The sequence below is a fragment of the Aequorivita xiaoshiensis genome (assembly GCF_022008395.1).
In the GTDB taxonomy this organism is placed as follows: domain Bacteria; phylum Bacteroidota; class Bacteroidia; order Flavobacteriales; family Flavobacteriaceae; genus Aequorivita; species Aequorivita xiaoshiensis.
This window is the reverse complement of record NZ_JAIRBB010000001.1, coordinates 1-57,671: the sequence shown is the minus strand read 5'-3', so window position 1 is coordinate 57,671 and position 57,671 is coordinate 1. Positions and strand designations below refer to the sequence as shown.

The following is a 57,671-nucleotide window of genomic DNA, read 5'->3' as shown; positions in this document are numbered from 1 at the left end:
CACACGCAATGACATCATTATTACAATCGCTTCAAACAATGAAAGCTAAGATTGAAACTCAGCTCCCACTTTATAAGACAGACGTAGAAATTAAAGAAAATCAAATAGAGTTGCCGGCCGAAGTTGTAGCGCTTTTAAATACTGCGATTGACTTGTATCGATAAGTTGAAATTACTTCAATTTCCAACCTTTACCTAAAATTGAATGGTTCTTCGGTAAGAATTATTGGTTGCAACTTACAGTATTCTCCAAATTTATGCAGTCTATGCCTTTAATCTTAAATGTGAATAAACGTGTATAGCAAACAAAAAAGCCGTCTCATTTAAAAAAGTGAGACGGCTTTTAAGCTTTAAGAAATCTAATTTATTTCTATTATTTTTTTACAATTTTTAGGGTTTCAGTAAGTCCGCCTTCAAAAGTTGCTTTCACTAAATAGATACCTGATTTTAGAGTGCTTAAATCAATTTTTCCATTTGAAATTGTGCTTGAATTTAGGATCATCTGCCCCATTATATTATAAACCTCAATCGAGTCTACAGTTTTCTGTGATTGAATAGTCAGCACGTCGTTTACTGGATTTGGGTAAAAATCAAAGTCAACTGATGTGAAATCAGAAACGCCTAAGGTTTCACATTCTCCTGCAACGAAAAATATAGATTCTGCTTCTAATGGCATCCACGTAGCACCTCCATCTTCAGACAACATAGTAATTGCACCATCTGTGCCGTTTTCTGTAGCTGCCCACCACACAGTAGAAGGCTCTGGAGTAGTAATTTTTGGTTCTAGCCAATAAACTCCTTCCGTAAAAAGAACAGTTTCAGTAAGGTCAAATACAACGTGATACACAGGCTCGTCGTATAATGCTGCGTAAGCTATAGCAGATGTTACATCAGCCTCAATTACCTCAAGTACCTCTCCTGGTATTCCATTATTATTTGCTCTAATATTGAAAACACCGTGATCTGGAACCTGAACTTGATTTGTACTAAGTGAGATTTGTTGAAGTGCAAAAGTAGTATTAGCTTCAACTGTAAAATCGTTGGCTACAAATGTGTTTGGATTGAGTGGATCTAAATTAAATGCAGCATCAACGCTTGGAGCATTCCCTAAGCCTTGAAAGCAATCAAAATCTGGTTCAGGCACAACCACATCGCCCATACAATTTACCTTTATACTTACAGTAGTCGGTCCGCTTGTTTCATACAAATCGGCAATAATATAATAAGTAGTACCTTCAACTAATTCTATATATTCCGAGTGCTCTCCTGTCCAATAAAAACCAGTGATATTCCCGGCCATATTGCCACAGGCATTCATAATCATAAAATCTGCATCGCCTGCACCTTGATCTAAATCCATTATGTGAAGACCCGAAGCTGTAGCTGTAAATTCAAATACTTGCTCCGATCCAGTATAGTTATAAGGAACGTTTGAATAATTTGTCCAATATCCCGCATTTGGAACCAAGTCCGCAGTATATTCGGTATCGCATTCTATCACGATTTTCTCATCACAAGGTATGTCATTTAGTGGATTGCCTTGGTTGATTGCAGTACTTGCCTGCAAAGTCACTCCTGAAAAAAGTGTAATCATTAGAAGACTTAAAAGTCTTTTTGTAGGTAATTTTTTAAACATTGTAAAATAGAGTTTTTTGTTAACAGGGCGTAAACTTAAAGAAAAATTGCCGTTTTGCAATTGTATATAAAAATATTTCAGAAAGAGTCTTATTCTATATCATCGACACCTACTAATGTATTATTGATTCCATAAAATATCAACCATTTTGAGCGGGTTATTTTAAGGTGTGTGATTATTAGATTTGGGTTGTTTTTTAATATATAGTTTTAAATTAAACTTTCTACAAAAAAAGGATAAGCTATGTGTAAAGCCTACCCTTTTAATTACAATTATACTTTCTAAACTTAGGCTATTTTATTTTCCAAATAGAACCATTTTTAGTCGATAGTTTTTCTAAAGAACCTTTGGCTGTTAGTTCGTTCAATACGTTTTCACTTTCCTCTCTAGGCGTACCTGATAATTCAGAAAACTCCTTAGCTGTAAGAGTAGGGTAGGTAGCAAAAAGTGATTCCCAATTTTTACTGTATTCGCTTTTCAAGATATTTGGATTCGTTTTCAAAATTGCCATTTCATAAAACGCATAAGGTCTAGCGCCGTAAACGGTTTCTTTATTCCCGTCGTTGTCGACTACGAAAATTGTAGGAAATCCTCTAACACCGTATTCTCTTGCAGTTTTTAAATCGTCTTGAAATAATGTTTTTGCCCTTCCTTCAAAATCCGATTTTAACTGCGCAACATCAAGACCAACATTTCTGGCAGCAGTTGCTAAATGTTCCCATTTCGCAATATTTTTCTTTTGTAAGAAAACCATTTCACGAATTTCGCGCATAAATAAATTGGCTTTCTCTTTATCTTGCATTTGTGCTGCCTTATAGGCAATAGAAGGTGGGTATGATGAATCTAAGGGGTCTTCTAACCATAAATCTCCGTCAATTGGCATATCGTAATAGACGCTAACTTCATCCCAATGTGAAGCAACATCAGATGGTTTTCCTATACCTCCACTATTGTAACTCCAATCTGGTAAAAGACCACCCATTCTGTATTCAATTTCGATATGGGCTCCATACTCTAACTTCAGTTTTCTCAACTGAGGTTCAATTCCCCAACAAGAAGAACAAATAGGGTCGGTGAAGTAAACTAGCTTAACTGATTTAACTGTGGCTTGAGCTTTTTCTACTGTTGAATCTTGCATATCTTCGCCTGGCATTTCGCAAATTCCTGTTTTTGGATCGCAAAGCAGTGGATTATTTTTTATTTTATCGTTGTTCATGATATTGTTTTTAAATTATTATCTATTTACTTGAATACATTTACTGTAGCTCTATTTGTTTCAGGTTTAAGGTGTTATGTTTTCAAGTTTGAATACAAATATACTGTTATTTAAGTGTATGTTTGATATGGGTTTCCTTTTGGGAAGTGCTTTCCTGTATGAAACTACCTTATTTTATTCCTTGAAAAAATAATCAGTAGAATATCGTGAAGGTGTTCAAAACTATCTTGAATGTAGCACTCATATCCTTGAAATAGAACGACTAAAAAAATACAAACCATATGCTGATTTGTACAGATTATTTAAAACCGGTATGACATAAGCCTCTAAGATGGTAGGTGAATAAAGAAAACTATTCTTATAAAAATCTATGAAAATTAGTTGGTATAATGTACGCCTTAGGTAAATAGCTTTAATCCAATTTAAAATCTGAAATTTCAAGGCACTCTGTTTCCATAGTATCCAAAGTTAAGTTGTTCGATAGGTTAAAAAGATGTGCTTGTCTTTCATAGAAGTGCATCAAGTAACCTGCTGTATTTACAAATACAACGATGTCGCCAATTTCTGGAATTTGAGGAATTTCGGAAACTTTTTTAAGAATAATATCCTGTTCTAAACAGTAAGCCCCTGTAAAATAGACTTTCTTCCACTCTGTGTTGTTTTTAATAGGATTTCTATAAATTATATACGGATCTAATAAGAAGTCAGTACTCGCACTCTTGAGTTGTGACATATTCATTTCCAATCCTATTAAATTACGACCTTCGCTATCTTTTTTCCTATAATTAACCCTAGCAACGGTGATTCCTACTTGTTGCAATAATGATCTTCCAGGTTCAATTCTAAGTTGAAGATTGTTTTTATTTAAGGATTGAGCAATGGTTTCACCATTATTTTGAAAATCTAAAATTTTCTTGATAAATGTTTCTGTATGTATCTTATTAAAATATGGATAAGTTTCTAAGGTGCCAGAAAGTTTTCCGTCTATATTCTTGTATCCTAAACCATTACGTCTAAATGTAAGTTCCTCCTTCTCGATATGCATTACTTGAGATTGAAGTTCAGTTTTAAATGCTTCTAATTGCGTTTCATCTTTTAGGTAATTCATGGTAATTCCGCCACCTATATCAATAAATTTTATCGGGAAAGAATTCGCTCTCAAATATTTAGCAATTTCTATGGTTTGCAATAATGCCTGACTTCTTTCAATGGTAGAATATCCGTTTAGATGGAAATGTAATCCATAGATTCTAAGGTTTGGAAATTTTTCATTATTTATAAAATTATCATTGATAAAATCTTTAATCGAATCAATATCAATCCCGAATCGACTGTAAAGTTTTTGCCCGTTAACCCTGAATCCACTTATTCGAACGCCTATATGTGCAGTCTTCCCAGCTGAACTTGCAATTTTATTATATAAATTAAACTCATCTTGATTGTCTAAGATAACAGGTACCTCGTGAGCTAGTGCTAACTTAAGTTGATTAGGGGTTTTGATTGCTGAGGTTAATACCAAACTTTTCCCTTTGCCCCCTCTTTCAATTGCTTGATTTAATTCATTGTAACTAGCGGTATCAATGCCAATATTTTCTTGCAAGGCTGAGTTTATTAAGGTTGCAGTTTTATTAGCCTTACGGGCGAAATAAATCTGTCCATCAATATGATAGTTTTTAAAGAGATTTTTATAAGCCTTAATGTTAGTTTTAAATGATGTAATGTTAAGTATGTTAATGGGAGAGTCATACTTATCTAATAATTGGTGCATTAAATCGCTTTGAGCAAATAGATCGTGCATCCATTGTGAGGTAACTGGTTCGAGAGGTAAAGTTTTATTGGCTTTATATACATTCATTATCTTAAAGTTTTACAAAGGGCATTAGCCCAAGTTGAGGCAAAATTATTTCGAGTTGTATTAAGAGTGTCATTATCAAAGGTAATTCCTTCAGTGGGCGTGCCATATAAGAAAATATTGATGTTTTTTGAATTTACCACTTTTCCAATATTATCTATATGAATTGTCCCCGTTCTATAATCTTCATTAATAAATTCTCTACCAATATTATTTTCGATTAAACTTTCAAACATAGTGTTTTCTCGACAACTTTTTCGAGGAATCCTGGCGTTTATCAAATAGTCGATTCTCGTCTCTTTCTGTCCTTTAGATAGTAGAAAACTCTCAGTTGATTTTTCAACTGTAGGATTTGCGCCAAAGGTTAAATCTAGCAAGCCGGTAGAGGCAATAGCATACATTTTTTTAAAATTTGATAAAGGAGGTCCATATGATGTTCGGTTAAACAAATTGAAGTAATAACTATCGAAAAGTTTATGAGATTCTCCGTCAAGACCACCAAAACTATATATTTCATTAAATAAATTGCTAATACTTCGCCACGTTCCTAGAGCATTAAGATAAGCACTATTTGTGATACCTTTTTCACATTCATCTATAAAAAACCTACACAATGCTAGAAAAGTTTGATGATTTACCTCAGTGCCGTTGTAAGGGTTCTCTACTAAGTTCCAACTAAATCTATTTTCAGAAGGAAATTCTTTATGAAAGCTATCAATTTGTGTTTCAACTTTTTTAAAGTCTGTGTAGAATTTCAACTCCCAATCATAAATATTAAAGAGTGTTTGATAGTAGTTGTAACAGTATTCTTGTTTAATTAAGGGCAATAACTGTTTCTCAAAATTAATTGGCTTTTTTGTAGATATATTTTCAATTGTAAAATATTTTGGTGTTTTCTTTCTATCTTCATTAGGCACTCTTGGAACACTAGGAATACCAGTTCTTGAAAATGCGTATATTTTAGTTTTAAAATTTTCTGAAGGTTGATAAATTAAAGCATCATTTTCACATGAGAATTTTCCACCTTGACCTTCGGTTAAATAAAGTAGGGTATCGATAAATGTGAGGCCTAAACCTTGAATACCTATCATTTTTTCTTTTGATAAATGATCAAGTTTTTCGTTTAGCGGATAGACAAAGGGCACTTCCGTAGCGGTTTTAGCATTCTCGTTAAAGGAAGCCCCGGCACCTAAATGACCTGTGGTGCACATAATACTAAAAAAAAGGGTATCGAAAACCCCATGATTTTTAGTGGTAATCCTCAAGGCGTCATTTTCAATATCGATGGCTGTTACAACATCTTCAATTTCAATAATCTCGATATTTGAAGGAATAGATTTTTTTAACTGTTTATACCCATCTATAAGGTATTCGCCCACTATTTTTCGAGGAGCATAAAAGGATTTAAGCGTTTTTGGACGATATTTTGCTAACCAAGATGTAAAATTTAAAGCTTCTTTAACTATGTAAGGAGGTTGCTGTCTGTTCCAGATATCGATTTTATGGTTTGGGAAATTCATTATTAAATACTCAGCTTGGTGCGTATTATAAACATCACCTGCGGCATAACTATTTGAGCTGTTAAACACATGTATTTTTACGGTACGTGTAATTTCAAAACTACAAATAGAAGCAAGCAATCGCTCTAGAGCATAAAATCCTTTCGGTCCAAATCCTACTATGGCAATATTAACAGGATTTATTTCTGCCATTTGGAAGTTAAAGCTTTAATTTTTTCAGGACTCAATGAGAATTGTTTCTCAATCCATTCTTTGTTATAAATACTATCTATATAGCGCTCACCATCATCTGCTACAAGCATAACGCATTTAGAATTTTTTGGAAGTTTATCGGCGTAATTTTCTATAGCTATTAACGTTCCGCCTGTCGAGCCTCCTGCAAGGATGGCCTCATTGTGAAGAAGTTTCCAACACCCTTTTATACAGTCTAAATCGGTTACTTGTACGTTATCATGTATAAGCTGGGTATCCAAAAATGATGATGGAATACTGGCACCATGGCCAGCGATTATCCTCTTCTCCGGTTTTTTCCCAAATAATACACTTCCTTTAGCATCTACAGCAATGACTTTGGTTGGTAGTTTATTTTCCTCGATATAGTTTGCAAAACCCATTAATGTACCACAAGTGCTTACCGATAAAAATATATAATCGGGCGCCTCGTTAAATTCCTTAAATATTTCTTTTGCTGTTGCGTAATAAGTTTTAGGGTTTTGTTTATTCTTATATTGATTAGGCCAGTAGGAATTGGGAGTGATATCTATTAATTGTTGAACACGCTCCAGTCGTGCACCTAAAAAACCGTCAGTTCTGTGGGGTTTTTTAACCTTCTCAATGGTAGCGCCGTAAACTTTTAAAATATCGAGAGTGCTTTGTTTTGCATTAGGATCTACCACTACAATTAAGTTTAAACCATAGTAAGTGCATAATTGAGCTAGCCCAATGGCCATATTTCCAGAGCTAGATTCAATAACAGTGTCACCTTGTTTTAACAATTTATTTTCAAGCGCCCAATCTATCATGTTCTTGGAGGTGCGAGATTTGAGACTTTTTCCTGCATTTAGGTATTCTAGTTTACCGTATATTGAAATGGAATTAGCTTTACTTAAATTTTCGAATTTAACTAAAGGTGTATTTTTAATCGTCTCTAATAAATTATTCATCATTATAATTTCGCAGCTATCTTTTAAACTATATAAGATATACAAATATAATTTAGTTGGATTAATGCCTTTAAACATTATCAAAATGTTAACTAAGTTCGAGCAAATCATGACTTTACCCACAAATTCCGTAAACATGGTCAGTGTAGAAGTTGTCAAATAATATATGAGGTTGTATAATACCGATGCTCCACCATAAATGGGAAAATGCTATACAGCAATTTAAATTGGCTTTTAATGTGATTAGAAATTATATGCTGTGTAGGATAACCACTGGAAGTCTGATGTTTTTAGATTTATTGGATAGTTAACTACTTAGAAACATAATTATTTGAAACTCGTGTTTTTTCATTTGATCATGTTTTTTGAAACTAACTTAATTGATATTATTTATTACCTCTCTAATAATTATAATAAAGTATCGAAGTTATTAAGTATATATTTGATATGCGTTTCCTTCTGGGAAGTATTTTCCTGTAGGAAACTACCTAGTTGCATTTAAGTTGTAATTGTCTAATATTTAAAATAGAATGAAAAAGAAAGCAAAAATAAACGACACCCCTGTATGTCAGGTTAGGATGCAAGCTATAAGTGATACCATGAGCATCTTATCTGGGAAATGGAAGTTTCACATTCTGGGAACGCTAATAGAGGGTAGCAAACTTGGGTTTATGGATTTAATGAGAGAAATAGATGGGATAGGATCTAAAATGCTTTCCAAAGAACTTCAAGATCTTGAAATGAATCATTTAGTTAGTCGAACAGTTTTAGATACAAAGCCTATAACCGTGGAATATGCTATAACAGAATATGGTGCAACACTTGCGCCACTAATTAACGAATTGGCAAAATGGGGAATTCAATATAGGCAGTCTGTACACGGATAATCAAATCAACTTAATGTTTTTTTAGCAAATACTGAAATAATAATTCCGGGTATGGAAAGTGCAATTGCAAGATAAACCAAACTCATCGGAGAGTAAATTCCCAATAATAGGCCGGCAGCAGATGATGCAATCATAATTGATAAGTTGAAAACCGAAGACTGAACCGATGTAGCTACATCTTTTGCAGTTTCTACTTGCCTGCTTACCGCAGCTTGTAATAACGTCACTAATGGACCAAAGGAAACTCCCCATAAAAAGAAAGCGAAATGTCCTATACCTGTTGTGCCTCCGAACATTAGGAAAATAACCATTGATATAATAATCAAACCAAACATTGCTATAGTTAGTAGTCTTAAATATTTATCGGTGTATTTTATAGCTATCAAAACTGAAATTAGCGAACCAATTCCAAAAAATAACAGCGCCATTTCCACACCACCTGCTAGCTGAATTTCATCCACAAGACTTGTGATATACACATAAACACCATAATGTGCAATTACACCGAGTAAAGTAAGTAATAGTATAATTAAAACTTCAGGTATTTTTAGTAATGCAAATGGAGAGGAGCTTTTAGTCAGTTTTTCTCCTGGAGTTGAAGGCAACGCAAAAAAGCTAATTACAGCAATAACAAGGATAAATGCACCAAGACCTATAAATTCTGTTCTCCAGCCGTAGTCATTCCCAATAGTCGTCATTATCGGCATTCCCACGCTAATTCCCAAGGTTGTTCCTGCCATAATAACTGCAATCGCCTTTCCATGATGCTTTTCATCAACCAACCGCATTCCATAAGCAGCAATCATTGGCCACATAACTCCCGCACAAATACCACCAATAACTCTTAGAATAATGATGATGGTATAATTGTAAACGAGTCCTGATATAATATTTGAAATAGCAAAACCTCCCAACAAAAGGAGTAATAAATATTTCCTGTTGAAATGCATCGTCAAGGAAATAAGTGGAATTGCGAAAATAGCCGAAGCAATGGCATAATACCCAACTAAATTCCCCGTCTGAACTTCGTTGATGTTTAAATCGTCCATCATAAGAGGTAAAACCCCAGAAGGCATTAGTTCAGAGAGAATTCCCACAAAGGTTACCGACGACATTAAAATCATTAGCAACCAAGGAAAGACGCTCTTAGTTTTTTCCGCAATATTTTGTTTGCTCATAGTTTTATTTTTAATTCTGTGAAATACACAAATAATTCAATAGAATGAGTTGGGGCTAATACTCTGTTTCTCGTCCTACCAATTTCCAGCCTGCTCGAGTTACTTCGAGTTCCATAGTAAGATCTGTAACCAATTTTTCTAATAAGTTTTCTTGTTCGCCAATGGTAGCCACTTCTATTTGAATGACTACTTCTTCCGTATTAGATTCTAAAGTTTTTCTGTTAATAGAGCGTACCAATAATTGATCGTTAGTTTCAATATGGCTTAATAACCAAAATCGAACGTCTGCTTCCATACTCATAGAACATTGGATAGAAACCTGGTAGTAAGTTTCTTTTACTTTGGTTTTTTTATAAGCTGAAATCTTGGATAAACGAACACTTATAGGTCTTAAAATTAAGTGAGATAAAACTACGGCGACAGTAGTAATTAATGATTCTACAAAAAGTCCCATTCCGGCTAGTGTTCCTACTGCTGCGGAACACCAAATTGTAGCTGCGGTATTAAGTCCTCTTACATTAAATCCGTCTTTCATTATAACCCCAGCTCCAATAAAACCAATACCCGTAACAATTTGCGCCGTTACTCTTCCGGGATCTCCCCCTGCTAGGCTAAATAAGTCTATTGATAGCAATACATACGAAGCAGCGCCAATCGCCACTAAAGTATTGGTGCGTAAACCTGCGTTTTTTTGTTGCCACTGTCTTTCAAAACCAATAATTCCACCTAATAAAAATGCAGTGCCTATGCGAAAAATGTATTCTGATAATTCAACAAATCCATCCATAAAACCTTTGAGAAATTAGTGGTTTGAAATTATAAAGCCTATTCTAAAAGAAGTTTACAAGATAAGTTTAAAGTTTTAAAGGCACGTCGTATTCTACCTCCTTGCGACGGAATAAAAATTCACCATTTCGAACTGAAGCCAATACGTCTACTCTTTTTCTTATCGCTTCATACACTGTAGATTCGTTAAGTACAATAAAATTGGCTGCTTTTCCTACTTCTAGACCATAACTATCTTGAATATTCATACAACGGGCTCCATTGTAGGTAATTAAATCAAAAACTGTTTTTATCTCTTCTGGCGACATGGTTTGTGCGAGGTGAATTCCGTTGTCTAGAATGTTCATCATATTTCCATTCCCCATTGGATACCAAGGGTCGTTTATGGAATCTTGTGCGAAGGCTACATTAATTCCTAATTCTAGAAATTCTTTTACTCTGGTTAATCCACGACGTTTTGGGTAAGTATCTTGACGACCTTGTAAATAAGCGTTTTCGGTAGGACAAGCAATAAAGTTTAATTTACTTTTTTGGAACAGATCCATCATTCTAAAAGCATATGAGTTATCTGCCGAACCAAAGGAACAGGTGTGACTCGCGATAGTTTTAGTGCCGTAATCTTCCATAAGAACAAGCGCATTTAAAAGCTCTAAAAAACGAGAGTTTGGATCGTCTGTTTCATCACAGTGAACATCAATCATTTTATCGTATTTCAGTCCGAGATTAACTATATCGTGAACAGATTTCTCTCCAAATTCGCGAGCTGGTTCGTAATGTGGAATGCCACCAACAACGTCAGCTCCCATTTTCAATGCTTCTTCTACTAATTCTACTCCGCCTTTATACGTGTACATTCCTTGCTGCGGAAAAGCCACAATTTGAATATCAACCGTGTCTTTTAAGTCTTCTTTCATTTCAAGCATCGCCTTTAAGGCTGTGAAATTTGGGTCGGTAATGTCTATATGCGTACGTATGTGCTGCACACCCTGGGAAACCTCATCGTGAATTCCTTTTATCGCAAGCTTTTTCACACTTTCAACAGTCAAAGTTTCTTTAAACTTTGGCCACAACTCAATCGCTTCGAACAAGGTTCCCGAGCCAGCGCCATCCTGTCCTAGTTCCGATAAGGTATAAACGTAGTCCAAGTGCAAATGCGGATCTACATAAGGAGGTAAAACAAGCTTCCCGCCTAAATCAATTTCTTCATCACATTTAGGTAGATTTTTCCCGATTTGGTTGATTTTACCATTTTCTACAATCATTTCCGTGGCTTCATCATTGCGATAGATTTTCGCATTAAAAAACTTCTTCTTCATTATGCATTTATTTAAAACTTAATACTATTAAGTAATGCCCAAAATTTAAAAATCGCCTATATAATTGGCGTTAAAACAAGTTTACAATCTTAACCTTAAAGGTGAAATTTACAATGATAAATGTCATACAATATATTGATTATAAGTGAATTGTTGTTGTGTGAAATGACATTTTCAGATGAGTTGAAAATATAATTGGATAAAAAAACCTAGTGTTATAAACTGCTAACACTAGGTTCATTTTTAAAAGAAAATTCAAAATTTATGATACATCTACCGAAGTAGCAAACTCTTCCATATTCGTAATTAAATTGTTTTCACCGGTATAAATTTGAACCCATTTCTGCTTAAGTTCTCTTCCAGAATGTTTAACCCTTTGGCGTTCCTTTCCCAATACCACTATCATATTGTCTTCTACAATATATTGCTGAGGTTCAAAATTGATTATCTCAGTCCTTTCCATGATATTAGTGAAAAAGGTTCTAGCACCTTCCTTTTTTTCAAAGGTACTGGCGGGAATTATTTGGGTTCCGTGATAAACCTAAACGGTGCTCTTTGAAACCGTGACTACAAATTTTTCTACATCACCTTCACTAAAAGCTTCAAACATTTTTTCGACTACGTTTTTTGGTGAATTTTTCATAATTATTGTTTTGCAAATTGCAAGTGAACAACAATAGTTACGTCTTTTCCAACACCTGCAGCAGCTGGATCAAAATTGATGTTGTAGTCAAATCTATTAATGGTGGTTTTAGCTTTCATACCTAATTTTTCACCTTTATCACTCTTAACAGATCCTCCATAATGCACGTCAAAAATCACATCTTTAGTAACGTCTTTAATTGTTAATTTACCATACAACAAATATTTATCTGGCTTTCCAGTAGCTAAAATTTTAGTGCTTTTAAAAGTCATATTAGGGTATTTCTCTACCTCAAAAAAATCAGCACTTCTCAAATGATTGTCTCTATCTTTTACATTGGTGTTTATACTGTTTACTTTTACAGTAAAATCGAAGATTGCATTATTTAAAGCTTCTCCTTCCGTGGTTAAGTTTCCTGTGTATTCTAAAAAGTTGCCGTTTACAATACTAATTCCTGAATGGGAAATATTAAAGTTTAACGAGGAGTGATAAGGATCTACCTTCCATTGTGTTTGTGCAAATGAACCTATTGTAAAAAATACAATTGCAACTAATGACATAATTTTTTTCATAGTATCTAAATTTTAAACGTTATTAAATGTTAGTGAAATATTTAAAGTTAACATAAATGCCATAAATAATCGAATTTCGACCATTTATGGCATTTGCTTTTATTGCTATTATTTATTAAAAAGCACTATCCATTACTTGGTCTTGGTGCCCATTTGTTATAAGGTGTCATATCGAAGTTATTCACCTCGTCCATTGATAAACCTAGTGCTTTTGCTACACCTTCGCCATACTCTGGATCGGCTTTATAGCAATTCCTGATATGTCGTATTTGAATAAACTTCTCGGCACCACCAACTTGAGCAGCCGTGTTTTTAAATAACATGTCAGCTTTTCCGTCGGCTTTAATAATGCGGAATAAATCCCCAGGTTGGGTGAAGTAATCTTCATCATCATCTCTAAAGTTATGAGCGTAAGCATCGCCACTCAATTCTAAAGGCGGTTCTTGAGCGTGAGGTTGTTCTTGCCATTCGCCATAGCTGTTTGGTTCGTAGTGTTTTGTTGCACCGTAATTACCATCTACTCGCATCGCTCCATCTCTATGATAAGAGTGGTAAGGGCAAGTAGGTTTGTTTACCGGAATTTGATAGTGGTTTACGCCAAGTCTATAGCGTTGTGCATCTCCATATGAAAACAATCTTCCTTGAAGCATTTTATCTGGAGAGAAGCCAATTCCTGGAACAATATTCGTCGGATTGAAAGCTGCTTGCTCAACATCTTGGAAGTAGTTTTCTGGGTTTCTATTTAGCTCAAATTCTCCTACAGGAATTAAAGGGAAGTCCTTTTTAGACCAAACTTTCGTTAAGTCGAAAGGATGGAAACGGTAAGTTTTTGCTTCTTCTTCCGTCATTACTTGAATATACATCTTCCATTTTGGGAAGTCTTTATTTTCAATGGCATCGAATAAGTCTCTCTGAGACGATTCCCTGTCCATACCTACAATTTTTGCCGCTTCTTCATCGGATAGGTTTTCGATACCTTGTTGGGTTACGAAATGGAATTTCACCCAATGTCTTTTATTGTCTTTGTTGATAAGGCTATAGGTGTGGCTTCCAAATCCGTGCATATGTCTGTATCCTCTTGGAATACCACGATCGCTCATAATTATAGTAACCTGATGTAAAGCTTCAGGAAGTAAAGTCCAAAAATCCCAGTTGTTATTAGCATCCCGCATATTGGTTTTAGGGTCGCGTTTTACAGCGTGGTTTAAATCTGGGAATTTCATCGGGTCACGGAAGAAAAACACGGGGGTATTATTTCCAACCAAATCCCAAATTCCTTCATCGGTATAAAACTTAAGTGCAAATCCTCTAATATCTCTTTCGGCATCTGCTGCCCCTCTTTCTCCAGCAACTGTGGAGAAACGGCTAAACATTTCTGTTTTTTTTCCTACTTCGCTAAAGATGTCAGCTTTTGTGTACTGTGTGATATCGTGTGTAACTGTAAAGGTTCCAAAAGCACCTGAACCTTTCGCGTGCATTCGTCTTTCTGGAATAACTTCTCTGTCGAAGTTTGCCATTTTTTCAAGAAACCAAGCATCCTGCATTAACATGGGGCCACGTGGCCCAGCTGTTTGTACATTTTGATTATCTGGAACAGGAGCTCCTGTTTGCCTAGTTAATTTAGGTTTTTTCTTATCCATTACTTTAGTTTTAAGATTGATTTAGCGAATGAAGTTACGAAAATCCCTAAACTTTTCAACTGACATAAATCAGTTTTAAACCCTCTTAAGTTTTAAAATGCTATGTTTTGGACATTCAATGTGTAAAGACAATAGTTTTTATAGAAAAAGATTTATTCGTTGTCTTTCCCTTCCTCAATCAATTCCTCGATTTCTTCCTTCTCATCCCCATTTAATTTAGGGTTTTTGGGAGTTTTTGCTTTTTTTTTATGATGAATTTCATAGTACATCGCAAAGTGATCACTTCCAAAATTCTTGGAACGTATCATTTTACCTACATACAAATCGCGGGTGTGAAAAAGATGGTCCAGGGGAAACCTTAAAAAGAAATAATCTGCGTGAAAAGTAGAAAAGAATCCACGCCCCACACGAGGATCTATCATCCCTGTCATTTTTTTGAAAAGACGCGTTGTGCGGCTCCATACTACATCGTTCATATCGCCACAAACCACCGTTGGCTTGTCAATTTTTCTAATTCTCTTTCCTGTAAGCATTAATTCGGCATCACGTTCCTTAGAAGTTTCATTTTCTGTAGGACTTGGAGGAGCCGGGTGAAGACAGCAAAAGAAAATAGGCGAATCTTTATCGGTATAGTAGTCGAAAAATATAGAAGGCTTATCGTCTTCAACTTGATATTTTACTACTACGTTTTTTACTTCAACTTTAGAATAAAGATGCATTCCGTAGAAATTTTCTAAAGGTACCTTTACGGTAAACGGATAGTCTTTTTCAAGTTCGGATAGTCCATTTTCCCAATCCTTGTTAGACTCCATCGTGAGTACTAAATCTGGGTCAAATCGTTTTACCTCTTTCAGGAAGTCTGAGTAGCAATTATTGGTTTGTAAAACATTTCCTGCTAAAATAGAAACATATCCGTCTGTAGCATCGTGCGATCTTCTTCTTGGAAAAAGTGAACTGTATGGTGTTATTTTAAAAAGTTGGTAGATGATGCTTGCAATAAGCGCAAAAAGTAAAATCCAACTAAAAGTAGTGTACTGTTCTTCGGTGTAAATGAAAATTCCGAGTAGGATTAATTGTATAACCACCGATTGAAGTCTTACAAAATCTGCAGTACGAAAAAACCAATGAGAATGCCTAGTAGCTGGAAAGAAGGGACTAAGGATGAAAAATATCGTGAAAATATATAATACCATATTTCAAAGTTAGCTAATTTGTAGCGATGTAATAAGGTTTGAAAATTCTTTTTTACCTAGTCGCTACTACCTATTTTTACAATTCATAAAAACCTATAAAATGAAAAAAATTACCCTTACAACATTATTAACTTTTTTTGCGTTTGCCATAACATTCGCACAGACCTATACAACTCCAAACACAGGAGTTACTTGGACCTTAGATGATATTGCTGCAGCAAGCCCTACTACAATTACGGTTTCTGGCAGTGAGTATACCCTTTTAGAAAACTTAGAAATTGCTGAAAATGATGCCGTAATTATCGATGCAGACTTAACCCTTTTGATTGATGCGGACTTATTGATTAAAGTATATGGGGCATTTACTGTAAGTGCCAACGAAGTTACAATTACTGCTTTAGATGAAGCTGCTCCTTATGAAGGTTTTCGTTTTGAAGAGTTTTCAGAAATAGATATTAAAAACACAACTATATCTTACGGGGGAGGGCTTCGAGTTTTAACTGAAACTTTTTCTATTGACAATTGTACGATAACAAATAATGTTTCTGGAGCTACTTCAAGTGCTGTTATTCAGCTTTCTCGTGGGATGGCTCAGATTACGAACAACCTTATACAGTTTAATGAAAATCCTGCCGTTGGTTCTGCTGCAAACTCTGGGGTTTCTCCTTATATCTATAACAACTATATCGAAGGAAATAATACCGATAATGCTAACCGTCCGCAAATTAATATTGGAACTACATTAGCAAACGAGCCTTTGCAGATTATTCAAAATACAATCATCGGAGATCCTAATTTAACCATGGTTGGAGGTATTGCAATTGCAAATTTTGTAGGTGCAAATGTAAATGCTGTTATCGAAGATAATGTTATTCAAAACAACAGATACGGGATTACTATCATGGGGCCTGTAGATGCTGCTTTAATTAAAAACAATCTAATTGAAGACAATAACACTCAAGGAGATCCTGCTCTTGGTGGTAGTGGAATTAATATCCTTACAGGTTCTGCTAGAAATGAAGTAGTAGTTACAGGTAATACATTACGAAGAAATATTTGGGGGGTTACATTACAAGACCAAGCTACAATTAACCTTGGGGATGACATTGACAACCCAGGAGGGAATGTGTTTTCTGAAAATGGAAATGGAGGTATAGTTTATGCGCTTTATAACAATACAGCTAATCCAGTAATGGCCAAAAACAACTGCTGGATTGAAGGGGAAGAAAGCACTATGGAAGAGGTTGAAGATGTAATTTTCCACCAAGTAGATGATGCAACATTAGGTTTAGTTACCTTCGATCCATTTGATTGTGGAGTTGCTTCAGTTAACGATGTAGCTGCTTCAAGCTTTAGCTTTTATCCAAACCCAGTAAAAAATGAAATTAACTTCAACAATATCTTTTCTTTTGAAAAAGTTGAAATATACGGAGTTCAAGGGAATCTAATCGTTTCAAAAAACATTTCTGAAGGACTTAATACAATGTCAATCCACCTTGCTTCTGGACTTTATTTTGTAAACTTTAGCAATAATAATAACAGTATTACTAAAAAGATGATTGTTCAATAAACGAGAAGAATGCCTGCTCGAGCCCAGTCGAGGCCTTATTTTTTTAAAGACTAGAACAGCTATTTTCTAAAATGCCTTGATGTAATTATCAAGGCATTTTTTATTGAAATAAACACTGTTTTTCCCTATCTAAAACAGTATTTTTGCACTTTGAAAAAAATAAAGAAAAAGACACGTGAAGATTCAGAATAAAGCGACATTAGAGTTAAGCCATGACGAAATGAAAAGTTATGGGTATGAAGTAGTTGATGCAATTGTAGATCATTTTTCTACACAGAATGAAAAACTCCCTGTGGTTTCGGGTACAAGGAAAGAAATGGAGGCATTATTTCTAGAAGAAGCCCCCGAAACTCCAAGTGACCCCAAAAAGGTGTTGGATTTTGTTTTACAGGAAGTAATGACTAAAAGTAATATTGTTTCTCATCCAAAGTCGTATTCATTTGTGCCAGGGCCTAGTAATTATATCAGTGCAATGGCAGACAGCTTAACAGCTGGTTTCAATATATTCTCTGGTGGGTGGCAAGCGTCTCCTGCTGCAGCACAGATGGAAATTGTAGCTATGAACTGGCTTTTAAAAATGTTCGGCTTCCCTCAGAAAAAAGGAGGAGGGATTTTTACTAGTGGGGGTTCTATGGCCAATTTAACTGCCTTAGTAACTGCTCGAAGAGTAAAATGTGGAGACGATTTTAGTAAAGCTGTAATTTACCTTTCAGACCAAGCGCACTCTTCAAATATTAAAGCCATTCGCGTATTAGGTTTTAGAAAAGAACAGATTAGAATTATTCCTACTGATGGGGAGTTTAAATTCTCATTGAATAAATTAAAAAACGCTATTGCAAAAGATAGGTTGGAAGGACTACAACCTTTCTGCTTGATTGCAACTGCCGGAACTACAAATACTGGAACTGTAGATCCGCTTTCCGACATTGCCAAAATCTGTAAAAAAGAAGATGTCTGGTTTCATATCGATGGGGCTTATGGTGGTTTTGCAATACTTTCAGAAGATGGAAAACAGCTTTTAAAAGGAATTGGGAAAGCCGATTCACTTACTATAGATCCTCATAAATGGTTTTATCAGCCCTATGAAATCGGTTGTCTTTTAGTGAAAAATCACAAATGGCTTAAAGGAACTTTTACCGAAAAACCTGAATATTTACGCGATATTGAAGGCAATGAGTCTGAAATTAATTTTTACGATCACGGTATTGAGCTTACAAGACGTTTTAGAGCTTTGAAGTTTTATATGTCGGTAAAAACTTTTGGAATGGGTGAGTTCAGGCAGGCCATAACTTACAATATTAAGTTGGCAGAAGCAACAGAAGATTTTTTAAGATCGAGTAGCAATTGGGAGGTTATTTCACCAGCCACATTGGCGGTTATTAACTTTAGATACAACCCAATTGGCAACAAACTTTCAGAGAAACAATTAGACGCTTTAAATCAACGGATTTCTCAAAATGTTGTAGATTCTAAACAAGCATTGCTGGTAACTACTGTGCTTAACGGCCAAGTTGTTTTGCGCATGTGTTTAATAAATCCGCGAACTACGCTAGATGATGTTAAGGAGACCATTGCACTTTGTGAGTCTTTTGCAGAAGAAACAACTGTTTAATTAAAATGTTTTAAGCACAAGATTTTAAAAAGAATTTTATATTTAGTAAATACTTAGAAATCTGTTTTCATACTATATTGAGTAAAGAGGCTATCTTTTTTTTATTAGCGAATTAATCCCAATATATTATTCGGCTTTTTCAATATCTACAAATCATTTTATTCTTAAAAATAATAAATGTTTTTTAAGTGAATAATATAAGGTTAATTCAATATAAAGACATAAAAACCTTAATATTCAAAAACATTTTATATTTTTAAATTAGTATTAACAATAAATTGGCAAAATTACTGCAATTTTAAAAATAAGATCGTTAGGTATTGATTGGTTAACTGAAATTGAAATTTTGGCGAGGTTACTGTTAATCCTTATAGAATTGAAACCTTGACTCCAAACCCTACTTCAGCACAATTTACAGTTAATTATATTGCAACTAATGCTAACTCAGCTTATTTAATGGTCGTAAATCAAAATACAGGTGATACAAATAATTACATTATAGACACGGAGAACGATTCTCGTGTTATCGATCTTTCTGGGTTGGCATCTGGTTTATATTCAATTATCCTAATTTGTGATGGTGATATACAAAATTCAAAGAATTTATTAAAACAATAAAAATTTACTATTATGAAAACATTTATAAACCTAAAATTGTTTTTGCTCTCAATAATTTTATTTAATATACAAGGTATTATACTTAATCCTCAGCAAAACAACCTATACGCCCAAAACCCCAATCTTTTTGACAATACTTGGTATTTTGTAACTGGTGAATTGGATGGTGAAATATTTTTTCTGCCCCCAGAAGAACATCTTATAGAGGTTACTTTTAATAGTGAAGAAATTTATTTATGTTATCCAAGCTGCGATGAATGTTATAGTAATAATGTGGTAATAAACGCGAATAGTTTTATAGTTTCAGAAACTGAACCTTGGATTGTTTTAATTGGGCTTTGTAATCCACCACAAAATGATTTTATAGGCACTCATAATTCAGTATATTTTTATAGCCACGTAAACTCAAAAAATCCCTTCAATTATATAATCGAGCCTGTAGATGATTACTTACAGCTAACCGTAACAAATGTTGAGGGTGATTTTGCAATATATAATAGCGTGTTGTTAACTACACCGGAATTTGATAACTCAAGTTTTGGTTTTTACCCAAACCCAGTTGATGAAACCTTAAACATTAAAAATAATTTTAATCAACCAGTTGATGTTTCAATTTATAATGTGAATGGTAAAAACTTAAAAAGTTATACTATTAACGAAAAATTGGAAACCATTAATATAAATGATTTAAATTCAGGATTGTATTTTGTGATTTTTAAAAATGAGGCTGGAGAGAGTTTGCTTAAAAGGTTTATTAAAAAATAGGTTGTGCTTTACACTGTAGGCTTTCTATTTGTTACTTTTATAGCTTGTAAACCAAAATACTATTTTCATTGCCAAAAAATCTAGATATTATTATAATTGGCGGCGGAGCTGCGGGATTTTTCACGGCAATAAACGCTGCGGAAAAAACCCCCCATCTTAAAATTGTAATTTTAGAACGTGGAAAAGAGGTTCTTACCAAAGTAAAAATTTCTGGCGGTGGTCGATGCAATGTAACCCACGCCGAGTTTCTTCCAAAAGAATTAACCCAAAACTATCCACGTGGCGAAAAAGAACTTTTAGGGCCGTTCCATACTTTTATGACTGGCGACACCATTGAATGGTTCGAGAAAAGAGGAGTGGAATTAAAAATTGAAGAAGATGGAAGGATGTTTCCAACTTCAAATTCTTCACAAACTATCATAGATTGTTTTCTTTCAGAAACAAAAAGATTAGGGGTCGAGGTACTGCTTAGTCAGCCGGTAAAGGAAATTCAGAAAAATGAAGGCCGATATATTTTAACTACTAGTACCGATACTTTTTCCGCAGAAAAAATTGTGGTTACAACGGGTAGTAATCCTAAAATTTGGAAGTTGCTCAAAGATTTAGGGCATAGTATAGTTCCCGCCGTACCTTCACTTTTTACATTCAACATCAAAGATAGTCGTATAGCAGATTTGCCTGGACTTAGCACAAATGCTTCGGTAAAAGTTTTAGATAAAAATGGTAAAACAGTTTTAGAAAGCGACGGGCCGTTACTAATCACCCATTGGGGTATGAGTGGTCCTGCAATTTTAAAACTTTCGGCCTGGGGTGCTAGAATATTAGACCCTTTAAAATACAATTTTACTATTGAAGTGAATTGGCTTAATACGCTTACGGAAGAGGATGTGTTGGATTCTTTGAAAAATTTAAAAATATTACAAGGCAAGCAAACAATTTATAAATACGCACAATTCGAATTGCCCAAGCGCCTTTGGCAAAGCATAGTAAAAGCAGCAGGCATTGCCGAAACGCTTACATGGGCTGAGGCCACCCGAGAGAATTTTCAAAATCTAGCCAATCAACTTATTGCAGCAATTTTTGAAGTAAACGGAAAGAGTACATTTAAAGAGGAATTTGTAACAGCCGGCGGGGTAGATTTAAAAGAAGTAAACTTTAAAACTTTCGAAAGTAGGATTTGTAAAAATCTTTTCTTCGCTGGGGAAGTTCTTGATATAGACGCTATAACTGGAGGTTTCAACTTTCAAAATGCTTGGACTAGTGGATATATCGTTTCGCAAAACCTATAATTTCTTTCTTGTTTTCCAAAACCTATTTGTATATATTTGATATATATAATCTATATACAATGGGAAAGACAAAAAAATTAATTGAGCTGGATAACAAAGCAATTGAAATTCTTGAAAAACAAGCTAAATTACAAAAACGTTCTTTAAAAAATTATCTTGAGTTTATGATTGAGGATACTGCGCTTAATTTTTCCGAACCTTCAGAAGAGTATAAAGCAATGATGGATGATATGCTTGAAAGACAAAAAAATGGCACCTTAAAAACCACACCAATTTCCGAAGTGTTAGCACAATATGGAAGAAAATTATGATATTTCCGACGAGGCAAAGTTGGAACTACACAAGGCAAAATGCTATTTTCAGTTTTTAGGTAGGGAAGAGGAATTTTTCAATGACTTTTTACATCAATTACGTGTTACTTTACAAATGCCTTATGGTTTCCAAGTTAGATATCGCGATATTCGAATTGTTAAATTTGAGCAGTTTGAATATTCAATTCATTATAATATTTACAATGATAGGATTGTAATTTTGAAAGTTCTTAATCAACGCCAAAACTACTAAATGCAAACCTACATCGCCCTCCTACGTGGCATAAACGTAGGCGGCCATAAAAAAATAAAAATGGCAGATCTTAAGCTTCTTTTTGAAGGTTTAGGTTTTACTAATGTATTTACATATATACAGAGCGGGAATGTGCTTTTTTCTATTAATGAGAAGAAGGATTTCTTAAATTTAATTTATGAAGCGATAAAAAACCAATTCGGTTTTGAAGTTCCTGTTTTGGTAAAAAGGATTTCGGAGATTGAAAGCATACTTTCCAATTGTCCTTTTTCTGAAGAAAAGAAAATAGCTTCTTATTTTACCTTATTAAATGAAGTTCCTTCAAAAGATTTAACAGAAGAAGTAAAAAAGCTTAGGCTCCCTAATGAAGAATTTGTAATTACTGAAAACTGCGTGTATTTCTTTTCCGAAAAAGGGTATCATCAAGCTAAATTCAATAATAATTTTATTGAAAAAAAATTGAATGTTACGGCTACTACCCGTAATTATAAAACTTTGGTAAAGTTAATAGCGTTGGCTAAAAAGCAAGATTGTTAACACATTGTTAAACAAAAGTCTATATGTGTAGGGATAGTTAATTATGGTTAACTTTAGTAGTTAAACGCTTCCTATCATGAAACAAGATATTTACAACATTAAAAAATCGCTCGATACTTCAAAAGGCAAACTTTCTTACTACAGCCTTCCCGAGCTTGAAAAACAAGGACATAATATAAGTAAACTCCCATTCTCAATACGAATTCTTCTAGAGAATGCATTGCGGAATTACGACGATTTTTCTGTAACTAAAGATCATCTAAAAACAGTACTAAATTGGACGCCAGAACAGAGTGAAAAAGATGTCGCTTTTAAACCTGCTCGTGTTTTGATGCAGGATTTTACAGGAGTTCCAGCGGTAGTAGATATTGCTTCATTACGTGCCGAAATGGCCCGAAAAGGTGGAGATGCTTCGAAAATTAATCCACTTATCCCAGTAGATTTAGTGATAGACCACAGTGTGCAAGTAGATTATTTTGCAGCACAATACGCTTATGATAAAAATATAGAAGAAGAGTATAAGCGAAATAAGGAGCGCTATACATTTTTAAAATGGGCGCAGCAATCTTTCGATAATTTTAGCGTGGTGCCTCCAGGGATGGGAATCTGTCACCAAGTAAACTTAGAATATTTCTCTAAAGGCACAATCGCTCGCGACGGAATGGTTTTTCCAGATACCTTAGTAGGAACCGATAGCCATACGCCAATGGTAAATGGAATTGGAGTAGTAGCTTGGGGTGTGGGAGGAATTGAAGCCGAAGCAGCTATCTTAGGACAACCAATTTATTTTATTAGTCCAGAAGTTATCGGTTTAAAACTTACAGGAAAGCTTCCCTTAGGTTCCACAGCCACAGATTTGGTGCTTACCATTGCTAACTTACTTCGAAAATATGGAGTAGTAGGAAAATTTGTTGAGGTTTTCGGACCTGGACTTGATAATCTTTCTGTGCCAGATAGAGCGACTATCGGAAATATGTCGCCAGAATTTGGATGTACTATTACTTATTTCCCAATAGACGATAAGACTTTGGAATATATGCGAGATAGCAACCGAAGCGAAGAGCAGATAAAGTTAGTGGAAGAGTATTGCAAGGCGAATATGCTTTGGCGTCAAGATGAAGACAAAATAGAATATTCCGATGTTGTAGAGCTAGATATTTCAACAATTCAACCTACAGTAGCGGGTCCTAAGCGTCCTCAGGATAAAATTCTTCTTAAAGATTTAAAAGAAAAGTTTATCGAGCTAGAACACGCTTCTTTTGGCAGAACGTACATTGAACCGTCTGAACGGGAAGAGGCGATTACCCGTTGGAAAGAAGAAGGAGGAAGTCAACCAACAAAACAACCTCACGACCCTGCACCAGATGTAGAGATAGAAAAGGCCGAAATGAAAAATGGTTTAAAAACGGTTTGGATTTCTCATGGAAATGAAAAATATATGCTTTCAGACGGGGCAGTAGCCATTGCGGCTATAACGTCTTGTACCAATACTTCCAATCCGTATGTAATGATAGGGGCGGGATTAGTTGCAAAAAAAGCAAGAGAACTGGGGATAGACGTAAAACCTTGGGTTAAAACCTCCTTAGCGCCAGGTTCAAAAGTAGTAACCGATTATTTGGAAAAAGCCGATTTGCTAAAAGATCTTGAAGCGCTTCAGTTTCATTTAGTAGGTTACGGATGTACTTCCTGTATCGGAAACTCAGGACCGTTGCCACCAGAAATTTCAAGAGCGGTGGAAGAAAACGATTTAATTGTAACCTCAGTACTTTCCGGAAACCGAAACTTCGAGGCGCGTATTCACTCACAGGTAAAAATGAATTTCCTAATGTCGCCAATGCTTGTGGTAGCTTTTGCTATTGCTGGAAGGGTAGATATAGACCTTACAACCGAACCGCTTAGCTGCGATAGAAACGGTAAAAAGATATACCTAAAAGATATTTGGCCAACAGACGATGAGATACATGCAGTAATGAGCAAGGTGTTAACGCCAAAAGACTTTAAAAAGAATTACGACGAAATTTTTGAAGGAAATGAAATCTGGAGAAACCTAGAAGTTCCAAAGGATAAACTTTACCAATGGGAAGATGATTCTACGTACATTAAGGAAGTGCCGTTTTTCCACAATCTGTCAGATGATCCTCAACCACTCAAAAATATTGAAGGAGCAAGAGCGTTGCTGATGCTAGGAGATAGTATTACCACCGACCATATTTCACCTGCTGGAGCTTTTTCGGAAGACTCAGCTGCAGGACAGTATTTAATTTCTCGTGGGGTTGAAAAGAAAAACTTCAATAGTTATGGTTCTAGACGTGGAAATGATGAAGTGATGGTACGCGGTACTTTTGCAAACGTGCGTATAAAAAACCAATTGGCAGATACAGAAGGAGGCTATACAACTTATCTTCCTACAGGAGAGCAAATGTCTGTTTATGATGCCGCGCAGAAATATATAGCCGATAAAACTCCGCTTATTGTACTTACCGGAAAAGAATACGGAAGTGGTTCTTCTCGCGACTGGGCCGCCAAAGGGACAATTTTACTGGGTATAAAGGTCGTTTTGGCAGAGAGCTACGAACGTATACACCGAAGTAACTTAATCATGATGGGAGTACTTCCGCTAGAGTATGTTAAAGGTGAATCGGCTGCCTCACACGGGCTAACGGGGTATGAAGTGTTTAGTATTTCAGGAATCGAAAACAACTTATCGCCATTAAAGAAAGTAACGGTAACTGCCAAAACCGAGGATGGCAAGGAAATTGAATTCAAAGCCATAGCAAGACTAGATTCTCCAATTGAAGTTGCATACTACCAAAATGAGGGGATCTTACAATATGTTTTGCGTCAGTTTTTAAAACAGTAACCATAAGTTGATATTAATAGTACAATCAAAGCTACTCCGTAAAAATTTTAACGGAATTACTATTTGGCCCTTTGTGATTTTAAAGCATCAGGAATTAAAGAATGATGCTGTGTTATTAAATCACGAACGTATTCATTTGCGCCAACAAGTGGAGCTATTGATTGTACTATTCTATATCTGGTACAGCCTTGAGTTTTTAATTCGCTGTATTCAATACCGGAATAGAAATCAAGCTTATAGAAATATTTCATTTGAAAGAGAAGCTTATTACTATCAAAGTGATTTTGGTTACTTGAAAAAACGAAAGTTCTATGGGTTTTTAAAGTTTTTATAAGTTTTAAAACTACCCCTGTAAACAACAAACAAATTTGAAAAGGCTAAACGATTTTCAGGCTATGAATTTAAACTGAGAATGCTATTCAAGTCTATTTTATAAATGATAAAAAATATAAATGAGCATACTTTTTTCACCTCTAAAAATAAAAAATACAACGCTTAAAAATCGAACTGTAATTTCACCTATGTGTATGTATAGTTGTGTTGACGGTTTTGCAAACGATTTTCATTTAGTGCACTTAGGAAGCCGCGCCTTGGGAGGTACGGCTTTAATTATTCAAGAAGCTACGGCCGTTTCACCTGAAGGAAGAATATCCTACGGAGATATGGGAATATGGAGTGATGAACACATTTTAAAACCAAAAGAGATAGTAAATTTTGTCCACGCACAAAAGGCGTTGATAGGAATTCAATTGGCTCACGCGGGTAGAAAAGCAAGTCATCAACTTCCACAAGAGGGAGCTAGGAAAATATCACCAGACGATAAAAATGGATGGCAAACGTACTCTTCTTCAGCCTTGCCTTTTAGAGAAGGGGAACCGGCGCCGCTAGCGTTAGATGCCAACGGCATTGAAAAAGTAAAACAAGACTACGTAGCTGCCACGCGTCGCGCGCAAAAAGCAGGTTATGACGTGGTTGAAATTCACGCGGCACACGGATACTTATTTCACCAATTCTATTCGCCTTTAGCAAATAATCGCACCGATGAATACGGTGGAAGTTTCGAAAATAGAATTCGCTTACTTCTTGAAGTTACCGAATTAGTTAGAGCAGAATGGCCAGAGGAAAAACCACTTTTTGTTCGTATTTCAGCTACCGATTGGACAGAAGGAGGGTGGACGATTGAGGATTCGGTAAAACTTGCTGTAGAATTAAAAAAACGCGGGGTAGATCTTATCGATACCTCTACTGGAGGTAATGTGCCGAAAGCAGTAATTCCGAGTGAGCCTGGGTATCAAGTTAAATTTGCAGAACAAATAAAAAAAGAAGCAAACATTTTAACCGGTGCAGTAGGTCAAATTACCACTGCTGAGCAATCGGAAGCAATTTTAAAAGAAGGGAAAGCCGATTTAATTTTCTACGGAAGAGAAAGTTTAAGAGACCCACATTTTGCATTACGTGCCGCCAAGGAGTTAAACGCAGATATCGAATGGCCAATACAATACCAACGAGCTAAATTATAGTTACAGAGTTGATCTTGTGGCAATCGAAAACCTAATCGCTTATTTAGATGGTCGCTGTGATTCATTTTAAAGTAATACAAAACAATTAATAGCTACTAAACATATTATGACTAAAGAAGAACATAAAATAAACATACCATTTTCAGTTTTAGACCTCGTTCCTGTAATACAGGGAAGTAGTCATAAAACGGCCATGGAAAGTAGTCTAGCTTTAGCTCAAAAAGTAGAGGAGCTAGGTTTTAAACGCTTTTGGATTTCGGAACATCACAATGCAGAAAGTTTAGTGAGTTCAGCTACGCCATTATTAATTGGCTATGTTGCCGAAAACACTAAATCTATTCGCGTGGGGTCTGGTGGCGTTATGCTGCCAAATCACGCTCCCTTAATTGTAGCAGAGCAGTTTGGAACGCTTGCTACGCTTTATCCAGATAGAATTGACTTAGGTTTAGGACGTGCGCCAGGCACCAATCAGCTTACGGCGAGAGCGCTAAGGCGGGAGCGTACCGAATCTGTAAACGATTTTCCGAATGATGTGCAGGAGTTACGACAATTTTTTTCTGCAAGCAATCAAAACAGTTTGGTGAGAGCCATTCCTGGAGAGGGACTAGATGTGCCGTTGTACCTATTGGGTTCAAGTACCTACAGCGCGCAATTAGCAGGAGCATTAGGATTGCCGTATGCCTTTGCGAGTCATTTTGCGCCAACGCATTTGCACGATGCCTTAAGATTGTATCATGGTAACTTTGAAGCCTCAAAACAATTGGAAAAGTCTTATACTATGGCTGGAATTAATGTGGTAGTTGCCGATACCGATGAGGAAGCCGAATATTTATCTTCGAGTATGAAGTTGTTTATGCTGAATATTATCAGAAATACTCGCGCCCCACTGCCACCACCTGTAAAAGATATGGATGAAGTGTGGAGTCCGATGGAAAAAGCACATATTACTAAAATGATGGAATTCACTTTTATTGGCAGCAAGGAAACAGTTCGGAAAAAACTTCTCAATTTTATAGCAGAAACAAGAATTGACGAAATTATTGTCGTTGCCCATATTCACGATCAAGAAGCGAGATTAAAATCGTTTGAATTACTGTCGGAAATAAAGCAATAGTGCCTAAACCCTAAACGGATTGACACCTACTTTTAAAAGGAAGTTTTTAAAAAACATTGTTTTCTGTACCTTCGTCAAAAATTTTTAAAAATGCTGAAAGCTGTTCTTTTTGATATGGATGGTGTTATTGTAGACACCGAACCTTTACACCGTAAAGCTTACTTCAAAATGTTTGAAGAGGTAAAAATTGATGTAAATGAAGAACTTTACGATTCGTTTACAGGACAGGCCACTTTGCCAATTTGTAGAACTTTGTGTGAACATTTTAGTCTTACAGATGCCCCGGAACACTTAGTTGCAACTAAAAGAAAGCATTTTAAATACCTTTTTGAAAATGATACTAGTCTCGATCTTCTAGATGGGGTTTACGACTTGATAAAAAATTATTATGAAAACGGACTCACGCTAGTATTGGCTTCGTCGGCTTCTATGCCTAACATCAATCGTATTTTCGATCGATTTGATTTAAATAAATATTTTAAAGCAAAAATTAGTGGCGCCGATTTAAAAGCTTCAAAGCCACATCCTGAAATATTTATCAAAGCGGCAGCCCTTGCTGGACAACCTGCCGAAAACTGTATGGTGATTGAAGACTCTACTAACGGAATTAAAGCTGCGAAAGCAGCAAATATTTACTGTGTAGGTTTTAAAAGCCCACATTCGGTAAACCAAGACTACACCAAAGCAGATAAGGTGATTACTAGTTTTGATGAGATTCGTTACGAGAAATTAACGGATTTATCCTAGCCGATTCTAAAGACCTGACAGGTTTTTAAAGTTCTGACACGTTTTCAAAGACCTGACAGGTTTCTAAAACCTGTCAGGTCTAAGACTAATTAAGCCAAATCCCAATGGCTAAAAACATCTTCTACAGTAGATTTAACTCTTTTGTTTCGCAAGGTTTCCACTCTGTAATTTGCGAGTTGAGGTGATTCATCAAAGTGTACTACATTTTTTTCTCCGTGTTTTTTAAGATGACTTCTAATAATGGCGTGGGTGTGATACGTAGCTTGTTGGAGTTTTAAGAAAGGTTCGTAATCTTCAACATTGCAAATAGCATCGCTTCTATCAAAAAATCCAAACCCTCGATACTGACCTTCAACAACTAAGGCAAAGGCTATTTCGTCTTCCGTTCTACCTTTCCCTTGAATGGCAAAACTGGGTTTGTTTTCGTATAAATCTTGTAGAGCCGCTTGTACTTTAGCGTTGTAATCTTCTATAGTTTCAGTGTCCTCACAAATTCCTTCACAGTTTTTTATTCGGTAGTGACTGCATATTTCAACATTGCTTTGCAGCGTACAAAATCGCGGACAGAGTTTATAAGTCTCACAAATTTCCTCTAGCTTTTCAAGAGCCTCGGTTTTATTGTAAAAAGTGCCAACCGAATCGTGCAATACCTTGGTCTTGCTTAGCGCAAGCTGAATTATCCCGCGTTGATTGGTATAGCTAATAATTTGATAGGTAGTTGTAGGCCACTTTTGGGCGCGGTTAAACTTTGGGTAATGCTTTCGGATATGTTCCGACTCCACTAAAAGCGCTAATAGCTCGTTCCCTGTAATTTCAAAATCTATAAAATGTGTTTCTTGCCCGAGTTGGTATTCCTTGGTTTTTTTATCGTAGAAATGTGAGAGCACCCGTTTCTTGATATTCTTCGCTTTCCCCGCATAAATCACCTGATGTTTTTGGTTTTTGAAAAGGTAAATCCCAGGGGATTCTGGGAGTTCGTTAATCTGTTCAGTGGCAATATGGGGTGGGAGTGTAGCTTGTTTAGAACGCGGATTTAGAAATGTATTGATGGTTTCCCAATTTTCATCTAAGGAAAGCAATCGCTGAAAAAGAATAACCGTTGCATCCACATCGCCTTCCGCTCGGTGTCGGTTGAGGTGTGGAATGTTTATGGTGTTACAAAGTCTGCCTAAACTATACGAAAGATGTCCAGGAATCAATTTGCGAGACAGTCTAACGGTACAGAGTTTCTTTCGGTTGTAATGTTGTCCTATTCTTCTAAACTCGCCTCGAATAACATTGTAGTCGAAACTAACATTATGAGCTACAAAAATGGCATCTTTAGTGAATTCTTCGACAGTTTCTGCGATTTCAAAAAAGCGTGGAGCATCGGCTACCATTTCATTGTTTATACCTGTAAGGGCCGTGATATGCAACGGGATTTCACGCTCCGGATTTACAAGCGATGTAAACTTGTCTATCACCTCGCCATCTTTTAAAAGTGCGATGCAAATTTCGGTAATCCTATTCCCTGCAATACCGCCTCCGGTAGTTTCAACATCTATAATTGCAAAAAGTTGTGATTGCATTTTTAATTACTTGAAAAACAAATGTAGGAAAAGTATTTTTAATATTTGGAATTATTCCTGTAAAATGGAAATAATCCAATTCAGTGTGTTTTAAAATGTTTAAATGCTTTAGGGAGCAAAAATATTAAAGGAATACAAGAAACTTTTGAATTTGTAAACCAATCCAGCTTTGGAATGTGTTAATGGCATTTACTGCCAGCGGCTTTATTTCTTAAGGTGGGTTTTGCGTGTTTACCTGTTACCTAAACTTAACGGAAGGGAAGATTTTTTAAAAGTGATATATAATCCAAAAATAACTTAACCTCCTTCAAGTTTTAAGCATCAATTTTCTATATTTTTAACCAGTCAAAAATAAATTTACACTCTTGTTTATATTCCAATGAAGCATCTATTTTGATCGTTCCTGAAGCTTTTTGATAAATTGCCATACCATATTAACCTTTTAACATTTAACATAACCCCACAATCTCGTTTATATATGAGGACCCTTTTTAAACTTTTTATATTTCTTATAAGTCCTTTTTTATTTGCACAAAATGTAACCCAACTAGACAGTCTTTTAAGGCAAGGGATAGATGCAAGAAGTAATAAAAATTATTCCTTATCCTTGGAAATTTTGACAAAAGTACGCTCTGTTGCCGAAGAAAATCAATGGTATAGACAACAATTTTTGGCCATCAACAATATTGGAGCCAATTATTATTCTATGTTAGATTATGGAGAGGCATTAGATAATTATTTGGAGGCATACACCATAGCGCTTAAACATCTCGATGGCAACGAAGAGATGACTGTATTAAACAATATTGCTCTCCTCTACATTGAGGAAGGCGATTTACTTAAAGCAGAAGAAAATTTTTCCAAAGCTTATATACTTGCAAAAGAAAATAATGAAAAAATTAAAACGGGATTATATGCAATAAATCTTGGAATAGTTGAAAATCAGCGGGGTAATATTGAAAAAGCAGCCCGCTATCTCGCCGAAGCAGGAAAAATTGTTAAAGATATACCCGCTTTATCAGTTCAGGTAGAGATAGCATTAGCAGAGAATTGGTATAAGCGTGGTGAACTGCAAAAAGCTAGATTATTAGCACTAGAAATCCTGCCAGAGTTAGAAAATATTTCTTTTAATGAAGAACGAATTTCTTTATTAATGTTGCTTTCAAATATAGCGAGAGATGAGGGAGATACAGCAAACGCTATTTCATACGCTAAGGATGCCTTAAATGCTGCTCTTAATCTTAAAAATCGTATCGATATATTTCAGAAATTAGCAAGGATATACTCAAAAGGTGGTTCCTATAATGAGGCATTAAAGGCAAAGGATTCAGTTATTGCTCTCACAGACTCCCTACATAAATTAAAAAATGGTAGGGTGTTTGAAGCCAATAGGGTAAAATTTGAAGTAGCCAATTATAGAAGAGAACTTCAGCAAAGTAAGGAATCACAAAGGCAAGAGCGAATCACCCTTTATAGCCTTTTGGGTATTTCAATTATACTTATTTGTCTTACAGCTTGGGCACTTTATAATAGCTATATTAAAAATAAGCAACGCAAAAAATTAAACCAACAAAACAAAGAATTTATAAAATTAGAACTCCAAAAAAAAGAAAGTGATATTCTTTTATTAGAAAAACAATTACATGCAAAAGAAGCAATAGCTCTGTTAGAACAGGAGCGTCTTAAAAATGAGATAGAAAAAAGAAACAGAAAGTTGGCAGCCAAAGCCCTTCAAATATCAGGACGTAATGAATTGATAAAAGAAGTAATCAATAGCTTTACAGATCGGACTGAAATTTCTCGAAATGCCTTTTTGTCTACCAAAATAAAAGAACTTAAAAAATTACTGAAAAAGGATTCGGAATGGGAAAGTTTCCTTACACATTTTGAAGAAGTAAATCACGGGTTGCTTACAAAACTTCGAAATAATCATTCCGAATTAACCGCCAATGACATTCGATTCCTTAGCTATTTATATATGGAGCTTAGCACCAAGGAAATAGCATCGCTTTTTAACATAACCGTTGAAGCGGCTCGTAAGCGAAAAGAACGTATTAGCAATAAAATGGGGCTCGAAGATAGCAGTGTCTTATATAGCTATATTACAACACTTTAGCGTATTGTGTCACACTTTTTCCGAAATCCGTCACGCTATTTATAAAGCTTTTGTAATTAGTTTATCAATAATTCTTGGAATATTGAATTTCATTAAATGTCTAAAATTTAAATTTTAAATTATGAAAAAATTACTCCTTCTTACAGTGTTCATGTTTATCGGAAACATTCTGTATTCCCAATGCACCTTTGATACCACTATTACCTCTAATCCCGATTTGAGTGGGGGCAATCAAATGCAATGTTCAGATCAGATAATCGTTTTTAACGCTCCTTCAGGGTACGATAGTTATCAATGGAAATACAAATTTTCTACCAATGGGAATCCAAACGATTTTCAAGGGGAAACAAATAACACTCTCACCATAACTGCTGGAGATCTTGGCTTTGCATATGTTTACGTTACTATGACTGACGATGGATGTACTGAGGATTCAAACAATATAATGTTCGATACCTGGATTTTTAATTCTCCCGCAATACAACACGATGTAGACAGAGACCTATGTTATGGCGAAACCTCCATTATTACCAGTGCTTTTTCTGGCCCCCAGAATTATAGATGGTACAAAGATGGCGTTATTGTTCAAGAAGGAACTCAAGATTTTTATGAAGTCTCTGAAGCGGGTTCATACCTATTAGAGGTTTCATATTCACAATGTCCAGACCAATGGTTGTCTAGTGGAGTGCCAGTTATTTTTACCGTAAGCGGCGAAGAGGTTTTAATTACCGAATCGGGAAATAGCTTGTTTACTACCGAAAATGGCGATGCGTATTCCTGGTTCTTAAATGGCACAGAAATTACGGGAGCAAATACTTTTACTTATACCCCAGTTGAAACAGGTGATTATACAGTAGCAGTAACATTTAATGAACAGGAAACTTGTATCATCGAATCGATGCCATACTTTTTCACTGTTTTATCGATGCCAGACGTAGAACTCAATGGTATCTATTTTAAAAACACCTTAGCGGTCGACTCTCAATTTGTATTGCACAACAATCTTCAAAAGCCGTTGTCGTATACCATTTTTGACCTTTCTGGAAAACAATTGGTTTCAGAAAAAAGCAATATTTCCCAAATTGTCATTGCAGCCCAAAACTGGGAGCGGGGAATTTATTTATGTAAAGTGGAAACCCCTGATGGAAGTAAGACCTTCAAACTACTCCGTTAATTTTCGGGTTTTAAATTGAAGAAATGCCTATAGATATATTTTCTACAGGCATTTTTCTTTATTGAAAAGGAACAAAATTATTATCTTCCAAAATGAATACTTGTTAAGTAGGATTTTTTCAACTATTTCGGCTATTTGATACTGCTATCGAAATTAAGAAAATTGAAACTCCATTAAATTCGAATGATGTAGTTAAAAAAAATAGAGAACACAAAAAATAAACTATGGTTCAACGTAAAAACAAACAATGCGCTTATAGTTGTACTATATATTTGTTATAATCTAATGAGAAGTTTTATTAATTTAAATGTGAATCGTTAAGAATGCATGATATAGACCAAATATCCTCAGGTCTTCCTCCCTACAATACTACCATCAGTATTAATCTAGAATATGTTGTCTATAACGAACCCTCCACATTCTACCATTTACCACCTAGTAACTTAGCAATTTGTTTATAGCACCACTATTTACCACAAGTTTTAACACTAATTAAAAACTCAATCCATCGTACAACAATTCGTACCTTTAAATGCTCAATTAACAAACCATAAATAATTTGTGAAAAACTCTTTTAAAACCCTTGCTATTATTGGCTTTGTTTCCAAGGGAATCATCTACTTGGTTATAGGGATACTTTCTTTATTGGCGGCATTAAATATGGGAGGCGAAAGTTCTGGAACCAATCAGGCACTCACGTTTTTAAAAAAGCAACCTTTCGGGCAAATTCTCTTGTTGTTTTTAGGTGTTGGTTTGTTTTGTTATTCGTTTTGGATGTTTGTACAAAGTATAAAAGATCCTGAAAAGAAAGGCGCTACCAAAAATGCCTTATTACAACGAATGGGGTTGTTTATCACAGGTTTGGTTTACGTTTTTATAGCAATTTTGGCATTCTATCACTTGGCTACTCCTACGGATAATGAAATAGTAAAAAGTACCTATCTTGATTTTTTGGAGCCTACTACGCTTGCTATTGTTTTCGTTGGAATTGGAATTATCCTAGCGATACAAACTGTTGTTTTAATTATAAGCGTTTTTAAGGGAGGAATGTTAGACCAATTTAATCTTGAAGGCAAGAAATATTCAGAAGTTATTCGAAGGCTGGGGATGTTTGGTTTTTACTCACGCGCTTTTGTAGTGGGAATTATTGCTTATTTCTTTTTACACGCTGGGTTCTACACTGGGAACAATAATATTAAAGGAATACAGGAAGCTTTTGAATTTTTAAACCAATCCAGCTTTGGAAAAGTGTTAATGGCAATTACTGCTGTAGGTTTTATTTCCTATGGTGCGTTTTATGTGTTTCTTACACGATATAGGAGTTTTGAGGAGTAGTGCTGGCATGTGAGTTTTTGTGATAAATTTTAAATGATTTTCACTCTAATTTTTTTCGTCATTACATCCTTTTAACTGATAAGAAATGAGTGAGAGTTAACTATGTTAAAAGCCTAACTAATTATGTTGAGTTTTAAGTTTTTATATACAAATTACAAGTTTGAAATGGAAAAATTTATCCAACAGCCATTTTTGCAGATGTTTTCCATAAATATTGAGGTAGAGGTTCGCTTAATTGCCAATTTATACTTATAGGTTTGGAGCCATAATAATCTTGAATATTACCTTCTCCTACAAACACATAGCCCATGGTATTTCCAAACTCGTCTTTAGCTTTTTCACGAACAAAAAGTAAAATCTTCTTATTGAGTTGCTTATGGTTGATATAGGTTAAGCCCTTACCATGGTCAACTCTTGTTTGATTTTGACTTTGCCAATGAAACAAAGTTTCACTAATGGCATAGTCATTATACATCGTGGTAGGGGAGAAGTCCTCTTCAGCTTTAATGAGATCTATAAACAAGATCTCTGTATTAAGTTTTTTGTTCTCAGCTACACCTTCTCTATTAGAGGATTTTTTAATAAACGTGCTTAATCCAAATGCAGCTAAAATTTGATCTCTAGTGTACCTTGAATGTAATTTTAACGGTTGCTTGTATGGTAGTTCAATATTTATTTCTTTAAAACTAATTTCATTAAGAAGAATCTCCAAGACTTCAATGATTTCTTTGACCAACACATTATTTTTTCCAATTGCCTCAATACTATCTTTTATGGAATTAAAATCTTCAGAACCTTTCCAAACGTCATAATGCAGCATCAATAGCATGACATTTTCTACTTCATTATATAAACTGAAATCAGGCTTAAAGTTCTCTTTAGCTAACTTTAATATGAATTCGAAATAACTAGTGGAATTGGTCGATAACCATTTTCTTAAAATAGTGGAAACAATTTCTTTCTCGTTGTGGCTGTCAAAATCTTCGTGTTTTCCTGCTAAATTAAGAAGCCTTTTCCAACTGCCTCTTTTATATATTGTTTGTAAGCTAAGATTATTAAATACTATAAAGTTAGCTAGTGTAAGAGGTAAAGTTGTCTGATGTTCGAAATTCTGAATCTTTTGAATTAGTTGTCTTTTATTCACGGTGGTGGCCGCAATAATGTTATCTAGAATACTTTGTTTAGCCTTTTGTTCGAGAACAATTGAGCATCCTAATGGTAAATGGGGAAAGTTATCTTCAATTTCTTTTTGAACGGGTGTTGTGGTTTTACCTATTAACGCCCTAAATTTATTTTCAAAATTATATTCTGGTCTGGCATTAGCTACAAAATCTAATACCGTTAAACATTCTTTGCCTTCAGACAGTCTAAGTCCTCTACCTAGTTGTTGAAGAAAAACCGTTAAACTTTCCGTAGGTCTTAGAAATAAAACTGTATCGATTTCTGGAATATCAACTCCTTCATTAAAAATATCAACTACAAATAAATAATTTATTTCTTTATTCTTTAACTTTTTTCTAAGGTCTTCCCTTTCTCTTGAGTTTTCACTTGTGAGGTAATGAGCTTTTAAATTAGCTAAAGTAAATTTTTCAGCCATATACTTTGCGTGCTCAATAGTCACACAGAATCCGAGAGCTCTTACGTCATTAATATCTCTTAAATATTTATTTGCATTGCTAATCACTTCACCTACACGTCGATCATTTGCCAAATACAATTTTGTCAATTCGCTGGGAACATATCTTCCATTCTCCCATCTAACTTTTGACAAATCTATACTATCTGAAATACCAAAGTATTGAAAGGGACAAAGAAGTTTTCGATTTAAGGCTTCAGGTAAACGAATTTCAGCAGCAATTCTATCACAAAAGTCTTCTAGAATATTTTCATTATCCATTCTCTCAGGGGTAGCAGTCAATCCTAAAAGAACTTTTGGTTTAAAATAATTAAGAATAGGACGATAACTTGAAGCAGCAATGTGATGGACTTCATCAATAATGATAAAGTCATAAAATGTTGAACTTAAAGAAAGTTCCTCGATTCTATTTCTTAGTGTCTGAACTGATGCGAATACAAAATCAAATTTAAAAGGTTGCATGCCATCAACCCATAATTCGCCAAAATTATTATCTTTTAAAACTCCTTTAAAGGTTGATATAGCCTGTTCTAAAATCTCTTTTCGATGGGCTACAAATAGAAGTTTCGCTGATTTATTTTCTTCTTTAAACCTTTTATAATCAAATGCTGAAATAACAGTTTTTCCAGTTCCAGTTGCTGCGACTAAAAGATTTTTATATCGGTTATGAACAATACGTTCAACTTCCAAGTTTTCCAATATTTCCTTTTGGTAAGGATAAGGATTTAAGTCGAAAAAGGCTAAATTGATAAAACTTTGATGTGGCAATTTTCCAGATCTTAAAGACTCAATCAATTTTTCAGAATGAATCTTGGCATCAAATAATTCGAATTCATTATTTTGCCAATAAGCTTCAAATGTTTTTTGAAATTTATCAATAATGTGTCCAACTTCTTTGGTAGTTATTTTAAGATTCCATTCTAACCCATCTGTTAATGCAGTTCGTGAAAAATTAGAAGAACCAATATAACCTGTGTGAAATCCTGAATTGCGATAAAAGAAATATGCTTTAGCGTGTAATCTTTCATTACCGGTATTATATGAAATTTTAACTTCAGTATTCGGTAGGTTTGATAATAATTGAATTGCTTTATAATCTGAAGCACCCATATAAGTAGTGGTGATAACTCTTAATCTTCCTCCTCTTTCTGTAAATTCTCTCAGTTCTTTTTCAAGAATTATTATTCCTTTCCATTTAATGAAAGAGACAAGTAGATCTACTCGGTTTGAAGACAAAATCTCTTTTTTTAATTCACTTTCTAAAGACAATCCTACATTTCCTCCTGTAAATAATTCGCTATGGGTTAGTCTTGTATATGGAGTTATTTCTTTTAAGTGTAGTTCTAAATCAGAAAAATGGGCATCAGTTTTTTCGAAAACAGCTTTTAGAATTCGACCTTCTGCTTTTACAAGATCTTCTTCAATTAGGTCATTGTCTATTTCTTCTTTTAAAACTCCAATAATTTTATTGGCAATTTTAATTTGATTTTCAATTGCGTTTTCACCCTTAATTAATGATAGCGCATATTTAATTGTACTATTCAGGTGCTTAGATAAAACTTGTGCAGCTTCTTCTTTATCAATTGAGGTATCTTTAATGTAATATTTATTTATTTCGAGGTTTTGAAGTCTGGAAGCGACAAGCTTAGTTATCAACTGTTCGTAAATACCTTCATTCATTATATAAGTGTTTTTAAATTCTCAATAAAAGGAATATCTGCATCGGCTATATCATATTCGTTCAAATCTTCAAAGGCAACAAGCCTGAAGTCTTTATGTTCTAAAAGTTCAATTTCACCAGCAATATAATCGCATAAATAAGCTGTTAGTCTTATTTTGAATGATCCATAATCGTGGATATTATAAGATATTTTTTTTAGCGGAATTATTTTAATACTTAATTCTTCTTTAATTTCTCTTATAATAGCTTCTTCTTCACTTTCTCCTTTATTTATCTTGCCGCCAGGAAACTCCCATTTCAAAGGCAATTTCATTTTTTCACTGCGTTGAGTGATAAGAATTTTATCATCTTTTAATATGATAGCGCAAACTACTTCAATCATTCTTATAAAGCTTAAAAATAAAATTTATATAGTGTAAACTATGTTTGGTAGAATTTACCTATCCTCCCCACACTTCCCAGGAACACTAGCAGTTACTCCAGCTCGTTCGGCTACGCAGGGGTTGGAGTAGGTTTTGCCGTCGCAGCCGCATACTGGGTCGTATTGCATAGTGCAAGGGCCGTCGCTAATTTTAGATTCGTCAATACAGTCGGTGGGGTTTTTTACTGCGCAAGAAATTATGAGTAGGGCAATCAGTAAAAAAGATATAAGTAGAATGTAGGGTGATGTTTTCAAGCTGCTTCTGGTTTGGTTAGAAATAAGAACTTCTAAATTAAACAATATTTCCTAAATCTTTCGCAAGACGTAGTCTTTGTAATACCCTTTTTTATCTGTAAAAGAAGTTTCAATGGTTAGGCCTGCTTGTTCGGCCAACCAAGTCACAGTTTTATCGTCGTATTTTTGTGAAATCTCGGTGTGGATGGTTTCCCATTGTTCAAAACTTATATCGAGATCAAGGTTTTTAATATGTACATCCATGGCTTCGGTAGCTACTAAAAAGCTTTTTGCAGTGCCGGTTTCTGGGTTGTAGGATTCCCAATGCGTAAATTTATCTACATCAAAATTCGCGTTTAACTCTCGGTTTATTCGGGTTAGAATGTTTTTGTTGAATGCAGCGGTAATTCCTGTGTGGTCGTTATAAGCATCCAAGACCGTCTGCGGATTTTTCTTTTGGTCGAAACCCATAAACAGTAGGTCTTCTGCCAACATAGTATCTTTTAGTTTGGTGAGAAAGTCGATGGCTTTTGGATGTAGCAAGTTGCCAATATTACTGCCTAAAACCACAATCACTTTTTTTCGTTTGTTGAACCCTTTAAGGCGTTCTAAAACTTCAAAATATTCTCCTATTTCAGCATCTACCGTTAGAGATGGCATTTCTTGAGCTAGGTTGTTTGTAAGTAATTTTACTGCGTTTTCACTAATATCTATAGGCTTGTAAACAAAATTGAAGTTATTATCGGTCATATACTTGAGCAGCAATTTTGTTTTTTTACCGTCGCCAGCACCAAGTTCGATTAAATCTAAACCATTTTCGCGATCGCGGAAAAGTTCGCCTATGGTTTTGGTATGGGTAGCGAGAATTTCAAATTCGCAACCGGTAAGGTAGTATTCCGGCATAGCCATAATATCCTGAAATAACTTGTCGCCTTTTTTATCGTAAAAATATTTAGACGATAGGTATTTCGGGAAACTGCTAAGTCCTTCCTTAACTTCGGTTTTAAATGTTGTATCTCTTTGAGTTTTCGCTTTTATATCCATAGGTTTGGTGTCTGTTATTTTGCTAATCTTAAACCTGTAAACTGCCAACGCAGGTTTGTTTGAAAGAAGTTGCGGTAGGTTGGTCGGGTGTGGTTTTTTGAGGTTGCTACAGAGCCACCGCGCAACACTTTTTGGTTTACCATAAACTTGCCGTTGTATTCACCAATAGCTCCAGGGGCTTTGGTGTAATTGGGGTAGGGGAGATAGGCACTCTCGGTCCATTCCCAACGGCTGCCCCATTCAAAGTTGTTTTGTGCAGCTTCCCATTCAAATTCGGTAGGAAGTCGGCAGGATTTCCATTGGGTATAAGCAAAGGCTTCGTAATAAGAAATATGTGACAGTGGCGCGTCAAGATCTATTTCTCGTAGTCCTTGTAATGTGTATTGATGCCACTTCCCCTCAATATTATGCCAATACATAGGAGCTTTAATATTGTTCGTTCTTACCCAATCTAAACCTTCGGCGTGCCATAGGTTGAAATCTTCATACCCGCCAGCATTTATAAACGTTAGGTATTCGGCATTGGTAACGAGTTTATTCGAAATTTTATAGTCGTGTAGATATACTTTATGTTGTCCCAACTCATTGTCGTAACAAAACGCATCTGGATTGTTATGCCCAATTTCATAAATTCCTTCTTTCATGTCTATCCATTCTCTCTCGAAATTTTGGATGGGGTTTTCAGTAAAGTTATCGTTGTATTTAGGCAACAAGGGATTATTCCCTAGGATGTATTTTATATCGGTTGTAAGTAGTTCTTGATGTTGTTTTTCGTGATGTATTCCTATTAAAAGCAAATCTTTTATTTTTTCTGAAATTCCCTTGTCGGTGTTGTGCAGTTCAGTAAGAAAATCTTTCATTTCTGAAGTTACGTAGTGCCGGTAATCATAAACTTTGGCTACGCCAGGTCGGGAGAGGTTTCCGCGGTCGTTCCTAACCACGCGTTTTCCTACATTCTCGTAATAGCTATTGAATACAAAGGCGAAGTCGTCGTGGAAAAGTTTATAGTTTAGCTTGTAGGGCTTTAGAATGAATTCCTCAAAAAACCATGAGGTATGCCCTAGATGCCATTTAGGAGGTGAAACATCTACAATAGGCTGAACGACATAATCTTCAATTTCCAGCGGCTTGCAAATGTCTTCTGTATGTTGGCGGGTTTCAAGAAAAAATGAAACCAAAGTATCGGTAACAATCATAAAAAAGTGTTTTATCTGAGTAAACTCACATATTATCTACACTTTAAATATAATTATTAATATTGTTTAAGACTATTGTTGCCTCGTTAAACAGTTGTTAAACTAAAAATTCTAATTTTTACGCGGTCTTTTTGGAGGTTCAATTTTAAAGATAATAGGAAGTGAGTATAATACACCCACACGTTTCCCTCTGTGTTCTCCAGGAATCATTTTAGGTAAATTGCTTACCACGCGTTCGGCTTCTACTTGAATTTCAGGTCGGTCTGCACTCGCCTGAACATCTACTACGTTTCCGTATTTATCAATTTTAAACTGTACGGCAGTTCGGTAAATTTTTGGAGGCAAATTTAAAGCCTCCATTTTTTTCATATTAAAATGCTATTTGATAAAGGCCGAGATATTTTCGGACATGCATTTTTTTAATACCTCATTGTCGGTTCCAGTGCATCCCAGATATATGGGAACTCGGTCGATAACAGCAAATGGAACATCCGCCCGTGGTGCATTAGCGTCTTGAGCGAATGAGATTGTAGTAAAACCAAAAGCTAAGATGAATAGAAAATTTTTCATAATGCAGGGATAAAATTAATTTTATACTAGAAGAAGCCTGTTTAAAAGCTACTTTCCAGTTTTAAAATTAAAGGGAACGGCCATTTTGATTTTTCTTGGTTTTCCTGCCATCATTCCTGGTTTCGCCATTTTAGGGATGGCCATAATATTTCTTTTTGCTTCTTCTTGTAGCGATTTGGTTCCCCCGGTAACCTTGGTTACTTCAACCAGTCCTTTTTCATTAATAACGAACTCAACGGTTACTTTTCCTTGCTCATTTCTCTTGTAAGCATCGGCAGGATATTTAAAGTTTTTAGAAATATGAGCCGATAACTTTTGGTTGAAACAATTGTCGCGTTCGGCTACGTTACCTTTTTCACATCCAGGCCATACAGGACCAATTTCCTTAAGTGTAACTTCGTTTTTATTTACATTACCCCATTCTTCTTGCGCAAAGATGGTTGTGGAAAATAATATACAAACGGCAATGAGTAGGTTTTTCATAATAGGTTTTTGAAATTATATGGCAACTGCACCTTTAATATGTGGATGCGGATTGTAATCCACTAGAGTAAAGTCGTCAAAAGTGAAACTAAAAATATCTTTTACATCCGGATTTAAAATCATTTTTGGGAGTGGATGAGGCTCGCGAGAGAGTTGAAGTGCAACTTGTTCGTAGTGATTGCTGTAAATATGCGCATCGCCAAAAGTATGAACAAAGTCTCCTGCTTCGTAGCCACAAACTTGTGCCATCATCATTGTAAGTAGTGCGTAAGACGCTATATTAAACGGCACCCCTAAAAAACTATCGGCACTGCGTTGGTATAGTTGGCAAGACAGCTTTCCATCGGCTACATAAAACTGAAAAAATGCGTGGCAAGGTGGAAGTGCAGCTTTTCCATTTGCTACATTTTCAACAAAAGGTTTTGAAGTGTCTGGCATTACGCTAGGATTCCAAGCGCTTACTAACATTCTGCGGCTGTCTGGATTCTTTTTAAGGGTTTCAACAATTTCTGAAATCTGATCTATTTCTTCACTGTTCCAATTTCTCCATTGATGTCCGTAAACAGGTCCTAAATCGCCATTTTCATCTGCCCACTCATTCCAAATTCGAACTCCGTTTTCTTGTAAGTACTTTATATTGGTGTCTCCATTCAAAAACCACAATAGTTCGTAAATGATAGATTTTAAGTGAAGTTTTTTGGTAGTAACCATCGGGAAACCTTCGCTGAGGTCAAAACGCATTTGATAGCCAAAAACACTTTTTGTGCCTGTTCCTGTACGATCCTGTTTCTCAGTTCCGTTTTCAATTACATGTTTAAGTAAATCGTGGTATTGTTTCATTGTAAAGAGAAATAATTCAGAAAATAAATATAAAAAATCAAACCAACTATTAAACTAAAAAGTAGAACAATTATTGCTATTGGTCAAGGAAATCAAATTGTTAAACCCTTCTACTTCAAAAGAGGTTACTTTCTAATTAAAAGTTGTTCGGCTAACTACCCAATAATCATTCCAGCAATGGTTGCTGAAATAAGCGATGCAATTGTTCCTCCAAGCAGTGCTTTCATTCCAAACTTAGAAAGGGTTTTGCGTTGTCCTGGAGCTAACGATCCAATTCCACCAATTTGAATTCCGATAGAAGCAAAGTTGGCAAAACCGCAAAGCATATACGTAGCCATAATAATACTTTTTTCGTAATTAAGATGAAGTCCGTTGGCTACATTTTTAAGTTCTGCAAGTTGAATATAGCCTACAAACTCACTAGCTACAAGTTTAATTCCTAGTAGTTGTCCCATCATCATCATGTCTTCTTTAGCTACTCCAATTAGCCACATTAGAGGTGCGAAAACAGTACCGAGTACGGCTTCTAAGGAAAGTGAACTGTACGATGAATTTGCTGCCACCCATTCATTTAGGTTTGTGGTGTCTCCAACCCAGCCTAATATTCCGTTTATCATAGCAATAAACGCTACAAAAACCAATAACATAGCGCCAACGTTTACTGCAAGCTTTAACCCTTCGGTGGTTCCATTTGCAATTGCATCTAGAAAGTTAGACCCTATTTTTTCTGAAGAAACTTTTACGTCGGTATTTATCGATTCGGTTTGTGGGTATAATATTTTTGAAATTACAATTGCTCCTGGTGCTGCCATAACTGAAGCTGCTAAAAGGTGTTTAGCAAAAGTAAGTCTAAGCGCAGGGTCGTCGCCTCCTAAAAATCCAATATACGCTGCAAGTACGGCCCCGGCAACAGTTGCCATTCCTCCAATCATAACCAAGAGCATTTCACTCTTGTTCATTTTTTCTAAGTATGCTTTAATTAGCAAAGGAGCTTCTGTTTGCCCCAAAAAGATATTTCCCGCAACACTTAAGCTCTCTGCTCCAGAAATGTGTAGGATTTTGGTGAGTAGCCACCCCATTCCTTTTACTACAATTTGTATGATGCCTAGGTAGAAAAGCACAGAGGTTAAGGCAGAGAAAAATATGATAGTGGGTAGCACCTGAAGGGCGAAAATAAATCCGTATGAATTTACGTCTAACATTCCTCCAAAAAGGAATTCACTTCCCGCTTTTGTGTAATCTAATACGTTTACGAATACTTGACCAATGGCTTCGAATGTAGCTTTTATAAATCCTACTTTTAATACGCCAATTGCAATTATCATTTGGAATAGGAGCCCGATTCCTACTGTTTTCCAGTTAATTGCTTTTCGGTTTGAACTGAAAAGCACTGCAATTAATATAAGGGAAATCATTCCTAAGGCACCACGCCAAATACTGTTGAATGAAATTCCTTGGCTTGGGATTATTTGCGAATTGCTGGTATCGATATCCAAAACGGTTGCAGCTTCGATGGTATCGGCTTGTAAGCTGTATGTAAAGTTGTTTTCGGAAAGTGTAAGGGTGCTGTCGGTTAGTTGTTCTACTCGAAATCTACGAATGCTGTCGTTTGCACTGTTAAAGAAAAGTACTAGTAGGTTGTTCTGAAGAATATAATCTCCACTTGCTAGGGTGCTATCTTTTGGAGCTAGAAGGTATTCAAAGGAACCATCCTTAAGATTTAGGTAGTCTTTTTCGGGATTGATGTCTATGATGGAGAGCCCGGCTTGATCTTTTACTTCGGTAAATTGCCAATTCTTTTCGATGCTTTGCCCAAAAATGGTTCCGAAGAATAAAAGCGCAAAGGCTACAAGAGTAAATTTATACATATACTTAAAATCCCAAAAATTATATTCTAACATATTTAGTGGTTGAATTTGCGGTATTTCATATTGCTACGTTAACCGATAGTTGCCACTTATTTACTTTCGTTTCGATATTTCGTCGCGTATGCTAGCGGCCTTTTCGTAATTTTCATTTTTTACGGCTTCATCTAGCATTTTATTCAGTTCGGTTAAACTGAACTTTGTGTAATCTTCTCCAGCTGGTTTTTTAGATTCTTTATCATCCCCTAAAATTAAATTTTCAATCACTTCTTCCTCTTTTTTGGAGAGTGGTTTTTTTGATGTAGGAGTTTTTAAATATATACCAGCTTTGTCTAAGATGTTTTTATAAGTAAAAATAGGCGCGTTAAATCTAAGTGCCAAGGCAATGGCATCACTGGTTCTAGCGTCTATTATTTCTTCCATTTTATCGTGTTCACAAATGATGCTTGAATAAAATACGCCATCCACTAGTTTGTGAATTATCACGTGTTTTATCACAATTTCATAGCGGTCGGCAAAGTTTTTAAACAGATCGTGCGTGAGTGGGCGCGGAGGCGTTATTTCCTTTTCAAGTGCTATTGCTATAGATTGTGCTTCAAACGCACCAATAACTATTGGCAGTTTACGCTCGCCGTCAACCTCATTTAAAATAAGTGCATAGGCACCATTTTGCGTTTGGCTGTACGATATCCCTTTTATGCTAAGTTTTACTAAGCTCATTCTTCAATAATCAATACGCAGTGAGTTTCGTCAATGCGCAGTTCTTTAAACAATTGTTTATAAAAATAACGAATTTAAATCAATTAAAAAGGCTGTTTAAATGAGGGTGTTTCCTTATTTAAACAGCCTTTTTCGAGGCACAAATTAATAAAAAATTATGCGTTTTGAGCCTTAAACTCTTTTAATTTTTTGTTCAGCTCAGGAACGATTTCAAAAGCATCGCCTACCATCCCGTAGTCTGCAGCTTTAAAGAAAGGAGCTTCCGGATCGTTGTTGATAACAACTTTCACTTTAGAAGCATTAATTCCTGCTAAATGTTGAATTGCTCCAGAAATTCCGATAGCAATATAAAGGTTTGAAGCTACTGGCTTCCCAGTTTGCCCAACGTGTTCGCTGTGGGGTCTCCAACCCATATCACTTACTGGCTTAGAACAAGCTGTGGCAGCACCTAAAATATCTGCAAGCTCTTCAATCATTCCCCAGTTTTCTGGTCCTTTAAGTCCACGACCTCCAGAAACAACTATTTCAGCATCAGCAATAGTAACAGTGTCGGTAGCTTTATCTACAGAAACTACTTCCATATCAAAATCGTGAGCGTCAAGGTTTGCAGTGAAAGCTTCAGTAGTAGCTGAAGTTTCATTTTCTTTTAAACCGTATGAGTTTTTACCAATTCCAACTATTTTAATATCTGTTGTAATTTCGGTATTAGCAAATGCTTTGTTTGTAAAAACGCTGTGCTTTACTTTAAAAGGTGAAGTGCTCGATGGCAATTCAACAACGTTAGGAACAAAACCTGCTTCTAGATTTACAGCCAATGTAGGGGCTAAAAACTTACTGTTTGCGCTAGATGTTAAAACAATAACTTTTGCACCTTCACTTTTAGCAGCTTGACCTATTACATCTGCATAAGCTTCGCCGTTAAACTTATTTAATTTATCGTCAGAAACTTCCAAAACTTTAGAAGCACCGTACTTTCCTAATTCTGAAGTATCGTTTGCATTGATAGCTACAGCTGTAACGGAAGTTCCCATTTGGTCTGCAATTCCCTTTGCGTAAGAAACGGCTTCCAAAGCTATTTTCTTTATTTTTCCTTCTTCTGATTCGGTATATACTAAGATCATATCTGTTTTATTTTGTAATTATTATTATCCCGATAGCTATCGAGATTGGAATTCCAAATCTGAAGCTCCAAATTCCAAGTAACTTTTAATTTTTTGTTATCTGGTGCTTACAGTTGGTGCTTCAAATTAAATAGCCTTCGCTTCGTTGTGAAGTAGGTTAATTAATTCGTCTACGCTATCAACCAATTTTACATCTCCTTTTGGGGCTGGCTTTTCAAATGAAACAGTGCTTGTTTCAGAATTTGCGTCAACAGGCTCTTTTACGTTCAATGGCTTAGTACGCGCTTGCATAATTCCACGCATGTTAGGAATGCGAAGATCGCTTTCTTCTACCAATCCTTTTTGTCCACCAATTACAAGCGGAAGTGATGTTTTAAGCGTTTCTTTTCCACCGTCAATTTCTCTAATTGCAGTAGCTTTATCGCCTTCAACTTCTAGATTAATACAAGTGTTTACGAAGTTAGCTCCTATTAGTTTTGCTACCATTCCTGGAACCATTCCACCGTTGTAGTCGATAGACTCACGACCACCAATTACTAGGTCGTAACCCCCTTCTTTAGCAACGTTTGCAAGTTGTTTTGCAACAGAAAAACCATCGGTTGCAGCAGTGTTAATTCTAATTGCTTCATCAGCACCAATCGCTAACGCTTTTCTAAGTGTAGGTTCGGTTTCTGGACCTCCAACATTTACAACATGTACAGTTGCACCTTGCTTTTCTTTAAACCACATTGCACGTGTAAGACCAAATTCATCGTTTGGATTAATTACAAACTGAACACCGTTAGTATCAAACTTAGTGTCGCCGTCAGTAAAGTTAATCTTTGACGTTGTGTCCGGTACGTGACTAATACAGACTAATATCTTCATTTTTATACTATTTTTGAATTGTAAAAATTGTACAAACCTACTATAGGTAATATACAGCGGTTTGCTTGCGGGCGAAGTTAATAATAATTTAGCTTTTATTTGCTATGCATGCATAATAAATTTTGGTTAAATCTTTGAAATATTACTTAATCAGATTGGAATTATAGTATTTTTGCTTTCCCTAAAAAAAACTTAAGAAAATATTCTTTGGGTTTTTTAAGAGGCTGTAGCGTTTTAAAAAAGCGGGACAGGAATAAAATTTTATAAAATAAATATGTAAGGCTTACTAGGTTTATAACAAAGCTTAGGATAAACTACAACGAGATATGAAAACATTACAATTTAGAGAAGCTATTGCTGAAGCGATGAGTGAAGAAATGCGTCGCGACGAATCTATTTATTTAATGGGGGAGGAAGTTGCCGAATACAACGGGGCTTACAAAGCTAGTAAAGGCATGCTAGATGAGTTTGGAGCAAAACGTGTAATTGATACTCCAATTTCAGAAAATGGTTTTTCAGGTATAGGTGTAGGGTCTGCCATGAATGGCAATAGACCTATTATTGAGTTTATGACGTTTAACTTCTCGTTGGTTGCAATCGATCAGATTATAAACAACGCTGCTAAAATGCGTCAAATGAGCGGTGGGCAATTTAATATTCCTATCGTATTTCGAGGACCAACTGCTTCCGCGGGTCAGCTTGCTGCAACCCATAGCCAGGCTTTTGAAAGCTGGTACGCTAACTGTCCTGGATTAAAAGTGATAGTACCTAGTAACCCTGCCGATGCAAAAGGTTTGTTGAAAAGTGCAATTCGCGATGACGATCCCGTTATTTTTATGGAAAGTGAGCAGATGTATGGTGATAAAGGGGAAGTGCCAGAAGGAGAATACCTAATTCCAATTGGAGTTGCCGATATTAAAAGAAAAGGAACGGATGTAACCATCGTTTCTTTTGGAAAAATAATTAAAGAAGCATACAAAGCAGCCGAAACTCTTGCTGAAGAAGGAATTGATTGTGAGATTATAGATCTTCGTACTGTACGTCCGCTAGACTACGAAGCAATTTACGAATCGGTGAAGAAAACAAACCGATTGGTGATTCTGGAAGAAGCATGGCCATTCGGAAACGTTGCTACCGAAATTACGTACCAAGTTCAAAACAATGTGTTTGACTACTTAGATGCTCCTATTGTAAAAATTAACACCGCTGATACTCCAGCACCATATTCACCTGTTTTATTAAAAGAATGGTTGCCAGATAGTGAAGATGTTATTAAGGCAGTGAAGAAAGTGCTTTATAAAAAGTAGAAGGTAGCGTGGAGTGGCTAATTTGTAGTTGGAGAGCAAAAGAATATTTTGTTGACTTATTACAGATTAGCCGAATTAAAATAAAACTAAAAGTTTACTTTTTAAATAACAGCGTTTAAGAAAATTCTTTCAGCAATTATCGAAAAATCATTAAAATAATTTCCCCTTTTAATTAATGTTTTATTATTTGTGATGTGTTTTTTTGAGGTTTGTTATTGGATCATTCTTACAGAATAAATATTTTATCCTCCAGCGTAAATTTGTATGAAGCACTTTTTAATCATTTCGCTTTTAATTCTAAGTGCCTCGATTTCTGCCCAAACGAAAGTTAGTGGGGTAATTAAGGATGATACAGGGTATCCTGTATCTTTTGCCAATGTTATTTTTAAAGATTCACAAGAGGGAACCATCTCTGATGAAAACGGTCGATTTTATTTAGAAAGTGATAAAACGTATAAGGCTGTAGTATTCTCATTTATGGGGTTTACTACTAAAGAGCAGGAGCTCACCGCCCGAAGTACTTATAATATGGAGGTGGTTTTAGAAGAAACTTCCGATGCGCTGGATGAAGTGGTGATATATACCGGAAAAACTTCAAAAAAGAATAATCCTGCGCTAGATATACTGCGTAAAATCTGGGAAAACCGAAGAGAGAACGGGGTTAAAAAGTTCAAGCAATACCAATACGATAAATATGAAAAGTTAGAGTTCGATTTAAACACAATCGATAGCGCGCTAATGAGTAATCGTATTTTTAAAGGAATGGAATTTGTCTTTGAACAAACCGATACATCTCGCATTACAGGAAATACCTACTTGCCAATTTTTATAAATGAAGCAGTTTCAAAAGTGTATGGTGATAATACCCTGAAACAAGAAAAAGAAGTACTTCAAGGGAATAAAAATTCTGGTTTTGACAACAATCAAACGCTTATTGCATTTATAAAAGATCTTTATAGCGAATACGACGTTTACGACAACTACCTAAAGTTTTTTGATAAAGCTTTTACCAGTCCGCTTTCTCGTACTGGGATAGATGTGTATAACTATGTACTTCAAGACAGTGCGTATCGCGACAATAAATGGTGTTACAATATTGTGTACTACCCCCGCCGCAAAAACGAACTTACTTTTAAAGGAGATTTTTGGGTAAACGATACCACCTGGGCAATAAAGGAAATTAACCTAAAGGCTTCAAAAAGTGCAAATTTAAACTGGGTGCGGGACGTGTATATCGAACAGGAGTTTGACGTATTAAACGACTCCATTTTTCTTATTACTCGCGATTACTTCTTAAGCGATTTTAGTTTTCAGAAAAAAGAAGAAGCTAAAGGAATCTATGGTAAGAGAACAACATTGTATGACAACTATATATTTGATATTCCTAAAGATAAAAAATTCTACAACAAACAAGTAGATCCATACAATTACGATGTTTATAACCGTCCTGATGATTTCTGGGATGAAAACAGAATGGAGAAGCTCAGTAAGGATGAAAAAGGAGTGTATAAAATGCTCGATACCCTGAAAACGGTTGGGCGTTTTAAAGCCTTGTATAATATTGGCGCCACATTAGCAAGTGGGTATTACGAAGTAAACAATTTTGACATTGGTCCCGTATTTTCAATCTTCGGATTTAATGAAGCCGAAGGAATGCGAATTCGCCTTGGAGGTCGTACGTACTTTAGTCAGAACGACCAATGGCGTCTAGAAGGTTTTGGAGCTTATGGATTTAAAGATGACAGGTTTAAATACGGATTATCCGCTAAATGGCTTTTAGATAGAAAGTCAAGACTAACAATTTTTGGAGGTAATAGAAGAGATGTAGAACAAACTGGTTCGAGTTTAACCAACAGCAACGATGTATTAGGGCGAAGCCTTGCGTCGTCTTCTCTGCTTTCTGTGGGGGCGAACGACCGACTGTCTAGAATAAACCTAAGTACAATTGGGTTTGATATTGAGCCTTGGAAAAACTTCATCATTCGGTTAACAGGATCTTACCGAACCTTAAAATCGGCTACCGATACTTTTAGTATTGACTATAAAGTGATGGAAGATGGCGTTTTTACAGGAGACGTAAAGAGCCATTTAAAACAAGCTGAAATTCAGTTTGGATTCTTTTATACCCCGGGTAGAAAAACTTCCGGCTATGGAGTGGAACGTACCGTGATAAACACAGGCAATTTCCCTTCGTTTTTTGCGAGCTATAGCTACGGTTTAAAAGGTGTGATGGGCGGAGATTTTGAGTATAAAAAACTGCAAGCGCTTTACACACAACCGTGGAATATCGGTGGATTTGGCCGACTATTATCTACTGTGGAAGTAGGAACCACCATTGGAGCTGTGCCGTTGAGTTTGCTAAACCCAATTCCTGGAAACCAAACGTACTTTAGTTTATACAATACTTTTACCCAGCTTGATTATTACGAATTTGTGAGCGATACGTATGCTTCACTACACTTACAACACAACTTTGGAGGTAGAATTTTCTCAAGAATACCTTTACTTCGAAAGTTAGATTTACGTGAAGTAATTGGCTTTAGAGCTGTGTACGGAAGCATTTCGCAGGAAAATATAGATTTAAACGCATCGAACATTGTTTACAAAGCTCCTGAAGATATTTACTGGGAGTGGAGTGTAGGAGTGGGGAATATTTTCCGTGTGTTTAGGTTAGACTTTAACTTTCGTGGAAACTACCTAGACAACCCAGGGGCAAGAGACTTTGGTGTTACTGGAGTATTTGGGTTTGAGTTTTAGGAAACTTTTTTCTTTAGTAGTGCTTCTGAGCACTTAATTTATACTCTTACCTTTGCCAAATGTCATTAAAAACCACTCATATTACAAGCCCGATTCAAGAAGTTGATCTCAGTTTGTTTGGCATTCATGGATATTCACTTTTTGTAAAGCGTGAAGATTTGTTGCATCCCTTCGTGTCTGGAAATAAGTTCAGAAAACTAAAATACAACCTACTGCGTGCCAAGGAAGAAAATTACGAAACGCTACTCACTTTTGGGGGAGCATATTCAAATCACATAGCAGCAGTGGCAGCAGCAGGAAAAGAAATGGGGTTTAAAACCATCGGTGTAATTCGAGGCGAAGAACTTGAAAGTAAAATCTCTGAAAATCCAACCCTTAGCTTTGCTAAAGAATGTGGTATGAAGTTTCTTTTTATTTCCCGTGAAGCGTATCGAAATAAAGACAATCAGTCCTTTCTTGATTCATTAATAAAAAATACCGGCAAAAGTTATATCATTCCTGAAGGAGGTAGTAATCATTTAGCTGTAAAAGGCTGTGAAGAAATTTTAGACGATCACACTAAGCGGTTCGATACAATTTGTGTTGCAGTTGGCACAGGAGGAACAATAGCTGGCTTAATAAATGCTTCAGAAGAGCATCAAGATGTACTTGGATTTTCAGCTTTAAAAGGAAATTTTCAGACTTCTGAAATTAAAAAATACACTGCTAAAACTAACTATTCCATTACCGATGCGTATTGTTTTGGGGGTTATGCTAAAATAGATCCTAAATTAATACGTTTCATAAATGAGTTTAAGGAAAAAACGGCAATTCCGTTAGATCCTGTCTATACTGGCAAGATGATGTATGGCATTTTTGAACTGCTTAAAAATGAGTATTTCAAAGAAAATAGCTGTATTTTTGCAGTGCATACTGGAGGCCTTCAAGGCATTGCCGGTATTAATAAAAAATTGAAAAAGAAAAACCTTCCTATAATTGAATAAAATGATTGCTAGACTTATCGCCCTTTCACTAATTAGTATAATATTTTTCGGTAGTTGTAAATCGAAAAAAACTGCTACGCGCTATACAAAAAAGTCCAAAACAGAGCGTGTTGTAAAAGTTCAAGAACCCGACGAAGAGGGGACAAAAGCAGAAGAGCCTGAAGTTTTTATTATTCCTACAAATCTTTCGTATAACGAACGCGTTGAATATTATATAAATTTGTATCGCGATATAGCAAAGGACAATATGGTAAACTATAAGATTCCAGCCAGTATAACTTTGGCGCAAGGGATTTTAGAAAGTGGTGCTGGTGCGGGCGAGCTTACTCAAAAAGCAAATAACCACTTTGGGATTAAGTGTCATAGAGGTTGGGAAGGCGAGAGAGCCTATCACGACGACGATGAAAAGCAGGAGTGTTTCCGAAAGTATGCGCATCCAAAATATTCATACCGCGATCACTCGTTGTTTTTAACGCAGCGCAGTAGGTATCAAGGTCTTTTTAGTCTTAGAATAGACGATTATAAGGGATGGGCGAGAGGCTTGCGCAAAGCGGGTTACGCTACCGACCCGAAATATCCTCAAAAACTTATTAGTATTATTGAAAGATATCGTTTGGATAGATTCGACAAAGAAGTTTTAGGTGGAAAAGTATTAAAACCTACTTCCAAGAAAACCAAAATTGCTACTTATTACGTAAAGTCTGGAGATACTTTATATAATATATCTCAGCGATTTAACTTGAGTGTTGAGGCGATTAAAAAGTACAATGGCTTAAAAAATAATACCATTTCTGTAGGCCAAGTTCTATACTTGAGTTCAGCAAAATAATATTACATTAAAATAAACCTTTCTACACCTGTTAATTATGTGGTGTAGCGTTAGGTGTGAAATAGAAATAAAGAATTTTTGTTATGAGTATGATTTATCAAAGAAGTAGTGCTTTGTTTGTGGAAGCACAAAAAGTAATTCCGGGAGGTGTGAATTCTCCAGTTAGAGCTTTTAAATCGGTGGGAGGTACGCCAATTTATGCAAAAAAAGCAGAAGGAGCTTATATATATGATGAAGATGGCAATAAGCTAGTAGATTACATTAACTCGTGGGGGCCAATGATTTTAGGGCACGCTCACAAACCTGTAGTGGATGCGGTAATCGACAAAACTAAAAGCGGAACATCTTTCGGGATGCCAACTGAAATTGAAACCGATATTGCTAAACTAGCAGTTTCTATGGTTCCTAATGTAGATAAAATTCGTTTTGTAAACAGTGGAACTGAGGCTTGTATGAGTGCCGTAAGATTGGCACGTGGATTTACAGGAAAAGATAAAATTATCAAGTTCGCTGGTTGTTACCACGGTCATAGTGATTCATTTTTAATTCAAGCTGGAAGTGGAGCGATTACATTTGGAGAGCCTAACAGTCCTGGTGTAACCGAAGGAACTGCGAAAGATACTCTTCTTGCTACTTACAACGACTTAGATAATGTAGCTAAAACGATTGCTGCAAATCAAGGCGAAATTGCATGTATCATTCTTGAGCCTGTTGCTGGAAATATGGGATGTATTCCACCTGCAGATGGTTTCTTAGAAGGGTTGAGAAAGCTTTGTGATGATAATGACATCTTACTCATTTTTGATGAGGTTATGACGGGCTTTAGGCTTGCACCTGGAGGCGCACAAGAGCTTTTTGGTATTGATGCAGACATTGTAACCTTTGGTAAAGTTATCGGTGGTGGCCTGCCTGTAGGGGCTTTTGCTGCAAGAACAGAAATTATGGATTATTTAGCGCCAATTGGCCCTGTGTATCAAGCGGGAACCTTAAGTGGGAATCCTTTAGCTATGGCTGCCGGTCTTGCAATGCTTAAAGAATTGGATGCTAATCGCAATATCTTCAATTCTATAAACGAAAAGACAGCATACTTACATAAGGGATTAGCTGAAGCTCTTACTTCTGAAAATGTAGAACATACTATCAATCGTCTTGGATCGATGATTTCAATTCATTTCTCTGAAACGCCAGTAACCAATTTTGATTCAGCAGCTGCTGCGAGTAATGGTAACTTTAAAAAGTTTTTCCACGGAATGCTAAACGAAGGTATTTACATAGCACCGAGTGCTTTTGAAACTTGGTTTATCTCTGATGCATTAACGTATGAAGATTTAGATTTCACCATTGAAGCTTGTCGCAAGGTTGCTAAAAGTCTTTTGTAACAGAAAGTGCTTATAAGAATAAAAAAAGGCTTTTACATTTCGGTAAAAGCCTTTTTCTGTAGGGTTATTTCTTCACTCCAGGTGGATATTCTGCTAAAATTTTAGCTACAATTTCTCGAATCCTTTCTTCTTTTTTTTCCATATTGCTAGTCACTAAATCTGCATTTCCCATTCCTTGCCAAACCAGATTATTAGTTTTTGCATCTATTAAATCTATAAATAGTGTACCTTCAGTAGTGCGTGAAACGCTACTTCCACCATAATACGTTCCGTAGTACCACGGGCTCCATCCCCAACCGTAGCCAAAGTTGTTGTTGTAAACATCAACACGCTCACGTTCTTTAGTAAAAATACTTACTAGTAAGTCTGGAGTTTCAGATTTCGACATTCCTTTTGCACTTAGGTTTGCATCAATAGCACGAAGGATTCGTTTTTTATCTAAGTCGCTTATTTTAGCCTTGTCTATTCCAGGCTTAAAAAAAGCAAAAGAACGATATTGATTAAAATTTGCTTCTTTATCGTAATCAGTTGCTACACGAACGGTGGAGCAGGAAGTGAAAACGAAAAGCAGCAACAGCGGTAAAAATTTAAGTGCTTTCATAGATTTTATTTTTTAGGTGAATAAACTATCATCAACGAAATTTGGAAGCGTAACTTTTAGTTTTGGATTGTTGTCCATTGCGCGTTTAATAGCGAAAACTGCTTCGTCATTTCTTGCCCAGCTACGTCTTGATATTCCGTTGTTTACATCCCAGAAAAGCATGTTTTCAAGTCGTCGTTGGGCATCATTAGTACCATCAAGAACCATTCCGAAACCTCCGTTTATAACTTCACCCCAACCAACGCCACCACCGTTGTGTATGCTCACCCAAGTAGCACCTCTAAAACTATCGCCAATAACATTTTGAATAGCCATATCTGCAGTAAACCTGCTCCCGTCGTAAATATTAGAGGTTTCACGGTAAGGGGAATCGGTTCCGGATACATCGTGATGGTCGCGACCTAAAACAACAGGGCCTATTTTACCTTCAGAAATCGCTTTGTTAAATGCCGAAGCTATTTGGATTCTTCCATCGGAATCGGCGTAAAGGATACGGGCTTGAGAGCCAACAACAAGTTTGTTTTGCTGAGCTCCTTTAATCCATGTGATATTATCTTGCATTTGCTGTTGGATCTCTTTTGGAGAGTTTTTCATTAATTCCTCAAGAACTTCACAGGCAATTTCATCGGTTTTTTGTAAATCTTCTGCTTTTCCTGAAGCACAAACCCAACGGAAAGGCCCGAAACCAAAGTCGAAACACATTGGTCCCATAATATCTTGCACGTATGATGGGTATCTAAATTCCTTTCCTTTTTCATCCGAAAGTACATCGGCACCAGCACGCGAAGCTTCAAGCAAAAATGCATTTCCGTAATCGAAGAAATACGTTCCTTTTTCAGTGTGTTTGTTAATAGCTGCAACTTGGCGGCGTAAACTTCTCTGAACTTCTTTTTTGAATTGCTCAGGGTTGTTGGCCATCATATCGTTGGCTTCCTCGTAGGTTAACCCCACAGGGTAATAACCTCCTGCCCACGGATTGTGGAGTGAGGTTTGATCGCTACCTAAATCAACCTTAATATTATCTTCAGCAAATTTCTCCCAAACTTCAACCACGTTTCCGTCGAAGGCAATAGAAACTGTTTCTTTATTAGCAGTAGCTTCTTTTACACGTTTAGAGAGTTCGTCTAAATCTGAAATAACTTCATCTACCCACCCTTGAGAATGTCTAGTTTCTGTAGCTTTTTTATTTACTTCGGCACAAACGGTAACGCATCCTGCGATATTCCCAGCCTTAGGCTGAGCCCCGCTCATTCCCCCTAAACCTGAGGTGACAAATAATCCGCCATGCGTTGCCTTTTTAATTTTTCTAAACCCATTAAGAACCGTAATTGTAGTTCCGTGTACAATTCCTTGTGGGCCAATGTACATATAGCTTCCCGCCGTCATCTGTCCGTACTGGGTAACCCCTAGCGCGTTGAATTTCTCCCAGTCATCGGGTTTTGAGTAATTAGGAATCATCATTCCGTTGGTAACTACAACTCTTGGAGCGTCTTTATGCGAAGGGGAAAGCCCCATTGGATGTCCAGAATAAACAGCTAATGTCTGCTCATCGGTCATTTCTGATAGGTATTTCATCGTTAATAAATACTGCGCCCAGTTTTGGAAAACAGCCCCGTTTCCTCCGTAGGTAATAAGCTCGTGTGGATGTTGCGCTACAGCATAATCTAAGTTATTTTGAATCATTAGCATAATAGCTTTTGCCTGCTCACTCTTTCCTGGATATTCTTCGATAGGGCGTGCGTACATTTTATAATCTGGACGGAAACGATACATATATATACGTCCGTATTTTTCTAATTCCTCACGAAATTCAGGTAGGAGCGTGGCGTGATGTTTCGGTTCAAAATAGCGAAGTGCATTGCGTAAAGCTAATTCCTTTTCTTGGTCAGTTAGAATTTCTTTTCGCTTTGGCGCGTGATTAATAGACGGGTCGTAGGCCTTCTTTTCTGGTAAAATAGAAGGAATTCCTTGTTGTATTTGTTCTTTAAAGTTCATTAAAATTTATTTTCTCTCAAAGCCTTAAAGCTTATTAGTTATATTAATATTCTCTAGTTGTATATCCCTGATTAGTGTTGACCGTTATTTATTAATTTAGATTATCAAAAATAGTCATCAATTTTCTTTCTTGAGGCCTCAAGAAAGAAAAT

Annotated in this window: 50 protein-coding genes (1 of these 50 running past the window's edge); 23 read left to right on the top strand and 27 right to left on the bottom strand. The window is 35.9% G+C overall.

Annotated features, from left to right (window positions below):
• Nucleotides 1–164 carry the 3' portion of an NADPH-dependent FMN reductase gene (locus K8344_RS00250; RefSeq protein ID WP_237606253.1) on the top strand. It extends 349 nt beyond the left edge of the window, so only the last 164 of its 513 coding nucleotides appear in the window; its start codon lies beyond the left edge, outside the window; it ends in the stop codon at nt 162–164.
• A gap of 208 nt (nt 165–372) precedes the next feature.
• Here the strand turns inward: K8344_RS00250 and K8344_RS00245 are convergent, their stop codons facing one another.
• The 5 genes from K8344_RS00245 to sbnA form a co-directional block, all read right to left on the bottom strand.
• Nucleotides 373–1,635 carry a T9SS type A sorting domain-containing protein gene (locus tag K8344_RS00245; protein ID WP_237606252.1) on the bottom strand — a complete coding sequence of 421 codons (1,263 nt, stop codon included), beginning with the start codon at nt 1,633–1,635 and terminating at the stop codon, nt 373–375.
• A gap of 292 nt (nt 1,636–1,927) precedes the next feature.
• The gene (locus K8344_RS00240) at nt 1,928–2,851 is read right to left on the bottom strand and encodes a ClpXP adapter SpxH family protein (RefSeq protein WP_237606250.1); all 924 of its coding nucleotides are present in this window, start codon (nt 2,849–2,851) and stop codon (nt 1,928–1,930) included.
• 412 nt (nt 2,852–3,263) lie between these two features.
• A complete protein-coding gene (locus K8344_RS00235) occupies nt 3,264–4,706 on the bottom strand; it encodes a type III PLP-dependent enzyme domain-containing protein (protein WP_237606248.1) in 1,443 nt (480 codons plus the stop codon).
• Entirely contained in the window at nt 4,706–6,415 is a 1,710-nt protein-coding gene (locus K8344_RS00230) for an FAD/NAD(P)-binding protein (RefSeq protein ID WP_237606247.1), read from the bottom strand. Before K8344_RS00230 ends, K8344_RS00235 begins: the two co-directional genes overlap by 1 nt.
• Nucleotides 6,403–7,464, bottom strand: coding sequence for a 2,3-diaminopropionate biosynthesis protein SbnA (gene sbnA / locus K8344_RS00225; RefSeq protein WP_237606245.1), 1,062 nt, complete (start codon nt 7,462–7,464; stop codon nt 6,403–6,405). Before sbnA ends, K8344_RS00230 begins: the two co-directional genes overlap by 13 nt.
• A 452-nt stretch (nt 7,465–7,916) precedes the next feature.
• Between sbnA and K8344_RS00220 the strand changes: the two genes are divergently transcribed.
• A complete protein-coding gene (locus K8344_RS00220) occupies nt 7,917–8,273 on the top strand; it encodes a winged helix-turn-helix transcriptional regulator (protein ID WP_237606243.1) in 357 nt (118 codons plus the stop codon).
• 5 nt (nt 8,274–8,278) lie between these two features.
• On the opposite strand, the gene K8344_RS00215 is transcribed toward K8344_RS00220, so the two are convergent.
• The 7 genes from K8344_RS00215 to K8344_RS00185 all read right to left on the bottom strand — a co-directional run bounded on the left by K8344_RS00215 (nt 8,279) and on the right by K8344_RS00185 (nt 15,601).
• Nucleotides 8,279–9,451 (bottom strand): MFS transporter, encoded by a 1,173-nt coding sequence (locus K8344_RS00215; protein WP_237606241.1) that lies wholly within the window; start codon nt 9,449–9,451, stop codon nt 8,279–8,281.
• A 55-nt stretch (nt 9,452–9,506) separates the two neighbouring features.
• On the bottom strand, nt 9,507–10,238 hold the full coding sequence (locus K8344_RS00210) for an MgtC/SapB family protein (RefSeq protein WP_237606240.1): 732 nt from the start codon (nt 10,236–10,238) through the stop codon (nt 9,507–9,509).
• Between the two features lie 67 nt (nt 10,239–10,305).
• Nucleotides 10,306–11,553: an amidohydrolase family protein gene (locus K8344_RS00205; protein WP_237606238.1), complete on the bottom strand. Its 1,248-nt coding sequence runs from the start codon at nt 11,551–11,553 to the stop codon at nt 10,306–10,308.
• A gap of 262 nt (nt 11,554–11,815) precedes the next feature.
• Nucleotides 11,816–12,016 (bottom strand): nuclear transport factor 2-like protein, encoded by a 201-nt coding sequence (locus K8344_RS00200; protein WP_237606237.1) that lies wholly within the window; start codon nt 12,014–12,016, stop codon nt 11,816–11,818.
• A 182-nt stretch (nt 12,017–12,198) separates the two neighbouring features.
• On the bottom strand, nt 12,199–12,768 hold the full coding sequence (locus K8344_RS00195) for a YceI family protein (protein ID WP_237606236.1): 570 nt from the start codon (nt 12,766–12,768) through the stop codon (nt 12,199–12,201).
• Nucleotides 12,769–12,893: 125 nt separating this feature from the next.
• Entirely contained in the window at nt 12,894–14,408 is a 1,515-nt protein-coding gene (locus K8344_RS00190) for a catalase (protein WP_139855889.1), read from the bottom strand.
• A gap of 152 nt (nt 14,409–14,560) precedes the next feature.
• A complete protein-coding gene (locus tag K8344_RS00185; protein ID WP_237606235.1) occupies nt 14,561–15,601 on the bottom strand; it encodes an endonuclease/exonuclease/phosphatase family protein in 1,041 nt (346 codons plus the stop codon).
• Between the two features lie 100 nt (nt 15,602–15,701).
• Here K8344_RS00185 and K8344_RS00180 point away from each other — a divergent pair, with 100 nt between their 5' ends.
• The 13 genes from K8344_RS00180 to K8344_RS00120 all read left to right on the top strand — a co-directional run bounded on the left by K8344_RS00180 (nt 15,702) and on the right by K8344_RS00120 (nt 28,797).
• Nucleotides 15,702–17,171 (top strand): T9SS type A sorting domain-containing protein, encoded by a 1,470-nt coding sequence (locus K8344_RS00180; protein WP_237606234.1) that lies wholly within the window; start codon nt 15,702–15,704, stop codon nt 17,169–17,171.
• Between the two features lie 175 nt (nt 17,172–17,346).
• On the top strand, nt 17,347–18,783 hold the full coding sequence (locus K8344_RS00175) for a pyridoxal phosphate-dependent decarboxylase family protein (protein ID WP_237606233.1): 1,437 nt from the start codon (nt 17,347–17,349) through the stop codon (nt 18,781–18,783).
• Nucleotides 18,784–19,167: 384 nt separating this feature from the next.
• Complete coding sequence (locus tag K8344_RS00170) at nt 19,168–19,401, top strand: hypothetical protein (protein WP_237606232.1); 234 nt, start codon at nt 19,168–19,170, stop codon at nt 19,399–19,401.
• 12 nt (nt 19,402–19,413) lie between these two features.
• A complete protein-coding gene (locus K8344_RS00165; RefSeq protein ID WP_237606231.1) occupies nt 19,414–20,166 on the top strand; it encodes a T9SS type A sorting domain-containing protein in 753 nt (250 codons plus the stop codon).
• A 68-nt stretch (nt 20,167–20,234) separates the two neighbouring features.
• A complete protein-coding gene (locus K8344_RS00160) occupies nt 20,235–21,455 on the top strand; it encodes a BaiN/RdsA family NAD(P)/FAD-dependent oxidoreductase (RefSeq protein ID WP_237606229.1) in 1,221 nt (406 codons plus the stop codon).
• Nucleotides 21,456–21,514: 59 nt separating this feature from the next.
• Complete coding sequence (locus K8344_RS00155; protein ID WP_237606227.1) at nt 21,515–21,766, top strand: hypothetical protein; 252 nt, start codon at nt 21,515–21,517, stop codon at nt 21,764–21,766.
• Nucleotides 21,750–22,019, top strand: coding sequence for a hypothetical protein (locus K8344_RS00150; protein ID WP_237606226.1), 270 nt, complete (start codon nt 21,750–21,752; stop codon nt 22,017–22,019). Before K8344_RS00155 ends, K8344_RS00150 begins: the two co-directional genes overlap by 17 nt.
• Nucleotides 22,020–22,556, top strand: a complete 537-nt coding sequence (locus K8344_RS00145) for a DUF1697 domain-containing protein (protein ID WP_237606224.1) — start codon at nt 22,020–22,022, stop codon at nt 22,554–22,556.
• Nucleotides 22,557–22,632: 76 nt separating this feature from the next.
• A complete protein-coding gene (gene acnA / locus K8344_RS00140) occupies nt 22,633–25,416 on the top strand; it encodes an aconitate hydratase (RefSeq protein ID WP_237606223.1) in 2,784 nt (927 codons plus the stop codon).
• A gap of 7 nt (nt 25,417–25,423) precedes the next feature.
• Nucleotides 25,424–25,750, top strand: coding sequence for a hypothetical protein (locus tag K8344_RS00135; RefSeq protein WP_139855897.1), 327 nt, complete (start codon nt 25,424–25,426; stop codon nt 25,748–25,750).
• Between the two features lie 118 nt (nt 25,751–25,868).
• Nucleotides 25,869–26,936 carry an NADH:flavin oxidoreductase/NADH oxidase gene (locus K8344_RS00130; protein WP_165149237.1) on the top strand — a complete coding sequence of 356 codons (1,068 nt, stop codon included), beginning with the start codon at nt 25,869–25,871 and terminating at the stop codon, nt 26,934–26,936.
• 106 nt (nt 26,937–27,042) lie between these two features.
• Nucleotides 27,043–28,050, top strand: coding sequence for an LLM class flavin-dependent oxidoreductase (locus K8344_RS00125; protein ID WP_237606221.1), 1,008 nt, complete (start codon nt 27,043–27,045; stop codon nt 28,048–28,050).
• 90 nt (nt 28,051–28,140) lie between these two features.
• Entirely contained in the window at nt 28,141–28,797 is a 657-nt protein-coding gene (locus K8344_RS00120) for an HAD family hydrolase (RefSeq protein ID WP_237606219.1), read from the top strand.
• A gap of 89 nt (nt 28,798–28,886) precedes the next feature.
• On the opposite strand, the gene K8344_RS00115 is transcribed toward K8344_RS00120, so the two are convergent.
• Nucleotides 28,887–30,365: an exonuclease domain-containing protein gene (locus K8344_RS00115; RefSeq protein ID WP_237606217.1), complete on the bottom strand. Its 1,479-nt coding sequence runs from the start codon at nt 30,363–30,365 to the stop codon at nt 28,887–28,889.
• Between the two features lie 478 nt (nt 30,366–30,843).
• Here K8344_RS00115 and K8344_RS00110 point away from each other — a divergent pair, with 478 nt between their 5' ends.
• The 3 genes from K8344_RS00110 (at nt 30,844) to K8344_RS14180 (ending at nt 34,990) form a co-directional block, all read left to right on the top strand.
• Nucleotides 30,844–32,481 (top strand): tetratricopeptide repeat protein, encoded by a 1,638-nt coding sequence (locus tag K8344_RS00110; RefSeq protein ID WP_237606215.1) that lies wholly within the window; start codon nt 30,844–30,846, stop codon nt 32,479–32,481.
• A gap of 121 nt (nt 32,482–32,602) precedes the next feature.
• The gene (locus tag K8344_RS00105; RefSeq protein WP_237606213.1) at nt 32,603–33,655 is read left to right on the top strand and encodes a T9SS type A sorting domain-containing protein; all 1,053 of its coding nucleotides are present in this window, start codon (nt 32,603–32,605) and stop codon (nt 33,653–33,655) included.
• Nucleotides 33,656–34,216: 561 nt separating this feature from the next.
• Entirely contained in the window at nt 34,217–34,990 is a 774-nt protein-coding gene (locus K8344_RS14180) for a DUF1206 domain-containing protein (protein ID WP_237606211.1), read from the top strand.
• Nucleotides 34,991–35,165: 175 nt separating this feature from the next.
• On the opposite strand, the gene K8344_RS00095 is transcribed toward K8344_RS14180, so the two are convergent.
• The 12 genes from K8344_RS00095 to K8344_RS00040 all read right to left on the bottom strand — a co-directional run bounded on the left by K8344_RS00095 (nt 35,166) and on the right by K8344_RS00040 (nt 47,668).
• Nucleotides 35,166–38,306 (bottom strand): DUF3427 domain-containing protein, encoded by a 3,141-nt coding sequence (locus tag K8344_RS00095; protein ID WP_237606209.1) that lies wholly within the window; start codon nt 38,304–38,306, stop codon nt 35,166–35,168.
• On the bottom strand, nt 38,306–38,689 hold the full coding sequence (locus tag K8344_RS00090; RefSeq protein ID WP_237606208.1) for a (deoxy)nucleoside triphosphate pyrophosphohydrolase: 384 nt from the start codon (nt 38,687–38,689) through the stop codon (nt 38,306–38,308). Before K8344_RS00090 ends, K8344_RS00095 begins: the two co-directional genes overlap by 1 nt.
• 54 nt (nt 38,690–38,743) lie before the next feature.
• Entirely contained in the window at nt 38,744–38,983 is a 240-nt protein-coding gene (locus K8344_RS00085; RefSeq protein ID WP_237606206.1) for a Kazal-type serine protease inhibitor domain-containing protein, read from the bottom strand.
• 51 nt (nt 38,984–39,034) lie between these two features.
• The gene (locus tag K8344_RS00080; RefSeq protein WP_237606204.1) at nt 39,035–40,006 is read right to left on the bottom strand and encodes an L-histidine N(alpha)-methyltransferase; all 972 of its coding nucleotides are present in this window, start codon (nt 40,004–40,006) and stop codon (nt 39,035–39,037) included.
• Nucleotides 40,007–40,020: 14 nt separating this feature from the next.
• Nucleotides 40,021–41,202, bottom strand: coding sequence for an ergothioneine biosynthesis protein EgtB (egtB, locus tag K8344_RS00075; RefSeq protein ID WP_237606203.1), 1,182 nt, complete (start codon nt 41,200–41,202; stop codon nt 40,021–40,023).
• 111 nt (nt 41,203–41,313) lie between these two features.
• Entirely contained in the window at nt 41,314–41,571 is a 258-nt protein-coding gene (locus K8344_RS00070) for an energy transducer TonB (RefSeq protein WP_237606202.1), read from the bottom strand.
• A 249-nt stretch (nt 41,572–41,820) separates the two neighbouring features.
• Nucleotides 41,821–42,255 carry an energy transducer TonB gene (locus K8344_RS00065; RefSeq protein ID WP_139855914.1) on the bottom strand — a complete coding sequence of 145 codons (435 nt, stop codon included), beginning with the start codon at nt 42,253–42,255 and terminating at the stop codon, nt 41,821–41,823.
• 15 nt (nt 42,256–42,270) lie between these two features.
• Nucleotides 42,271–43,095 carry a thymidylate synthase gene (locus K8344_RS00060; RefSeq protein WP_237606201.1) on the bottom strand — a complete coding sequence of 275 codons (825 nt, stop codon included), beginning with the start codon at nt 43,093–43,095 and terminating at the stop codon, nt 42,271–42,273.
• Between the two features lie 155 nt (nt 43,096–43,250).
• Nucleotides 43,251–44,963 (bottom strand): NupC/NupG family nucleoside CNT transporter, encoded by a 1,713-nt coding sequence (locus K8344_RS00055; protein ID WP_237606852.1) that lies wholly within the window; start codon nt 44,961–44,963, stop codon nt 43,251–43,253.
• A gap of 93 nt (nt 44,964–45,056) precedes the next feature.
• Entirely contained in the window at nt 45,057–45,680 is a 624-nt protein-coding gene (locus K8344_RS00050) for a bifunctional nuclease family protein (protein ID WP_237606200.1), read from the bottom strand.
• Nucleotides 45,681–45,835: 155 nt separating this feature from the next.
• Nucleotides 45,836–46,801: an electron transfer flavoprotein subunit alpha/FixB family protein gene (locus K8344_RS00045; protein ID WP_237606199.1), complete on the bottom strand. Its 966-nt coding sequence runs from the start codon at nt 46,799–46,801 to the stop codon at nt 45,836–45,838.
• A 126-nt stretch (nt 46,802–46,927) separates the two neighbouring features.
• Entirely contained in the window at nt 46,928–47,668 is a 741-nt protein-coding gene (locus tag K8344_RS00040) for an electron transfer flavoprotein subunit beta/FixA family protein (RefSeq protein WP_237606198.1), read from the bottom strand.
• Between the two features lie 326 nt (nt 47,669–47,994).
• Here K8344_RS00040 and K8344_RS00035 point away from each other — a divergent pair, with 326 nt between their 5' ends.
• From K8344_RS00035 to hemL, 5 genes are all read left to right on the top strand, one after another.
• Nucleotides 47,995–48,975 carry a pyruvate dehydrogenase complex E1 component subunit beta gene (locus tag K8344_RS00035; RefSeq protein WP_237606197.1) on the top strand — a complete coding sequence of 327 codons (981 nt, stop codon included), beginning with the start codon at nt 47,995–47,997 and terminating at the stop codon, nt 48,973–48,975.
• A 264-nt stretch (nt 48,976–49,239) separates the two neighbouring features.
• Complete coding sequence (locus K8344_RS00030) at nt 49,240–51,732, top strand: DUF5686 and carboxypeptidase-like regulatory domain-containing protein (RefSeq protein ID WP_237606195.1); 2,493 nt, start codon at nt 49,240–49,242, stop codon at nt 51,730–51,732.
• A 59-nt stretch (nt 51,733–51,791) separates the two neighbouring features.
• Complete coding sequence (locus K8344_RS00025) at nt 51,792–52,715, top strand: 1-aminocyclopropane-1-carboxylate deaminase/D-cysteine desulfhydrase (protein ID WP_237606193.1); 924 nt, start codon at nt 51,792–51,794, stop codon at nt 52,713–52,715.
• Nucleotide 52,716: 1 nt separating this feature from the next.
• A complete protein-coding gene (locus K8344_RS00020) occupies nt 52,717–53,544 on the top strand; it encodes a glucosaminidase domain-containing protein (protein ID WP_237606851.1) in 828 nt (275 codons plus the stop codon).
• An 89-nt stretch (nt 53,545–53,633) separates the two neighbouring features.
• Nucleotides 53,634–54,923, top strand: a complete 1,290-nt coding sequence (gene hemL, locus K8344_RS00015) for a glutamate-1-semialdehyde 2,1-aminomutase (RefSeq protein ID WP_237606850.1) — start codon at nt 53,634–53,636, stop codon at nt 54,921–54,923.
• Between the two features lie 64 nt (nt 54,924–54,987).
• On the opposite strand, the gene K8344_RS00010 is transcribed toward hemL, so the two are convergent.
• Nucleotides 54,988–55,524, bottom strand: coding sequence for a DUF4136 domain-containing protein (locus K8344_RS00010; protein WP_237606191.1), 537 nt, complete (start codon nt 55,522–55,524; stop codon nt 54,988–54,990).
• Nucleotides 55,525–55,536: 12 nt separating this feature from the next.
• Nucleotides 55,537–57,519: a urocanate hydratase gene (locus K8344_RS00005; protein WP_237606190.1), complete on the bottom strand. Its 1,983-nt coding sequence runs from the start codon at nt 57,517–57,519 to the stop codon at nt 55,537–55,539.
• Nucleotides 57,520–57,671 lie beyond the last annotated feature (152 nt).

Bases quoted from the DNA above. Each gene is read 5' to 3' on its own strand.
- K8344_RS00235 (WP_237606248.1), bottom strand. From the start codon at position 4,706: ATGAATGTATATAAAGCCAATAAAACTTTACCTCTCGAACCAGTTACC.
- K8344_RS00150 (WP_237606226.1), top strand. From the start codon at position 21,750: ATGGAAGAAAATTATGATATTTCCGACGAGGCAAAGTTGGAACTACAC.
- K8344_RS00185 (WP_237606235.1), bottom strand. From the start codon at position 15,601: ATGGTATTATATATTTTCACGATATTTTTCATCCTTAGTCCCTTCTTT.
- K8344_RS00230 (WP_237606247.1), bottom strand. From the start codon at position 6,415: ATGGCAGAAATAAATCCTGTTAATATTGCCATAGTAGGATTTGGACCG.
- K8344_RS00110 (WP_237606215.1), top strand. From the start codon at position 30,844: ATGAGGACCCTTTTTAAACTTTTTATATTTCTTATAAGTCCTTTTTTA.
- K8344_RS00065 (WP_139855914.1), bottom strand. From the start codon at position 42,255: ATGAAAAACCTACTCATTGCCGTTTGTATATTATTTTCCACAACCATC.
- sbnA (WP_237606245.1), bottom strand. From the start codon at position 7,464: ATGTTTAAAGGCATTAATCCAACTAAATTATATTTGTATATCTTATAT.
- K8344_RS00060 (WP_237606201.1), bottom strand. From the start codon at position 43,095: ATGAAACAATACCACGATTTACTTAAACATGTAATTGAAAACGGAACT.
- K8344_RS00035 (WP_237606197.1), top strand. From the start codon at position 47,995: ATGAAAACATTACAATTTAGAGAAGCTATTGCTGAAGCGATGAGTGAA.
- K8344_RS00245 (WP_237606252.1), bottom strand. From the start codon at position 1,635: ATGTTTAAAAAATTACCTACAAAAAGACTTTTAAGTCTTCTAATGATT.
- K8344_RS00090 (WP_237606208.1), bottom strand. From the start codon at position 38,689: ATGATTGAAGTAGTTTGCGCTATCATATTAAAAGATGATAAAATTCTT.
- K8344_RS00200 (WP_237606237.1), bottom strand. From the start codon at position 12,016: ATGGAAAGGACTGAGATAATCAATTTTGAACCTCAGCAATATATTGTA.
- K8344_RS00025 (WP_237606193.1), top strand. From the start codon at position 51,792: ATGTCATTAAAAACCACTCATATTACAAGCCCGATTCAAGAAGTTGAT.
- K8344_RS00180 (WP_237606234.1), top strand. From the start codon at position 15,702: ATGAAAAAAATTACCCTTACAACATTATTAACTTTTTTTGCGTTTGCC.
- K8344_RS00145 (WP_237606224.1), top strand. From the start codon at position 22,020: ATGCAAACCTACATCGCCCTCCTACGTGGCATAAACGTAGGCGGCCAT.
- K8344_RS00070 (WP_237606202.1), bottom strand. From the start codon at position 41,571: ATGAAAAAAATGGAGGCTTTAAATTTGCCTCCAAAAATTTACCGAACT.
- K8344_RS00130 (WP_165149237.1), top strand. From the start codon at position 25,869: ATGAGCATACTTTTTTCACCTCTAAAAATAAAAAATACAACGCTTAAA.
- K8344_RS00165 (WP_237606231.1), top strand. From the start codon at position 19,414: ATGAAAACATTTATAAACCTAAAATTGTTTTTGCTCTCAATAATTTTA.
- K8344_RS00020 (WP_237606851.1), top strand. From the start codon at position 52,717: ATGATTGCTAGACTTATCGCCCTTTCACTAATTAGTATAATATTTTTC.
- K8344_RS00220 (WP_237606243.1), top strand. From the start codon at position 7,917: ATGAAAAAGAAAGCAAAAATAAACGACACCCCTGTATGTCAGGTTAGG.
- K8344_RS00095 (WP_237606209.1), bottom strand. From the start codon at position 38,306: ATGAATGAAGGTATTTACGAACAGTTGATAACTAAGCTTGTCGCTTCC.
- K8344_RS00190 (WP_139855889.1), bottom strand. From the start codon at position 14,408: ATGGATAAGAAAAAACCTAAATTAACTAGGCAAACAGGAGCTCCTGTT.
- K8344_RS00205 (WP_237606238.1), bottom strand. From the start codon at position 11,553: ATGAAGAAGAAGTTTTTTAATGCGAAAATCTATCGCAATGATGAAGCC.
- K8344_RS00195 (WP_237606236.1), bottom strand. From the start codon at position 12,768: ATGAAAAAAATTATGTCATTAGTTGCAATTGTATTTTTTACAATAGGT.
- K8344_RS00005 (WP_237606190.1), bottom strand. From the start codon at position 57,519: ATGAACTTTAAAGAACAAATACAACAAGGAATTCCTTCTATTTTACCA.
- K8344_RS00155 (WP_237606227.1), top strand. From the start codon at position 21,515: ATGGGAAAGACAAAAAAATTAATTGAGCTGGATAACAAAGCAATTGAA.
- K8344_RS00045 (WP_237606199.1), bottom strand. From the start codon at position 46,801: ATGATCTTAGTATATACCGAATCAGAAGAAGGAAAAATAAAGAAAATA.
- K8344_RS00215 (WP_237606241.1), bottom strand. From the start codon at position 9,451: ATGAGCAAACAAAATATTGCGGAAAAAACTAAGAGCGTCTTTCCTTGG.
- K8344_RS00240 (WP_237606250.1), bottom strand. From the start codon at position 2,851: ATGAACAACGATAAAATAAAAAATAATCCACTGCTTTGCGATCCAAAA.
- K8344_RS00040 (WP_237606198.1), bottom strand. From the start codon at position 47,668: ATGAAGATATTAGTCTGTATTAGTCACGTACCGGACACAACGTCAAAG.
- K8344_RS00010 (WP_237606191.1), bottom strand. From the start codon at position 55,524: ATGAAAGCACTTAAATTTTTACCGCTGTTGCTGCTTTTCGTTTTCACT.
- K8344_RS00120 (WP_237606219.1), top strand. From the start codon at position 28,141: ATGCTGAAAGCTGTTCTTTTTGATATGGATGGTGTTATTGTAGACACC.
- acnA (WP_237606223.1), top strand. From the start codon at position 22,633: ATGAAACAAGATATTTACAACATTAAAAAATCGCTCGATACTTCAAAA.
- K8344_RS00125 (WP_237606221.1), top strand. From the start codon at position 27,043: ATGACTAAAGAAGAACATAAAATAAACATACCATTTTCAGTTTTAGAC.
- K8344_RS00055 (WP_237606852.1), bottom strand. From the start codon at position 44,963: ATGTATAAATTTACTCTTGTAGCCTTTGCGCTTTTATTCTTCGGAACC.
- K8344_RS00030 (WP_237606195.1), top strand. From the start codon at position 49,240: ATGAAGCACTTTTTAATCATTTCGCTTTTAATTCTAAGTGCCTCGATT.
- K8344_RS00050 (WP_237606200.1), bottom strand. From the start codon at position 45,680: ATGAGCTTAGTAAAACTTAGCATAAAAGGGATATCGTACAGCCAAACG.
- K8344_RS00115 (WP_237606217.1), bottom strand. From the start codon at position 30,365: ATGCAATCACAACTTTTTGCAATTATAGATGTTGAAACTACCGGAGGC.
- egtB (WP_237606203.1), bottom strand. From the start codon at position 41,202: ATGATTGTTACCGATACTTTGGTTTCATTTTTTCTTGAAACCCGCCAA.
- K8344_RS00080 (WP_237606204.1), bottom strand. From the start codon at position 40,006: ATGGATATAAAAGCGAAAACTCAAAGAGATACAACATTTAAAACCGAA.
- hemL (WP_237606850.1), top strand. From the start codon at position 53,634: ATGATTTATCAAAGAAGTAGTGCTTTGTTTGTGGAAGCACAAAAAGTA.
- K8344_RS00105 (WP_237606213.1), top strand. From the start codon at position 32,603: ATGAAAAAATTACTCCTTCTTACAGTGTTCATGTTTATCGGAAACATT.
- K8344_RS00210 (WP_237606240.1), bottom strand. From the start codon at position 10,238: ATGGATGGATTTGTTGAATTATCAGAATACATTTTTCGCATAGGCACT.